Annotated in this window: 48 protein-coding genes and 1 riboswitch (2 of these 49 cut by a window edge); of the genes, 31 read left to right on the forward strand and 17 right to left on the reverse strand. The window is 65.6% G+C overall.

What is annotated here, in order from left to right; all coding sequences use genetic code 11:
• Positions 1-588: the 5' portion of a DODA-type extradiol aromatic ring-opening family dioxygenase gene (locus F0185_RS22565; RefSeq protein ID WP_187362615.1), read on the reverse strand. 231 nt of this gene lie to the left of the window's left edge; 588 of the gene's 819 nt are visible here — the first part of the coding sequence; it begins with the start codon at positions 586-588; its stop codon lies beyond the left edge, outside the window.
• A 244-nt stretch (positions 589-832) separates the two neighbouring features.
• Here F0185_RS22565 and F0185_RS22570 point away from each other — a divergent pair, with 244 nt between their 5' ends.
• A complete protein-coding gene (locus F0185_RS22570) occupies positions 833-1,222 on the forward strand; it encodes a hypothetical protein (protein ID WP_167228289.1) in 390 nt (129 codons plus the stop codon).
• A 114-nt stretch (positions 1,223-1,336) separates the two neighbouring features.
• Here the strand turns inward: F0185_RS22570 and F0185_RS22575 are convergent, their stop codons facing one another.
• Positions 1,337-2,215 (reverse strand): hypothetical protein, encoded by an 879-nt coding sequence (locus F0185_RS22575; protein WP_167228291.1) that lies wholly within the window; start codon positions 2,213-2,215, stop codon positions 1,337-1,339.
• A complete protein-coding gene (locus F0185_RS22580) occupies positions 2,215-4,299 on the reverse strand; it encodes a M1 family metallopeptidase (protein WP_223164556.1) in 2,085 nt (694 codons plus the stop codon). The genes F0185_RS22575 and F0185_RS22580 overlap by 1 nt, the downstream gene beginning before the upstream one ends.
• Positions 4,300-4,424: 125 nt before the next feature.
• Positions 4,425-4,583, forward strand: a riboswitch (cobalamin riboswitch).
• 76 nt (positions 4,584-4,659) lie between these two features.
• Between F0185_RS22580 and F0185_RS22585 the strand changes: the two genes are divergently transcribed.
• The 4 genes from F0185_RS22585 (at position 4,660) to F0185_RS22600 (ending at position 8,707) form a co-directional block, all read left to right on the forward strand.
• Entirely contained in the window at positions 4,660-6,645 is a 1,986-nt protein-coding gene (locus F0185_RS22585) for a TonB-dependent receptor (RefSeq protein ID WP_167228293.1), read from the forward strand.
• On the forward strand, positions 6,645-7,526 hold the full coding sequence (locus tag F0185_RS22590) for a cobalamin-binding protein (RefSeq protein WP_167228295.1): 882 nt from the start codon (positions 6,645-6,647) through the stop codon (positions 7,524-7,526). The genes F0185_RS22585 and F0185_RS22590 overlap by 1 nt, the downstream gene beginning before the upstream one ends.
• Positions 7,527-7,679: 153 nt before the next feature.
• A complete protein-coding gene (locus F0185_RS22595; RefSeq protein ID WP_167228297.1) occupies positions 7,680-8,396 on the forward strand; it encodes a thiol:disulfide interchange protein DsbA/DsbL in 717 nt (238 codons plus the stop codon).
• The gene (locus F0185_RS22600) at positions 8,393-8,707 is read left to right on the forward strand and encodes a hypothetical protein (RefSeq protein ID WP_166890502.1); all 315 of its coding nucleotides are present in this window, start codon (positions 8,393-8,395) and stop codon (positions 8,705-8,707) included. Before F0185_RS22595 ends, F0185_RS22600 begins: the two co-directional genes overlap by 4 nt.
• Before the next feature lie 55 nt (positions 8,708-8,762).
• Here F0185_RS22600 and F0185_RS22605 read toward each other — a convergent pair whose 3' ends face one another.
• Positions 8,763-10,061: an ATP-binding protein gene (locus F0185_RS22605; RefSeq protein WP_167228299.1), complete on the reverse strand. Its 1,299-nt coding sequence runs from the start codon at positions 10,059-10,061 to the stop codon at positions 8,763-8,765.
• A 235-nt stretch (positions 10,062-10,296) separates the two neighbouring features.
• Here F0185_RS22605 and F0185_RS34945 point away from each other — a divergent pair, with 235 nt between their 5' ends.
• From F0185_RS34945 to F0185_RS22655, 9 genes are all read left to right on the forward strand, one after another.
• Positions 10,297-11,661 (forward strand): hypothetical protein, encoded by a 1,365-nt coding sequence (locus tag F0185_RS34945; RefSeq protein WP_229477144.1) that lies wholly within the window; start codon positions 10,297-10,299, stop codon positions 11,659-11,661.
• 56 nt (positions 11,662-11,717) lie between these two features.
• Positions 11,718-12,608 (forward strand): MipA/OmpV family protein, encoded by an 891-nt coding sequence (locus F0185_RS22615; RefSeq protein ID WP_167228301.1) that lies wholly within the window; start codon positions 11,718-11,720, stop codon positions 12,606-12,608.
• Between the two features lie 2 nt (positions 12,609-12,610).
• On the forward strand, positions 12,611-13,303 hold the full coding sequence (locus F0185_RS22620) for a hypothetical protein (protein WP_167228303.1): 693 nt from the start codon (positions 12,611-12,613) through the stop codon (positions 13,301-13,303).
• A 362-nt stretch (positions 13,304-13,665) separates the two neighbouring features.
• On the forward strand, positions 13,666-14,589 hold the full coding sequence (locus tag F0185_RS22625) for a MipA/OmpV family protein (RefSeq protein WP_167228305.1): 924 nt from the start codon (positions 13,666-13,668) through the stop codon (positions 14,587-14,589).
• Between the two features lie 2 nt (positions 14,590-14,591).
• Positions 14,592-15,293 (forward strand): hypothetical protein, encoded by a 702-nt coding sequence (locus tag F0185_RS22630; protein WP_229477145.1) that lies wholly within the window; start codon positions 14,592-14,594, stop codon positions 15,291-15,293.
• Between the two features lie 164 nt (positions 15,294-15,457).
• On the forward strand, positions 15,458-16,756 hold the full coding sequence (locus tag F0185_RS22635; RefSeq protein WP_167228307.1) for a hypothetical protein: 1,299 nt from the start codon (positions 15,458-15,460) through the stop codon (positions 16,754-16,756).
• A 153-nt stretch (positions 16,757-16,909) separates the two neighbouring features.
• Complete coding sequence (locus F0185_RS22640; protein WP_187362616.1) at positions 16,910-17,134, forward strand: hypothetical protein; 225 nt, start codon at positions 16,910-16,912, stop codon at positions 17,132-17,134.
• A gap of 16 nt (positions 17,135-17,150) precedes the next feature.
• Complete coding sequence (locus F0185_RS22645) at positions 17,151-18,236, forward strand: hypothetical protein (protein ID WP_167228210.1); 1,086 nt, start codon at positions 17,151-17,153, stop codon at positions 18,234-18,236.
• An 819-nt stretch (positions 18,237-19,055) separates the two neighbouring features.
• Entirely contained in the window at positions 19,056-19,811 is a 756-nt protein-coding gene (locus F0185_RS22655; RefSeq protein WP_167228212.1) for a hypothetical protein, read from the forward strand.
• Positions 19,812-19,857: 46 nt separating this feature from the next.
• On the opposite strand, the gene F0185_RS22660 is transcribed toward F0185_RS22655, so the two are convergent.
• From F0185_RS22660 to xseA, 5 genes are all read right to left on the reverse strand, one after another.
• Positions 19,858-20,547: a response regulator gene (locus tag F0185_RS22660; protein WP_167228309.1), complete on the reverse strand. Its 690-nt coding sequence runs from the start codon at positions 20,545-20,547 to the stop codon at positions 19,858-19,860.
• 101 nt (positions 20,548-20,648) lie between these two features.
• Entirely contained in the window at positions 20,649-21,242 is a 594-nt protein-coding gene (locus F0185_RS22665) for a hypothetical protein (protein WP_167228311.1), read from the reverse strand.
• 241 nt (positions 21,243-21,483) lie between these two features.
• On the reverse strand, positions 21,484-22,032 hold the full coding sequence (locus tag F0185_RS22670) for a DUF4303 domain-containing protein (RefSeq protein ID WP_167228313.1): 549 nt from the start codon (positions 22,030-22,032) through the stop codon (positions 21,484-21,486).
• Positions 22,033-22,123: 91 nt separating this feature from the next.
• On the reverse strand, positions 22,124-22,702 hold the full coding sequence (gene sodB / locus F0185_RS22675; RefSeq protein ID WP_167228315.1) for a superoxide dismutase [Fe]: 579 nt from the start codon (positions 22,700-22,702) through the stop codon (positions 22,124-22,126).
• A 114-nt stretch (positions 22,703-22,816) separates the two neighbouring features.
• Positions 22,817-24,202 (reverse strand): exodeoxyribonuclease VII large subunit, encoded by a 1,386-nt coding sequence (gene xseA / locus F0185_RS22680; RefSeq protein ID WP_167228317.1) that lies wholly within the window; start codon positions 24,200-24,202, stop codon positions 22,817-22,819.
• A 1,007-nt stretch (positions 24,203-25,209) separates the two neighbouring features.
• On the opposite strand from xseA, the gene F0185_RS22685 reads away from it, so the two are divergent.
• From F0185_RS22685 to F0185_RS34950, 10 genes are all read left to right on the forward strand, one after another.
• Entirely contained in the window at positions 25,210-25,815 is a 606-nt protein-coding gene (locus F0185_RS22685) for a MotA/TolQ/ExbB proton channel family protein (RefSeq protein ID WP_167228427.1), read from the forward strand.
• Positions 25,815-26,258 carry an ExbD/TolR family protein gene (locus tag F0185_RS22690; protein ID WP_166890773.1) on the forward strand — a complete coding sequence of 148 codons (444 nt, stop codon included), beginning with the start codon at positions 25,815-25,817 and terminating at the stop codon, positions 26,256-26,258. The genes F0185_RS22685 and F0185_RS22690 overlap by 1 nt, the downstream gene beginning before the upstream one ends.
• Before the next feature lie 35 nt (positions 26,259-26,293).
• On the forward strand, positions 26,294-27,334 hold the full coding sequence (gene lpxK, locus F0185_RS22695) for a tetraacyldisaccharide 4'-kinase (protein WP_167228319.1): 1,041 nt from the start codon (positions 26,294-26,296) through the stop codon (positions 27,332-27,334).
• On the forward strand, positions 27,315-27,485 hold the full coding sequence (locus tag F0185_RS22700) for a Trm112 family protein (protein ID WP_099881687.1): 171 nt from the start codon (positions 27,315-27,317) through the stop codon (positions 27,483-27,485). The genes lpxK and F0185_RS22700 overlap by 20 nt, the downstream gene beginning before the upstream one ends.
• Positions 27,486-27,488: 3 nt before the next feature.
• The gene (gene kdsB, locus F0185_RS22705; protein ID WP_167228321.1) at positions 27,489-28,241 is read left to right on the forward strand and encodes a 3-deoxy-manno-octulosonate cytidylyltransferase; all 753 of its coding nucleotides are present in this window, start codon (positions 27,489-27,491) and stop codon (positions 28,239-28,241) included.
• A gap of 187 nt (positions 28,242-28,428) precedes the next feature.
• Positions 28,429-29,085: an adenylate kinase gene (gene adk / locus F0185_RS22710; protein ID WP_167228323.1), complete on the forward strand. Its 657-nt coding sequence runs from the start codon at positions 28,429-28,431 to the stop codon at positions 29,083-29,085.
• Between the two features lie 334 nt (positions 29,086-29,419).
• Complete coding sequence (locus F0185_RS22715) at positions 29,420-31,564, forward strand: sodium-translocating pyrophosphatase (RefSeq protein WP_229477146.1); 2,145 nt, start codon at positions 29,420-29,422, stop codon at positions 31,562-31,564.
• Positions 31,565-31,681: 117 nt separating this feature from the next.
• The gene (locus F0185_RS22720) at positions 31,682-33,034 is read left to right on the forward strand and encodes a hypothetical protein (RefSeq protein WP_167228325.1); all 1,353 of its coding nucleotides are present in this window, start codon (positions 31,682-31,684) and stop codon (positions 33,032-33,034) included.
• 235 nt (positions 33,035-33,269) lie between these two features.
• A complete protein-coding gene (locus tag F0185_RS22725) occupies positions 33,270-34,019 on the forward strand; it encodes a PEP-CTERM sorting domain-containing protein (RefSeq protein ID WP_167228327.1) in 750 nt (249 codons plus the stop codon).
• A gap of 32 nt (positions 34,020-34,051) precedes the next feature.
• Positions 34,052-34,780, forward strand: coding sequence for a PEP-CTERM sorting domain-containing protein (locus F0185_RS34950; protein ID WP_229477147.1), 729 nt, complete (start codon positions 34,052-34,054; stop codon positions 34,778-34,780).
• A gap of 7 nt (positions 34,781-34,787) precedes the next feature.
• Here F0185_RS34950 and F0185_RS22735 read toward each other — a convergent pair whose 3' ends face one another.
• Genes F0185_RS22735 through F0185_RS22770 form a run of 8 tightly spaced genes read right to left on the reverse strand, consistent with a single transcriptional unit; the run spans position 34,788 to position 47,306 of the window.
• Positions 34,788-36,086 (reverse strand): acetyl-CoA hydrolase/transferase family protein, encoded by a 1,299-nt coding sequence (locus tag F0185_RS22735; RefSeq protein ID WP_167228329.1) that lies wholly within the window; start codon positions 36,084-36,086, stop codon positions 34,788-34,790.
• Between the two features lie 52 nt (positions 36,087-36,138).
• Positions 36,139-37,713 (reverse strand): hypothetical protein, encoded by a 1,575-nt coding sequence (locus tag F0185_RS22740; protein WP_167228330.1) that lies wholly within the window; start codon positions 37,711-37,713, stop codon positions 36,139-36,141.
• On the reverse strand, positions 37,665-40,019 hold the full coding sequence (locus F0185_RS22745) for a hypothetical protein (protein ID WP_167228332.1): 2,355 nt from the start codon (positions 40,017-40,019) through the stop codon (positions 37,665-37,667). The genes F0185_RS22740 and F0185_RS22745 overlap by 49 nt, the downstream gene beginning before the upstream one ends.
• A 10-nt stretch (positions 40,020-40,029) precedes the next feature.
• The gene (locus F0185_RS22750) at positions 40,030-41,019 is read right to left on the reverse strand and encodes a tetratricopeptide repeat protein (protein ID WP_167228334.1); all 990 of its coding nucleotides are present in this window, start codon (positions 41,017-41,019) and stop codon (positions 40,030-40,032) included.
• Positions 41,016-41,708, reverse strand: a complete 693-nt coding sequence (locus tag F0185_RS22755; protein WP_167228336.1) for a DUF1266 domain-containing protein — start codon at positions 41,706-41,708, stop codon at positions 41,016-41,018. The genes F0185_RS22750 and F0185_RS22755 overlap by 4 nt, the downstream gene beginning before the upstream one ends.
• The gene (locus tag F0185_RS22760) at positions 41,705-42,799 is read right to left on the reverse strand and encodes a hypothetical protein (protein WP_167228338.1); all 1,095 of its coding nucleotides are present in this window, start codon (positions 42,797-42,799) and stop codon (positions 41,705-41,707) included. Before F0185_RS22760 ends, F0185_RS22755 begins: the two co-directional genes overlap by 4 nt.
• Positions 42,799-45,051: a hypothetical protein gene (locus F0185_RS22765; RefSeq protein ID WP_167228340.1), complete on the reverse strand. Its 2,253-nt coding sequence runs from the start codon at positions 45,049-45,051 to the stop codon at positions 42,799-42,801. Before F0185_RS22765 ends, F0185_RS22760 begins: the two co-directional genes overlap by 1 nt.
• A gap of 8 nt (positions 45,052-45,059) precedes the next feature.
• On the reverse strand, positions 45,060-47,306 hold the full coding sequence (locus F0185_RS22770; RefSeq protein ID WP_167228342.1) for a hypothetical protein: 2,247 nt from the start codon (positions 47,304-47,306) through the stop codon (positions 45,060-45,062).
• Positions 47,307-47,502: 196 nt separating this feature from the next.
• Between F0185_RS22770 and F0185_RS22775 the strand changes: the two genes are divergently transcribed.
• The 7 genes from F0185_RS22775 to F0185_RS22805 all read left to right on the forward strand — a co-directional run.
• Positions 47,503-47,922: a hypothetical protein gene (locus F0185_RS22775; RefSeq protein WP_167228344.1), complete on the forward strand. Its 420-nt coding sequence runs from the start codon at positions 47,503-47,505 to the stop codon at positions 47,920-47,922.
• A 98-nt stretch (positions 47,923-48,020) separates the two neighbouring features.
• On the forward strand, positions 48,021-48,779 hold the full coding sequence (locus F0185_RS22780; protein ID WP_167228346.1) for a 3-hydroxyacyl-CoA dehydrogenase: 759 nt from the start codon (positions 48,021-48,023) through the stop codon (positions 48,777-48,779).
• 75 nt (positions 48,780-48,854) lie between these two features.
• Positions 48,855-50,630: a gamma-glutamyltransferase gene (gene ggt / locus F0185_RS22785; RefSeq protein ID WP_167228348.1), complete on the forward strand. Its 1,776-nt coding sequence runs from the start codon at positions 48,855-48,857 to the stop codon at positions 50,628-50,630.
• A gap of 82 nt (positions 50,631-50,712) precedes the next feature.
• The gene (locus F0185_RS22790; RefSeq protein ID WP_166890597.1) at positions 50,713-51,882 is read left to right on the forward strand and encodes a patatin-like phospholipase family protein; all 1,170 of its coding nucleotides are present in this window, start codon (positions 50,713-50,715) and stop codon (positions 51,880-51,882) included.
• Between the two features lie 34 nt (positions 51,883-51,916).
• Positions 51,917-52,639 (forward strand): response regulator, encoded by a 723-nt coding sequence (locus F0185_RS22795; RefSeq protein WP_167228350.1) that lies wholly within the window; start codon positions 51,917-51,919, stop codon positions 52,637-52,639.
• Between the two features lie 41 nt (positions 52,640-52,680).
• A complete protein-coding gene (locus tag F0185_RS22800) occupies positions 52,681-57,570 on the forward strand; it encodes a two-component regulator propeller domain-containing protein (RefSeq protein WP_370664053.1) in 4,890 nt (1,629 codons plus the stop codon).
• A 99-nt stretch (positions 57,571-57,669) separates the two neighbouring features.
• A protein-coding gene (locus F0185_RS22805; protein ID WP_167228352.1) for a response regulator crosses the window boundary here: on the forward strand, positions 57,670-57,671 show a 2-nt sliver of it. Its footprint extends 718 nt past the window's final position; a 2-nt sliver of its 720-nt coding sequence is all that appears in the window; its start codon straddles the right edge of the window (only 2 of its three bases are visible, at positions 57,670-57,671); its stop codon lies beyond the right edge, outside the window.

Below are 57,671 nucleotides of genomic sequence, written 5' to 3' on the forward strand. Positions count from 1 at the left end.
CCAGTCGTCGAACTGGTGCGACGCCAGCCTGCCTTCCGGCCCGAACTGGCGCAGGTTATGGTAGCTCAGGCCACTGCCGATAATCAAAACTCCCTCGTCGCGCAGCGGCGCCAGCGCGCGCCCGATCTTCACGTGGGTCAGCGGATCGAAGCCGTGTTTGAGCGAGAGTTGCACCACCGGCACGTCGGCCTCCGGGTACACCGGATACAGCATCGAAAACGTGCCGTGGTCAAAACCGCGCTGCGCATCGAGCGAGACCGCATGCCCGGCTGCGGCCAGCAAGTCGGCCGCGCGTGCGGCCAGTTGCGGCGAGCCGGGGGCCGGATACTTGATCTGGTAGGTGTGGGCCGGAAAGCCGCCGTAATCGTAGATCATCGGCGGCTGCGCGGCGGACGAGAGCATCAGCTCCTGTTCTTCCCAGTGGCCGGAAATGACCAGCACCGCGGCCGGCTTGACGTCGCCGATCTGGCGCCGCATGTCCACCAACGACGCTTCCAGCACGGCGTAGGTGTCGCCGTACTGTTCCTTCATGAACGGCCACGGGCCACCGCCGTGCGAGACGAAATAGCTTGGGAGACGCGTGTTCATATTGGTACCGGAAGTTGATATATATCCTCCATATGCGGACGTGTACACTCGTTTTCAACCCGATGATTTACTATGCGTTCGCGGCTATGGCGTTCTGTGGCGCGTTTTCTTAGACAAATAAAACGGGCTCTTTTAGAGGGATTTGACGGGACTTTATTATCTGGCACTGCTACTCATATGGTTCTTCGTGCTCCGGATTGTGGCCAAAGGCGTCACATGGATGCTGTATAGCCGGGATAAGCGCATGACCGTCATTATTTTCATGGTTATCGTATATCCCCTGCCGCTTGCAGACGAACTTGTTGGAGCAGTGCAGTTTGGCATGCTATGCGCAAGCCAGGAAGCGTATGTCGCCCCGGATGCGGAGAAAAAGAAGGGAACAAACGTCCTTGCGATCATTCATGAAGATGAGTATTTGGCCGGCAAGGCCATTCCGATGACATCGACGGTACATGAGGTCGTTAGTGAAAGCGATAAATCATTGATTGTCCGATTTGTCACTGTCACGGCGCACAATGGGTTCCTTACCAGGAAGTTCCAATTGAACGAAGGCGGTAGCCCGTTGTTGTTTTCAGGCTATTGCGACCAAAAAGTAAGACATACACTCTTTACTGATTACAATTTCATCAATTAATCTTATTGATAAGGAAAAGCATATTCGCGACAGCGTCCGGCGGCGGTCCCGCTTCTCCAGCCGGCGGCTGCCGTGCCAGGGCAATCACCGCAAAACCGGTGAATAGCGGCTATATCAAGCCATGCGCGTGCGCGCCAGGTCGATCAGGGCGAACAGGCGCGCGCTGCGCATCCAGCCGATGACGACGACCGCCGCCTGCGTGAGCAGCAGCGCCCCGGCAAAGCTCAGTGCATCGACGCCCGCCGTGTGGGCGCGCGCCAGCGACAGCAGGGCGGCCAGCGCGAGGCCGACGATGCTGATGCCGATGTAGGAGCCCAGCGCGGCCAGCGGATGGCGCGCCAGCAGCATGCAGCCCGCCAGCCAGGCCGACCAGGCGGCGCGTTTGCGCGGGTCGTACGCCAGGAACGCGCGGCCGGCGTCGAGCGACGCCGCGGCAAGCCCCATCAGCAGCACCGTGAGCGCTTGCGCCAGCATCATCGGCAGCGCCGCTTCGCCGCTCGCGGCGACCCTGGTGGCGTGCATGGCTGCCGCTTCCATGGCGGTCGTGCCAACCATGAACGCCGCGCCGAGCGGCAGCGCGCCCCAGGCCAGCATGCGCAGCATCGGCGCGTAGTAGTCGACGCCGCCGCGCGTGAGCGCCGCAAAGCCGGGCGCCTTGTCGGCCCGCGCCGCCGTCGCCGCCATCCCCGAGAGCATCGGCGAAATCAGCAAGGTGGCGATCAGCGCCATGGCGCCGGCCTGGGTGAACGCCACCTGGTTGCGGCCGTGGATGGCCAGCAGGTCGCTGATGGCGGTCATGTCGAGCGCGCGCGCCAATGTTTGCGCGTGCACCGAATAATCGAGGTGCGTCGACAGCAGGTGCCAGGCCGGCAGCGCCAGGATCAGGGTTGGCACGAGCATCCACAGGGTCCACAGCAGCAGCAGGCGCCATTGCAGCGCCGCGCGCGCCGCACGCGGTACGGATGCCATCGAAAAGGCGGGCGTCTGGTTCATCACACGGTCGCAATCAGGGAAAAGAGGATGTTGAAAAACGCCGCCACATCGCCGCTCCATCTGCGCGAGGCGCTGCCATCGGGCGCCAGTGTGCGGCTGTCATCGAGTTTGCTGGTGTCGAGGTAGTGCTGGCGCTTGGGATCGAGTTCGGCCGATACCGCCTTGGCCGGCTTGACCCAACTGAAGGTGCGCCAGCGCTGCTGGTCGTCCCACACCACGGTCTCGCTGCTGCCGTCGGCAAATTTGACCAGCAGGCTTTGCGCCACCGGCGCGCCGCGCCGCTGCAAGGTGACGCTGGTGCGCCACGGGCGCGCGGCGCCGGCCTTGGCGGCGACTTCTTCCTCGCTCGAAAAGCGCGAGATGCGGTCGTCCACGCTGGCAGCGGCGTACACCTGCTGCGCGAACGCCGCGTACACGGCGGCGCGCTGGCCGCTTACCTCGGCCAGCGTCTCGCGCAGGTCGGCGATGCTCGGATGGCGGAACTTCCAGCGCTTGTAGTATTCCTTGAAGGCGCGTTCGGTCGCCTCCTTGCCGATGCGCTCTTCCAGGTCGCGCAGCATGGTGGCGCTGCGCACGTACACCGGGCCGATCCCCTGCAAGCGCATGTGGGCGTTCTGCCCGATCGGGTCGGCCGGCTCATGACGCGGGGCGTCGTGGCGTTCGACATCGAAGCCCTTGAAAGCGGGCGCCAGGCCGAGCGCCTTGAGCCAGCGCGGGCCCAGATACACCTGCTGGCCGGTCTCGCGCAGCATGCGGTAGTCCCAGTATTCGTTCAGGCCTTCGTCGAGCATCGGCTCCTCGAATTCGTTGGACGCGACGATGCCGTAAAAGTAGCCGTGGCCGACTTCGTGGATGGTGACGAAATCGAGGTCGAAGGCGCCGGCCGTGCCGGGCACCACCTTGTCGTGGCCGGTGGCGGTGATGAAGGTCGGGTACTCCATGCCGCCGGCGTCGTCGGCGTTGAACGGCGGGATCACGATGGTCAGCGTTTTGTACGGATACGGGCCGAGCGTCTTCGAAAAATAGCTCAGCGCATCGGTGGCGGCCTTGAGCGCCGGCGCGGCGCTGGCCGCACGGTCGGGCGGGAACAGCACCGTCAACGCTACCTGGGCGCTGCCCGGCGCGCTCCAGGTGCCGCGCAGGGGCGGCGCGGTGCGCTTGTCGGCGGTCCAGGCGAAGTCGTGGACGTCGCCCTGCACGTAGTGGTGGGTCAGCATGCCGCCGCGTTCGACCGGCGCCCCTTGCAGCTCGCCCGTGGCGCCCACCGTATAGCCCTTGGGCGCGGTGAGCTTGACGTCGTAGCGGCCGAAGTCGGCGTAGAACTCGGACTCGTGGTGGTACTCGTGCACGTTCCAGCGCGCGCGCGTGGCGCCGCGTTCGCCGGGCAGTTCGAGCACGCCGATCTTGGGGAACCACTGGGCCACCAGGTGAAAGCTGCCGAAGTAGCCGGTGTCGCACACCACGCGCGGCAGCTTGGTCAAGAAGGCGATGTCGACACTGGTGGAGGCGCCCGGCGCCACCGGCGCCGGCAGGTCGAAGCGCACCACGGTCTGGTCGCTGGCGGGGCCGTTGTCGGGATGAACAAACGACCAGCCGACCTTGGCCCCGCCCTGGGTCACGCTGCGCAGCGACATATCGCCCCACTCGCCGGGCCGGATGGTGGCATCATTGCCGGCCTCGCGCTGCTCGGTGAAGTAAGTGCTGCCCGCGCTCTTGAAGGCGTTCATGTACAGGTGCAGGTAGACGCTGCGCACGGTCTCCTTGCTGCGGTTGCGCCAGGTGAGCTTTTGCTTGCCGTCGATCGTGTGCGCGACCGGGTCGAGCGTCGCTTCGATCTGGTAATCCACCACGCGCTCCGACAGGGTCGGCTCGTTGCCGGTGCGCGGACCGCCCCACGCGTCCGGGGCGCTCGGCACGTTCACCGCGCCGGCCGACGGCAGGGCAAAGCCGATCCCGACATCGGTCACCGGTTCGGGGATCGGCGTGATGCTGATGTCGGCCTGCGCCAGCAGCTCGGCGCCGGCGACGGCGGCAGCGGCGAGCAGCAGCGCCTTGAGGGCCATGGTTCGGGTTCGGGCTTGCATGCGTTCTCCTGCGCCGGCGGGGCGCTGACTCGATAAAAGGGTAAATACGGGGTTTGCCGGGCGGCCGGCGCGCCGCACAGCATGCCACAACGCGCGCCGCCACGCAGTCCGGATGGCGACTCCGATTATAATGGCGCAGTTTTGGTGCCCGCCCGCGTCTTCACGCCGGCAGTTAAACGGGAAACACGGAGATAGACTCTTAGTGTGCTGCCCCCGCAACGGTAAGCCAGGCGCGCCATGAGCGCCTTGCCAGCCCGGATACCGGCCAAAACAGGTGGACACGATGCCGCAACGCGCATCGGTCCGTGCAATCCGGCTTGCGGGGACGCAGGCCTGGACTCATTTTCTGAAGACGACATCATGATTTTTGCAGTATCGCCGCGCCGCGCGCTCTCCGCCAGGCCGCTCGCGCTGGCTTCCGCCCTGTCCCTGTGTTTTGCCTCCGGCGCCGCGCTGGCGGCCCAGGCCCTGCCTGAAGTAACCATCACCGGTGCGCGCTTCGCCAGCGACCCGGCGCTCGCTCCGATCGGTGCGACCGTCATCAGCGCCGACGACATCCGCCGCGCCGGCGCGGCCGACGTCAACCAGGCCATCCGCAAGGTCGGCGGCGTGTACGGCCGCCAGAGCCTGGACGGTTCGCCCGATTTCAGCCTCGATTTGCGCGGCTTCGGCACCAACAGCAGCCAGAACATGGTCGTCACGCTCGACGGCGTGCGCATGTCCGAGAGTGAATTGAGCAATGCGACCCTGTCGTCGATCCCGATCGAGACGGTCGAGCGCATCGAAATCATTCGCGGCGGCGCCAGCGTGCTGTATGGCGAAGGCGCCACCGGTGGCGTGATCCACATCGTCACGAAACGTCCGCAAGCGAACGGCCGGCGCGGCATGCTGCGCGCCGAAATGGGCCAGTTCGGCCAGCGCGACCTGCGCGCCGCGCTGGCGCAGTCGTGGAACGGCTTCGCACTCGACGCCTCGGTCGGCAGCGCCCGCACCGACAACTACCGCGACCACAACGCGTTCGAGCTCGATACCTTCAGCGGCGGCGCCCAGTGGGCTTACCAGGGAGGCCGCGCCGGCGTGCGTTACGACCGCGCGCGCCAGGAGTCCGACCTGCCGGGCGCCCTGAGCGCGCGCCAGTTCGGCGACAACCCGCGCCAGGCCAATACGCCGGACGATGTCGGCGCGCTCGACTCGGACCGCCTGACCGCGTTTGCCGAGCAGCGCATCGGCGCCGTCGACCTGGCCGCCGAGCTGTCGCGCCGCGAGCGCACCGCCCGTTCGACCTATTTCTACACGCTCGAAGGTGCGCGCGTGGCATCGAAGGCGACCTACGAGAGCGTGCAGACGCAGTTCTCGCCGCGCGTGCGCCACCTGGGGCAAATGGGCGGCATGCTCAACGAACTGGTGGCCGGCGTCGACCTGGTCAAATGGACGCGCGTGACCGATTCGGATTATTCGAACGCGGACGCGACGCAAAAGTCAAAGGCGCTGTACCTGCGCGATGAACTCACCTTCGGCGGCGAGCACAAGGCCCGCGTGGCTGTGGGTGCGCGCCGCGAGCGCTTCGAGAAGGAAGCGACCGATACGCTCGCCTTCGCCAAGCCTTACGACACCAGGCAAACCCTCAACGCATGGGAAGTGCAGGGCAGTGTCGATGTCATGCCGGCCGTGAACCTGTACGCCAAGGCCGGACGCAGCTACCGCGTGGCCAACGTCGATGAAAACGGCTACCGTTCCTCGCCCGGCTTGCTGGCGCCGCAAACCTCGCGCGACCTGGAACTGGGCCTTGTCTACGGCACCGCGAGCCTGGGCGCGAGCGCGCGCATGTTCCGCCACCAGCTGCGCAACGAGATCTTCTACGACCCGAGCGTGAATGGCGGTTACGGCGCCAACACCAACCTCGATCCGACCCAGCGCAAAGGGGTGGAAGTCGACGCCCATGCCAGCATCGCGCGCGACTGGCGCGTGAGCGGCAACTGGCAGTACGTGCGGGCGCGCTTCACCGAAGGGCGCAACGCCGGCAGCGAGATGGTGCTGGTGCCGAAGAACGTGGTCTCGGCGCGCCTGGCCTGGGTGCCGGGCAATGGCCATAGCGCCGACATCGGCGCCCAGTGGGCCGGCAAACAGCGCTTCGGCGCCGACTTTGCCAACACCTGCGGCGTGCGCATTTCGTCGGCCACCACTTTCGACGCGCGGTATGCGCGCCAGATGGGCGCCTGGGAGTTTGCCGTGGCCGGCCTGAACCTGGCCGACAAACGCTACACCAGCAACGCCTTCGGCTGCAACAGCGGCATCTATCCGGCCGACGGACGCCAGGTGAAGGTCTCGGCGCGCTACGACTTCTGATGGGCCAGCGCCTCGCCGTCGCCGCGCTGGCACTGTGGGCCGGCCTTGCCGGCGCCGCCCCGGTCACGGTGGTGGACGACGCCGGCCGGCGCGTGGTCCTGGACGCGCCGGCAAAGCGCATCGTCTCGATGGCGCCGCACATCACCGAGCTGCTGTTCGCGGCCGGTGGCGGCGCACGCATTGTCGGGGCGATGAGCTACAGCGATTACCCGGCGGCGGCCAGAACGATCCCGCTGGTGGGCGACAACAGCCAGATCGATATCGAACGCGTGCTGGCCCTCAAACCGGACCTGCTGGTGGTCTGGCAGAGCGGGAATACGGCGCGCCAGCTGGAGCAGTTGCGCCAGCTCGGCATTCCGATTTTCTACAGCGAGCCGGCGCGCCTTGGCCAGGTGGCCGACAGCATGCTGCGTTTCGGCCAGCTGCTCGGCACCGACACGGTGGCGCGCGCGGCGGCGGCATCGTTCCAGGCCGATATCGCGGCCCTGGGCGCCCGTTATGGCAAGCGCTCCCCGGTCAAGGTGTTTTACCAGGCCTGGGACAAGCCGCTGTACACCCTCAACGGCCAGCAGGTGGCCAGCGACGCGATTCGCCTGTGCGGCGGCGAGAATATTTTCGCCGCGCTGGCGGTCAAGGCGCCGTCGGTCGGGATCGAGGCGGTGTTGCAGGCCAATCCGGAAGCGCTGGTGGCCAGCGTGCCGCACGACCCGTCGGACGCGGGCCTGGCAATGTGGGCGCCGTACAAGACCCTGTTGGCGGTGCGCAATGGCAATTTATTCACGCTCGATGGCGAATTGCTGACCCGGCCCGGGCCGCGCCTGGTCCAGGGCGCCGCCATCCTGTGCGAAAAACTCGAACTGGCGCGTCAACGGCGCCGCTAGGCGCGCCGTTTACCGACTGTGATCTCGCTGTGATCCGGCCCAGCCGCGACGGCATTTGCAACGCAATGTAAAATGCGGGACCTTGGCCGGGGGCCTGCCGCAAAAAGTGGTAATCTCGCGATCGTCGTCTCAACTTAAACATGAAGGATATTTATGCGTTTCCTGCGTATTGCTCTCGCCGTCGCCAGTCTGGTTGCCACCACGGCGTTCGCTTCGCCCGCCGATCCGAAAGACGGCGCCGAATATGTCACGCTGGCGAGCCCGCAGCCGACCAAGACCGTCGGTAAGAAAGTCGAAGTCATCGAATTTTTCATGTACCACTGCCCAGCCTGCAACGCGCTGGAACCGCACCTGGCCGAGTGGGTCAAAAAGCAGGGCGACAATATCGTCTTTCGCCGTGTTCACTTCCCGGTGAGCGGTCCCAACGATCCCGAGGCGCATTTGCACCTGACGCTCGAAGCGATGGGCAAGGCCGAGGAAATGCATCCGAAAGTGCTGCGCGCCTTCCACATCGAGCGCCTGCGCCTGAACAAGGACGACGCCATTCTCGAGTGGATTCCGAAGCAGGGTATCGACAAGGCCAAGTTCATGGAATACTGGAACTCGTTCGGCGTGCTGACCAAGCTGAAAAGCGCGTCGCAAGTGATGAGCAACTACAAGATCGACGGCGCGCCGACCCTGGTGATCGACGGTCGTTTCCTGACCTCGCCATCGTCGATTGGCGGCGCCAATCCGAGCCTGGTCCAGGCGACGGTGTATCCGGCGGTCCAGCAAACGCTTGACGCGCTGGTGGCCAGGGTGCAAAAAGAGAAGGGCGCCGCTGCCCCTGCCGCCCCTGCAAAAACAACTGCGAAACCTGCCGGCAAATGAGCGACCCTGAAGAAAAACTCCTGAAAATCTACGACGGCTCGCGCCCGGTAGTGGAGGATTTATTCGAGCGCAACTGGATCAACCAGTTGGCGTGGAGCCTGGTGGTGGTGCTGTGCAGCGTGGTGGTGTGGTTTGCGATCGCCATCGTCAATGCCGAAAACCAGCGCCATGCCTTGATGACCAAGCAATGCGCCGATCCGGTGTTCAAGGGCGAGATCGATATGCGCTGCCTGCAGGTGGTCAGCTCGCGCGAGCATTGGTGGCAGCATCTCTGGTATGGGATTACCCATTTGAGTCCGCAGGAGAAGTAAGCCGTCGCCGTCGTTCCCGTCCTGGCGCGGGAGCGACGGCGTGCAAGCGTGCCGCTCAAGCCGGCAAGGCGATCACGAAGCGCGCGCCACCCATCTCCGACTGCTCCACCGCAATGGTGCCGCCATGCAGCGCCACCGCTTTCTGCGCAATCGACAATCCCAGTCCGAACCCGCCCGTGCTGCGGTCGCGGCTGCGGTCGAGCCGGTAGAATGGTTCGAACACCTTGCCGCGTTCCCCTTCGGGAATGCCCGGCCCGTCGTCTTCCACCACGATTTCCACCCCGTCCGTGCGGCGCGCCGACAGGGCGATCTGGCCGTTGCCGTACTTTTGCGCATTCCTGAGCAGATTGCCCACCGCCCGCACCAGCAGGCGGCGGTCGCCGCTCATGCTGCCCAGCGCGCTGTCGAGCCGGACCTCGGGCTGCGCCGCCAGCGGGTCGAGCGTGTCCACGCAGCCCAGCAGCGCCGGGGCCAGCTCGAAGTCGGCTTGTTGCAGCGCCTGGCGGCTGTCGAGCCGGATCATGCTCAGCAGTTCATTGACCAGGCCGTTCAGCTCGGCGACGTCGCCTTCCATCGCCACGATGCGCGCTTCGAGCGCCGGATCGCCCGCCGCCGAGCGCAGCAGTTCGAGCGCGAACTCCAGCCGCGCAATCGGCGTGCGCAGTTCGTGCGAGACGGAATGGAGCAGGTTTTTCTGGGCGTCGAGCAAGCCTTCGATGCGTCCGGCCATGTGGTTGAAGCGCTCGGCCAGCGGATAGATGGATGCGCGCGGCTTGAAGTCGGCGCGCGCCGCCAGTTGGCCGGCGCCGACCTCGTCGGCCACGCGCGAGAGCGCCTGCAGCCCCAGCCAGTGCGAGCGCGACCACAGCGCGGCCGGCACCAGCAAGAACAGCGCCACGATCACATAGCGCACCGCTTCCATCTCCAGCGCCAGGCCTATGTCGATCGGCAATTCCTGCGCGTGGATGACTTCTTCGGCGCTGCCGATATAGCTTTCGCCATGCAGGTCGACGCGGCGGTAAAACGCCTTGTGGGCGGTGTCGAGCACCAGTTCGCCGCGGTCGAGAGCGGCATGCTGCTTGGCCGGCAGCGAGGAACGGACGCTGGCCAGCGGCACCAGGTCGAGCTTGACGTCGGACACTTCGCGCACCTTGTTCAGGCGCACCAGCCACTCGTCGGCGGGGGCCTTGTCGATATATTGTTCTAGCAGGAAAATCTGGGCCGCCGCCTGGCGCCGCGCGATGTCGTCGAGCGGGTCGCCGAACAGGCGGCTGATGGTGAAATAGATGGCAAACGTCGCGACTGTGATCGACAGCATCACCAGCACGAAGAAGCGGAAAAAGATGCGGTTCACGCGCGCTTCCCGCCACAACCGTGTTCAAGAACTGTTGCCATAGCTATCGCTTCTCCTTGCGCAGCATTGTATAAGAGCGGCGCGGATCGCGGTATTACAAATAAGTGACAAATGGGGGACAGATGTTGGCGGAATTGTGGCGCGCTTGTCGTTATTATGTTCTTACTCGCATTCGGTCTGCCCGTCGTGTCTGTTCCGGCGGGCCTTGCTAACTACTATATTGAAAGGATTCGCCATGTCTGTTTTGATTCGCGTTTTATCCTGTTTTCCACTGGCCGGCGCCATTGCGCTCGGTGGTTGCGGCGGCGGTGGCGACAGCACGCCCGCCCCATCCCAGACCCAGCCCGATATCGTCGTGACGCCAACGCCAACGCCAACGCCGACGCCAACCCCGACGCCAACGCCGACGCCGACGCCGACGCCGACCCCGACGCCAACGCCAACGCCGACACCAACGCCGACACCGACGCCGACACCGACGCCAACGCCAACGCCGCTTGTGGAACCGATCATCGGTATCGAGCCGTTCATCAAGCGCGCCCAGACGGCCACCTGCGCCAATAGGACCAATTCGCTCTTCCTGATCGACAAGAAAGATGTGTTGTCGGTCCAGTCGGGCGACTGCCCCGACAACGGCTACCGCGTCGAACTGAGCAACCTGGCTTCCGGCAAGCAAATTTGCAGCCTCGCGTGGACGATCGCCGGCCCCAAAACGCAATGCGCCGACCCGGCCATGGTGCCCCAGTTCGACATCATGGCCGCCAAGGCCGGTAATTTTGGATTTGTCGACAAGATCGGACCTGACCATGTTGCTCAAGAAGTTAAATTCCTCCCGGCAAATGGACTGAGCGTGGATTTCAAGACCATCGCCAGCGACCGCTTCTCCGGCGTCACCACCGCGCGCAACGTGGTGGTGCGCGACCAGGCCGCGCTCGACGCCCTTTGGGCCGAGCACAGCGCGATCCGCATTCCGGCCCCGGCCGCGCCCAAGGTCGACTTCCGCACCGAGATGGTGATCGCTTTGTTCGGCGGCAATGACTCGGCCTGCGCCAGCTTCGGCGTGCGCCGCGCCGCCGCCGTCGACGAGCACCTGGTGGTCTATTACGAGCGCAAGGATCCCGATCCGGCCATGGTATGCATTGCCGTGGTGGCCAACCCGATGCAGATGATCGTGGTGCCGCGAGTCAACGCCGTGGTCGACTTCGTCAAGATCACGACCCTGGAAGTGCCGTTCACCGACGTGTTCCGGAGCGACTATGCGAACACCCAGGGGCTGCAAAACTACGTGATCAAGGATGCCGGCACCATGTCCATGATCTGGCGCAAGGTGACCACCCGTGAAGCGCCGCCTCTGATCGATTTCACCAAGGACATGGTGGTCGCCGTCTTTGGCGTGGGCGGTTACAGCGGTTGTTTCAACAGCAAAATCGAGAGCGTCTACCGCGAAGGCGGCAAGCTGCATGTGGCCAGCGTGAACTATTCGCCGGGGCCGAACTTCGCGGCGGCGTGTACCACGGCGTTCACCGACCCGGTACACCTGGTCAAGATGCCGCGCTCGGATGAGCCGGTGGTGTTTTCGAGCCAATCGCGTTACCTCTAGGGCTGTTTCCGCTACCCGGCGGCGCGCACCAGCGTGCCGTCGGGCCGGACCCATGTATGAAAATCTTGTTGACCTTCCTGCTCGGCGCGGCTTGCGCCCCCGTCCATGCCCGCACCCCGGCCGTCAATCCAATGCCGGACGGCAGCCGCGACATGTACGTCGGGATCGGCTTCGTGTCGGCCCCGGCGTACGACGGCGCGCGCCGCCCGCGCCGCATGGCGGTGCCGGTGCTGCAGGGCGAATGGAGCAATGGCGTCTTCCTTTCCGGTATGAATGCCGGAATCCATCTGTCGGATCAGCCCTCGCTCGAATTCGGGCCGCTGCTGGCGGTCCAGGCGCGGCGCAGCGAATCGGGCAACGGGGCCGCCCTCGGCGGCGCTTCGCTCAATTCCATGATCGTGAATACCTCGTCGCTGGCGCCGGAGGGGGAGCCGACCCTGGAGCAGCCCGGCAAGAACACGCGCAACGCCGGCCCCAACCGCCTGTCCGGCATGGACGTGGTTAACGCGCGCCTGCAGGTGGGCGGCTTCGTGAATGTGTATCTCAGTCCCGATGTGCGCCTGACCAACAATGTCCTGCTTGGCGCCGGCAAGGGCTCCGACGGCGTCGTCTGGAACCTGGGCATCCAGCGCGTGATGGTGCAATCGTCGCCGCATCACCGGGTGGCGCTGGCGGCCGGCGTTAGCGTGGTCAACCGCAGCTACAACGCCAGTTTTTTCGGCGTCACGCCGGACGAGTCGGTCCGTAGCGGCAACCGCGCGTATGCGCCCGGCGCCGGCATCAACGGCGCCAGCGCCGGGGTGCGCTGGCACTGGTCGCTGACGCCGTCCTGGCTGCTGATTAACAACGTGCAAGCAACCCGCGTGCTGGGCGACGCGCGCAAGAGCCCGCTGGTGGAGCGTCCCAACGGTTTTGTCGTGTCCACCGCCCTCGCTTACCGGTTCTGATCATGAACGCGCCACGCCATCTCGCCTTGTTGCTCGCACTGCTGTCCGCGGCCGGCGGCGCCAGCACGCGCGCCGCCGCGGCGGAATGGCTCAGTTACCGCGATGCCTACCGCGCCATGATCGTGTTCGAGAAATATGGCCGGCCGAAAAACTATCTGCAAAGCCAGATCCAGCTGGTGCCGGCGCGCAAGGGGACGCTGCCCGAGGATATCGAGCTGAGCTTGCAGCTCAAGGACGGCACCGTGCAGCTGCCGCTCGACCCCATCGGGCGTGCGGTGTTTCCGGTGCTCAAGGTCGCGTTCGACGAGAACGCACCGTTGCTGATCGACGGCGGGACCGGGCCGGTCAGTTTTCGCGCGCGCATCTCGATCATGCCACGCGCCGACGGCGTGTACGACAGCGCCGAATTGCGCGCCGCCTGCGCCCAGGCGCTCGACTACCAGCGCTACACCGGCGCCAGCGCGCGCGCCTGCGTCGGGGTGCGCTTCGTGTATCCGCTCGACGGGCCGGCGCCGCAGTTGCGGGTGCGCGGCAACGGGCAGCCGGCGCTGTTGCCGGTGGCGCTGGGGGCCGCCTTTCCCGGCGACGAGCATGGCGCCTACCGCGTCGTCAACTACCGCTTCGCCGACGCCGCCGGCGCCGGCCAGGTGTTCGCGGCCAGCCCGCCTCTGGCGATCGCTCCGCTGATCGAATAGCGGGTCGAACGGCGGGGCCGTACGGCGGGGCCGAACGGCGGGGCCGAACGGCGCGGCGATGTCGAATACACATTTACGACAATTGCCAGACATTTCGAGGCGGAAAGGCAAACCGTTAGCATCTAAGCTATGCGCATCGGGTTTTCCGTTCGCCCTCGATGCTCCGGTGTCGTGGGCTTTTTTTATTCGTCGTACCAGCATGATGGCGATGCAGCGGGCCGCGCGACGGCGCCCGCCATCGGCGCATCGTGGGACGCCGCAGCGCGCGCAGGCGCATGCGGCCTTGACAAAAAACTCAGCAATTTCGGCGATGTTGGCGGCAGGCCGTAAAATGGCGGCTGATCATCTTTTCGGCGACATTCATGAGAACCATTTTTGCCCTTGCCCTGGCCGGCGTAGTTCCCGCCGCCTGGGCCCAGACTCCCGCAAGCAATCCGATGCCGGATGGCAGCAGCGACATGTATGTCGGGCTCGGCGCCGTCTCGGCCCCGCGCTATCAGGGGTCGGGCGAGCACCGGGTCACCGCCTTGCCGCTTGTGCAAGTTCAGTGGAGCAATGGGATTTTTATCTCGGGCATGAGTGCGGGCTTGCATCTGTCGTCCAACCCGGTGCTCGAGTATGGTCCGATGGTGGCCGTGCTGGCGCGCCGCAGCAGCGGGGGCAGCCACGATACGCTGGGCGGGCCGTTCGGCAGCCTCGACCTGTCCGGCACCCAGAACAAGCCAGCCACCCCGGCCGGCGGCACGCCGAGTCGTCCGAGCGTGGCGCCGCCCCCGCTCGAGGAAAAGGCGGCGCCGACCTGGCAACGCAGCGGCAACCGCCTGGCCGGCACCGAAACCATCGGTGCGCGTCTCCAGGCTGGCGTGTTTGTTAACTATTATCTGACTCCGTCCTTGCGTTTGACTAATAACTTGCTGGCAGGCTCCGGGCGCGACCGCCATGGCGCCAGCTGGACCGTGGGTGTGCAGCATGTGACGCGCGCGCTCGCGCCGCACAACAGCGTGTCGCTGGCGGCGGACTTGACCATGGTCAATCGCAGCTACAATGAAAGTTATTTCGGGGTAAGCTTGCGCGACACCATGTACAGCGGCAACATGCCGTACGCGCCTGGCGGCGGGGTGCGCGACGTGGCCGTCAGCGCGCGCTGGAACCTGGCGTTGTCGCCGGGCTGGATGGTCAGCAGCGCGGTGCGCGCGGCGCGCCTGCAGGGCGATGCGCGACGCAGCCCGCTGGTCGAGCGCGCCAACAATATCACTGTGTCCACCGGACTTGCTTACCGATTCTGATCATGCCATTTTTCCGCAACGTTTCCGCCATGCTTGCCTTGCTGTTGACTGCAGGCAGCACGACGGCCGATGAAGCGGCCGGGGAGTGGCTCAGCTATCGCGACGCCTACCGCGCGATGGTGGTGTTCGAAAAATTCGGCAGGCCCAAGAATTTTTTGCAGAACCATCTCCAGGTGATGTTGAAAGAGAAGGGCGTGCTGGGCGCCGGCCTGCAACTGAGCTTGCTCAGCAAGGCCAGCAGCCTGAGCCTGCCGCTGGACCCGACCGGGCGCGCCGTCTTTCCCCTGCTCAAAGCGGCCTACGACGATAACGCCACCCTGACCCTGACCAGCAACGTGAGCCAGTACGTGTTCCGCGCGCGTGTCTCGATCGTGGTGCGCTCGGATGGCGTGTACGAAACGAGCGACCTGCGCGCCGCCTGCGAGCAAGCGCTGATTTACCTGCGCCACGTCGATTCCTCGGCGCGCACGCGGCGCTGCGCCGGCGTGCGCCTGAGCTATCAGCGCAAGGGCGCCGATCCGGTGGTCAAGCTGCGCAACGGCAGCGGCGATGTGGCCCTGCTGGCGGTGGCCGATGGCGCCACCTTTGGCGACGACAACAACGAGGGCTTCCGGGTCGTCAATTACCGTTTCGGCGAGCATGCCGACAAAGGCCAGCTGGTGACGCAGATCGCGCCGCTGGCGATCGCGCCACTGCTCGAATAAGCCGGCGCGGCTCGCACTTACTTACATCTCAAGACAATTTCCCCACACGCCGGGCACAGACGGACGATGGTGGAAGGGTTACTATTTATTTAGGCAATATTTTAAATTAGTTAATCTTTCCATCAGAGGGCGCGCCAAAGCGCCCGATTTTTCGAGACAGTCCCATGACCCAAGCACATTACCTGCGTTTCGCCATCCCCCTGGCCAGTGCCATGCTGCTCGCCGCCTGCGGCGGCGGCAGCGACCCGGCGCCCGCCGCCACGCCGGCGCCGCTGCCGCCGGTGGAGTCTCCGCTGTCGAAGCCGGGCGAGCTCATCATCCCGCCGCGCACGCCCGACAGCGTGATAACGCACCCCAACAACCCCACGCCCAATGCCGTGGTGGGGGGCATCACGGTGGCGCCGTTCGTGCAGCGCGCACGCGAAAGCGCGTGCGGTCACTATGCGAACCGCCTGTTTGTCGCCAATAAAAAATACGTGTTCTCGGCGGCGGAAGGCATTTGCGCCAGCACGACCGAGCAATACGTGCTGTATGGCGCGACGGCCGATGTGAAGCTGTGTTCGCTCACCATGGACGACATGCGCAGAGCCCCCACCACCGGCTGCACCGATCCCGCACTGGCGCCCTTGATGCAAAACCTGGTGCGCATGCAGGGCCGTGGCGACACCGAATCGAATGGCGCCACGCTGGAGCAAATTCACTTTCTTCCAAAAGAGGGCGTCCGGCTGCCGTTCTACTCGCTGGCGCAGAACAATTACTCGGGTGTCGAGAACGCGCGCCAGCAAGTGATCCGCGACGCCGCGACGCTGGCCGCGGTCTGGACCGGGCCGGCCGACACACGCATCAGCCCGGTGAATTTCGAGACCGAGATGGTCATCGCCGTGTTCGGAGGCAACATCGGCGCTTGCGGCCAGTTCGCCATCCGCGCCGTGCGCAGCGGCGGCGGCGCGCTGGTGGTCGAGTATGGTCAAGAAACCGCCCCGGTCGGCGCCGTCTGCACCCTCGCCATCAATACCCCGATGCAGCTGGTCGTGGTCGACCGGGTCGACGCGCCGGTGACGTTTGCCCAGGTCTCGCCGCAAGCCGTGCCGTTCCGCACGCTGGCGCAGTCCGATGCGCAGACCTACGGCGACAAGCAGCAAGTGGTGATCAAGGATGCGCAGGCCTGGGCGGCCTTGTGGAAGCGGCACATCCAGGCTGCCGCCTTGCCGGAGATCGACTTCAGCAAGCAGATGGTGGTGGCCGCCTTTTTGGGCGGCAAGCCGGACGGCAGTTACGGCCTGGCGATCGGCGCCGTCGAACGGGGCGCCGGCAAGCTGCGCGTGACCCTGGTCGAATCCGCAGCGGGCCGGTACAGCCGGAGCCTGACGACGACCAGCCTGACCAACCCGGTGCAATTCGTGGTGCTCGAGCGCAGCGATGAGCCGGTCGAGTTTGTCGACCAGGTGTCGCTGTACCGCTAGCATGGCAAGCCGGGGCGCCCGCTTCCCGTTTCTTTTCATGAGTTCGCTTCGTGCGTGCGTGGACTCCTGCCGACGATGCGTTTACTATTCGCCCATGCAATATTTATTTTCAATTAATATTTCCATGTGGTGGCAGCCCGCTCGCCCGTGTTCTTGAGAGATGTCAATGATCCGATCCAAATGCCTGCGCCTGGCTCTTCCCACGGCGGGTTTGCTGTTGCTGGCCGCCTGCGGTGGCGGCAGCGATTCCGCACCGCCAACCCCGACGCCAACCCCGACGCCAACCCCGACGCCGACGCCAACGCCAACGCCGACGCCAACGCCGACCCCAACGCCAACGCCCACGCCGACCCCAACGCCGACCCCAACGCCCCCTGAGGGCACGGGCGTCAACATGGCCCCGTTCGTGCAGCGCGCGCGGGAAAACGACTGCGGCCAGTATTTCAACCGTCTAGTCGTGTTCGACCGGAAATATGTGCTCGCGGCCGCGAGGGGAACCTGCACCATGTCGGACAATCCCTTGCATCTGGGCCGATACACGCTGTATGGCGGTACGCCCGATGTCGTCGTGTGCACGGGTACGGACGGGCGCTTCACCCACACCTGCACCGATCCTGCGATGCGTCCCTTGTTTCAATTGATGACCTTTGCGCAAAAGTCCGTGCCTGATTCCCTCGATGGCATGAGCGTGCAGGAATTCCTGTTCCTGCCCAGGGATGGTAGCCTCATGCCCCTCAGTCCGCTGGCCAAGGCGAACATGTCGGGCGTCCAGGCGCCCCGTCAGATGGTGATCCGCGACGCCGCCACGCTTGCCGTGGTATGGGCCGAACATAACGCCGGCAAGGCCAGTCCGGCTCCGTTGCCAAAAGTAGTTTTCAAGAATGAAATGGTGATTGCCTTGTTCGGTGGCGCCGGTGGCACCTGCCACAAGGTCGGCCTGCGCTCGGTGCGGGTCAGCGGCGAGAAACTGGTGGCCGCGTATCAACAAGGTGACGCTGCCACGCCCGGCGCAGCCTGCACCGGTGCGCCTGCCGCGCCGATGGAAATGGTGGTGATCGACCGTAGCGATGCCGCGGTCGTGTTCGAATCTGTCCAACCTGACGAGGTCGCGTTCCGCTCTTTCGATCGGAGGGCGCCTTTGGAGAAAGAGCCTCGCCAGGTGCTCGTCAAGGATGCCGCGTCCCTGGCCGCGCTGTTGAAGGATACATACTCATGGGCGGCGTATCCGACCGTCGACTTCAGCAAGCAGATGGTGGTGGCGTCCTTTCTCGGCCAACTGGAGAATGGCGGGTTCAGCATCGACATTGGCAGTATCGAGCGCATTGGCGGCAAGCTGCGGGTGACCACGGTGGTGAGCACCCTGGGGCGCAACAGCGAAAATTTCCCGGCCATGGAATCGGCTTTGCCGGTGGCGATCGCGGTGTTCGACAAGTCCGACGCCCCGGTCGAATTCGTGACGCAGATATCGTACTCGCGCTGATCCACACCTTGCGCGTTGGCACTAGGAGTCTGCGCGGCAGAAGCTCGTCGGTCGAAACGGGTGGAGAAAAGTCCCACTTCCCGCCCATTTCTCGGTCGTAGGTGCGCCCTCGCGCACCTACCTACGGCTACAGACCTCAAAAGTGGGCGTGAATTGGGTTCTTTTCCCACCCGTTTCGCCTCGACTCCTTCTGCCGCGCAGACTCCTAGCCGCGCGCAATGCCGGACCGGCTGTGTTGCACGCACGAGCTTGCGAGCTCGCGCGTGTCCATGTTCTTGAGAGGTTTCCATGTTTTATCCTAAGCGCTTGCATGTGGCAGTTCCCTTGGCTGGATTGCTGCTGCTGGCCGCGTGCGGCGGCGGCGGCGATTCCGCGCCGCCAGCGGTCACGCCGACACCAACGCCCACGCCCACGCCAACGCCCGCGCCAACGCCAACGCCAACACCCACGCCCACGCCCACGCCAACGCCAACACCTCCCGACATCACGGGCATCAACATGACCCCGTTCATTGAGCGCGCGCGGGACAATGCGTGCGCTGACTATCACAACCGTTTGTTCGTGATCGACGGAAAGTATGTGTTGTCTGATACGTACGGCTCCTGCTTTGGCAGGAACCGCCGACACGTCTTGTATGGCGCCACGCCCGCTGCCGTGTTCTGTTCGGACGAGCGGGCTCCCGTGCGCGCGGCATCGGAGTGCGCCGATCCTGCGGGGTTTCCATTATTTAGTTCCTTGTACAGCCCCCAAGCGGCGCTTTTCGATCCCCTGGGCACGAGGATGAAGGAAGTTTTTTTCCTGCCCCAGGAAGGCAGTCGCATGGCACTGAGCCTGCTGGCCAATGACACCGCAACGGGCATCCAGGCGCCGCGCCAGATGGTGATCCGCGATGCCGCCACGCTTGCCACGGTCTGGGCCGAGCATCACGCCGGCAGGGTCAGCGTGCCTCCGGCGCCAAAAGTCTTTTTCGAGCACGAGATGGTGATTGCCCTGTTCGGCGGCGCTGGTGGCGCCTGTCACAAGGTCGGCCTTCGCTCGCTGCGCGTCAGCGGCGACAAGCTGGTGGCCGCGTATCGGCAGGCCGATCAAGCGACCAATGGCGCCGCCTGCGACGGCCTGCCTGGGGCGGCGATGGAGATGATGGTGATCGACCGCAGCGATGCCGCGATCGTGTTCGAAGCCCTTGCCTCCGAGGATGTGCCGTTCCGCCAGGTCGTGCGTTCGCAGTTCTCGGCGATCGGCGAAGCGCGCCAACTGGTCATCAAGGATGCCCAGTCGCTGGCCGCACTGTGGAAGGAACATAATCCGCCGGGGCCGCTACCGGGCGTGGATTTCAGCAAGCAGATGGTGGTGGCCGCCTTCCTCGGCAGCCGCGGCGATGGCTCGTTCAGTATCGAGATCGGCGCTATCGAGCGCATCGGGGGCAGGTTGCGCGTGACGACCGAGGAGCGCACACTGGGACGTCACAGCCAGCTGATTCCGGCCGCTTTCGGGCCGCGCCCGGTGGTGATGGTGGTGCTGGACAAGTCCGACGAACCGGTCGAATTCCTGTCGCAGATCATGTTCTATCGCTGATCCGCGCGTTGCGCGCCGCCGCTGGCGGCGCGCAACGCGTGCCTCGTCAAGCCCAGGCCGATGGCGAAAACAGGTAGCCTTCGCCCCACACGGTCTTGATCTTTTCGGAATCGACATCGTCGAACTTGCGGCGCAGCTTGGAGATGCAGTTGTCGATGCTGCGGTCGAGCCCGTCGAACTCGATGCCGCGCATCTTTTTCAGCAGGGCGTCGCGCGAGAGCACGCGCCCGGCCGATTCGGCCAGCACCAGCAAGAGCTTGTATTCGGTATTACTGAGCAGGCAATGCTCGCCGCGCCAGGTCACCACGCGGTCGCTGGCGATGATCGACAGGGCGCCGAATTCGAGCGCCGCCGGGTCGGCGTTGCCGGCCTTGCCCTGGGCGCGCCGCAGGAGGGCGCGCAGGCGCGCCAGCAGCACGCGCGGCTGGACCGGCTTGTTGACGAAATCGTCCGCGCCCTGTTCCAGCACCGACACTTCATCGTAGGAATCTTCGCGCGCGGTGAGGATCAGGATCGGGGTTTCGCTCAGTTCGCGGATCTGGCGGCACACCACCATGCCGTCCAGGCCGGGCAACATCAGGTCGAGAATGACCACATCCGGGGTGAGCGCCTTGAAACGTTCGAGCGCGGCGTCGCCGCGCGTGACCAGGTCGACTGTAAATTCGTACCCGGCCAGGTACTCCATGACCAATTGCGCCAGGCGCGCATCGTCCTCCACCAGCATGACTCGAAACATGAATTTTCTCCTAGCCGCCCATTGTATAAGAGCTACTACGAAAAAAGGCAGTTGCAGACCGGTGGGGACAATTTGCTACACTTTGATGACACTTTGTCAAATTACTGCTGGGGAACGCAAGTTTCCAGCACCTTTTCGATCCGCTCGTTCAGTATTGTCCGCGCGGCCGGGGCTTCAAGCACTTTGTTGGTCACCAGTTTTTCGCCGGCCGAACTGGTGCGGAACTGTTCGAAGTCCACCATTTCATCTTCGGTAAAGCGCGGCAGCGCTTCCGGCAGCGGCTCGCCGGCGGCGGCGAACACGCCCAGATAACCGTGCTTGGCGAATTTCCTGCCGACCGACTTGGCCAGGAAGGACTGGGTGCGCATCAATTCCTTGCTGTCGAGATTGGAGACCAGCAATTGTTTGAATACCTCGTCCAAACTGGCCGGATCGAGTCCCTGCGCGCATTTCAACTGTTCCGGCGTGACCTTGCCCTGTTTGGCGCCAGCCTTGAGCGACATTTGCAAGCCGATCATGGCTGGTCTCGAGAAAACGGCGGCGGTGGTCGCATTGACCGCCTGGGCCTGCACCGCGCCGCCCAGCATCATGGCGGCGGGGAAGGCCAGCAGGGCGATGGAACGTCCGGACAATGCAGGAAAACCCAGGGTTGAACGAAGAGTCTGCAACAGGCAGGCTTTGTGTGGGGTAGTCATGTCACCGTCCATTCTTCTCAAGTCACTTTCTTATCAAAAGCGCGGGTACGCCGTCATCGTCCGAAAGGGCTAACTCAGCCGTGTTGCGAAACATTATGACTGATCTACGGACATTTGTGTGCATGAAAAGCAACACTGGTAAACCGCGTACATATTTGTCTTTTTAAGAAAATTTCCTTAGATGATGCGGTGAAATCTGATTATGGATTGACAAAACTATCGTGATATATCGCAAATGCAATCAGTCATTAAATTCCGCGCGGACACTATTTAATCTAAGTGTTGCTTCTTGGAGATCTTCATCGTGATCCATCACCGATGTGGTGAATCCGGGGTCCATGTTGGTGCGTTCGAAGATCCCGGAACGCTCAAGGCGCACCAAAACGCGGCATGCGCAGCGCATTAACTGTTCGACATAGGCGTGTGCTTCCTCGATCTCGGTCTCGTCGGCGAAAGTATAGGCTTCGATGGCGTCGCGATGTGCGCCCCAGCCCGCTTCCCAATGCGGCTGGTCCTGGTTGAAATCCTGGTATTTCCAGTCGCCGAAATTGGTTTTCAGTGCGGCCAGGTCGGCTGCGCTGTACTGGAAGCGCTCGATATATTCTTTTGCCGTCTCGGCAAATGCCGCCTCGCTGTTAAAACACAGCAGGAACATCCCCGAGTCGGCCATGCAGTCGATGCCGAAGCCATAGAAACTCTCGTCAGGGTGCTCGTCGCTAAACTGGCGGATCGACACCAGCGACAGGGCGAACAGCTGTTCTTCGATCGGCGTTAAGTCAGGTGCTTTCATGACTGATCCTTGTTCCTTGTCGTGATGCAGGTGGCCGGCCCACAAAAAAATACAGCCCGCATGGGCGGGCTGTTATTTATGCGTCGGTCATTCAGGCCGCGTTTTGCGCGACGAAGTCCCAGTTGACCAGGCCCCAGAAGGTTTCGACATACTTGGCGCGGGCGTTGCGGTAGTCGATGTAGTAAGCGTGCTCCCAGACGTCGCAGGTCAGCAGCGGCTGGTCGCCGGTGGTCAGCGGGCAGCCGGCGTTCGAGGTGTTGACGATGTCAACGCCGCCGTCGGCTTTTTGCACCAGCCAGGTCCAGCCGGAACCGAAGTTGCCGAGGCACGACTTGGTGAATTCTTCCTTGAATTTGTCGAACGAACCCCACTTGGCGTTGATCGCGTCGGCCACTTTGCCGCTTGGCGCGCCGCCACCGTTCGGCTTCATGCCGTTCCAGTAGAAGGTGTGGTTCCACACCTGGGCTGCGTTGTTGAACACGCCGCCGGAGGATTTCTTGATGATCTCTTCGAGCGACAGGTCCGCGAACTCGGTACCCTTGATCAGGTTGTTCAGGTTGGTCACATAGGTCTGGTGATGCTTGCCGTAGTGGTATTCCAGCGTTTCTTTCGAAATGTGGGGAGCCAGGGCGTCCATTTCATACGGCAGAGGCGGCAGTGTGTGTTCCATGTTGTGTCCTTTTTGTTTGGAAAAGCGTCGATGATTCTGAACCGGTGCTTATTGTAATTCGGATGCGCGTTCGTTGCTTATTTGCTTCGTGCCGGCAAAAGGCCTTGCACCCGATTATTCAAGGTGGGCTTGCACGCTGGCCACACCGACCTCGGCGCTGCCCTCGGCCAGGCGCACCGTGAGCGGCTGGCCAGGCTTGATCTGCGCCGGCGAGCGCAGCACGGCGCCTTTGGCGTCGCGCACGATGGCGTAGCCGCGTTCGAGCGTGCGCTGCGGGTTGAGCAGTTCGAGTTGGGCCGCCAGCGCGCCGAGCGCATCGCGCTTCTGGCCGAGCTGGTTGGCCAGGGCGGTGCCGTAGCGGCGCTGCTGCGAGGCGATTTCGCTGCGCAGGGCGCGCACATCGGGCCGATGGCTGGCCCAGCGCGCGCGCAGTTGCGCCAGCACATAGCCCTGGCGTTGGAGCGGCGCGCGCACCGCGTGCGTCATCGCGGTCGACAGCGCCACCAGCTCGAGGCGCTGGTGGCCGATGCGCGCCGACGGGCTGAGCAGGCGGCGTTGCCAGTTGTCCAGGCCCTGGTGCGCATCGTTCAGGGCATGGCGCATGGCGCGGCGCAGGTCGCCGGCATCGGCCGACAGCGACGCGATCCAGTCCGCGCGCGGGGTGGCGGCCAGTTCGGCGGCGGCGGTCGGGGTGGCCGCGCGCAGGTCGGCGGCAAAGTCGGCGATGGTGAAATCGGTCTCGTGGCCGACCCCGGCGATGACTGGCATGCTGCAAGCGGCGATCGCGTGCGCGACCACTTCTTCGTTAAAACTCCACAAGTCTTCGATCGAGCCGCCGCCACGGCATACCAGCAGCACGTCGACCTCGGCCCGGCGCGAGGCCGTTTGAATTGCGCCGGCGATCTTGTCGGCCGCGCCTTGGCCCTGCACCGGGGCCGGGTAGAGCACGATGCGCACGTGCGGCGCGCGCCGCTTGAGCGCGCTCAGGATGTCGCGCAGCGCCGCCGCCTGCGGGCTGGTGACGATGCCGACGCTGCGCGTGAACAAGGGCAGGGGACGCTTGCGTTCCTGGTCGAACAGGCCTTGCGCGCCGAGTTTGTCTTTCAGGCGCAGGAAGGCTTCGTACAGCGCCCCCACGCCGGCGCGCCGGATCGCCTCCACATTGATCTGGTAGTCGCCGCGCGCGCCGTACAGGGTCACCAGCGCGCGCACCTCGACCTTGTCGCCTTCGCGCGGGATGAAACCGGCGTACTGGGCGCGGCCGCGGAACATCACCGCGCGCACCTGGGCCGCGTCGTCCTTGAGCGTGAAATACCAGTGGCCGGAACTGGCCTTGGTGAAGTTGGACACTTCCCCGCTGATCCAGGTCAGGGGAAAGGAGCGCTCGAGCAGGCGCGCCACCTGGGCGTTGAGCGCGCTGACGGTCAGCACGGGAGGAGCGCTAGGCGGCGCGGCGGGCGCGGCAAAAAACGGCGGATCTTGGTCGAAATCGGTTTGCATGGGAAGAGTTCCGGAATAACTGTCCACAAAATTTTAGAGCGGTCATGCTTATGTCACATATCGCGCAAAACGACAAGAGTTTTTTCTAAGTCGATGATTTTAAAAGAAAAAGCCGCGCTGCCGGTTTTCAGTGCAATGCCCGAAAAGCCTGTTAAATCAAGCACTTTGACGATCCCGTCGGGAGTTGCTCACAAAGTTATCCACAGAAATTGTGTGGAAGTTTTTCCGTACTGACAGGAGACGCCCTGCCTCAAACTTGCGCACCGGGTTGCTATCTGTTTGTAATCAAGCACTTGCGTGCTTGCGAACGACATTGCACACAATCTTGTCCACAGAAGCTGTGCAGAACTGCCGGGCTTATCCACCGCGCTGCCCCCGCGCCGGCCCTGCCTGAAATTTAAGCACGACATGTTTTCTACATAAAATCAATGACTTAGTACTTAGTTAAGCGGCTTGCTCACAATGTTGTCCACAAAAGGTGTGCAGAACGCGCGGACTTGTCCACCGCGCTGTATCACGGCGCAAACGGGCGCCTGCATGGCCGTTTTGGGCGACCGGGAGGGTGTTTATCCCCACTTGCATCATAATTGTGCAGAGTCATTTTCTTCAATGAAAGCAAAGACTTGGGACGCAATCGGCGGCTTTGCTCACAATCTTATCCACAAAAGGTGTGCAGAAGATTTTCGCGCCAGCCTGCCTTGTTTTTACGCTTAAAGCATTTTTCCTTTCGAATCAGGTACTTGACTGCCCACCCCCGGTATTGCTAACAATCTTATCCACAGTTTTTGTTCAAAACATCGATGCAATTTTTAATTTTCCACATGCTTAGTTTTTACGCATTGCAAACTTTCCCTTTAAAATCAAGGACATCAGCTTGCTTGGGCCCGCTTGCGCACAATCTTATCCACAGAAGGTGTGCAGAAGTGGACTTGCCGAGTGACAGGCAAACACGTTACATTGCCGGGGTTCGTTCTTATCAAGAATCACCATTCACTCAGGAGTTTGTTTTGCTGCCCATTCTTCAAGCTGCAGGTTGGCCAATCTGGCCGTTGCTGATCGCCTCTCTCGTCGCTTTAGCGTTGATCGTCGAGCGCATTATTTATCTGCGCCGCGCCAAAATCCTGCCACCGCAGTTGCTTGATGAAGTGGTGCGCGTCTATCACAACGGCAAAATCACCAAAGATGTGATCGACTCGCTGGAAAAGAACTCCCCGCTCGGCACCGTGCTCGCCGCCGCCCTGCGCAATGTCGACGCCCCGCGCGACGTCATGAAAGAATCGATCGAAGAAGCCGGCCGCGGCGTGGCCCACGTGCTGGAACGCTTCCTGACCACGATCGGCACCATCGCCTCGCTGGCCCCGCTGATGGGTCTGTTCGGCACGGTGGTCGGCATGATCGAGATTTTTGGCTCGACCAATTCGACCGGCGCCAACCCGGCCCAGCTGGCCCACGGTATTTCGGTCGCGCTGTACAACACCGCCTTCGGTATCGCCATCGCCATGCCATCCCTGATTGCCTATCGCCACTTCCGCGCCCTGGTCGACAGCTTCATCATCGATATGGAATTGCAGGCAGTGAAGTTCGTCGACGTCGTGCACGGTGCCCGCAAATGATGAACTTTCGCCGCGGCCAGAAACGTGAAGATCCAGAGATCAACCTGATCCCCTTCATCGATGTGCTGCTGGTGGTGCTGATTTTCCTGATGGTCACGACCACCTACAGCAAGTTTACCGAGTTGAAGATTACCTTGCCGACCGCCGACGCCGAAAAGGCGTTGGAAAAGCCGTTCGAACTGAACGTCACGGTCGATGCCAAGGGTAACTACACGATCAACAACCAGCCGGTGTCGTTTTCTAACGTCGCCAACCTGGCGTCCGACCTGAAAGCGGCCGCCACGGCCGGCCAGGCCGCGGCCAGCGGCGAAAAGAGCCCGGTGGTGGTCATCAACGCCGACCAGTTCGCGATGCACCAGATGGTCATCAACGTGATGGAAGCGGCGCGCATGGCAGGCTACGACAAGCTGACGTTCGCCGCCCAGACCGGCGAGAAGAAGTAAAACCAGCGCAGGCGAAGCGATTCGCCTGCCGCCTCATGTCTTCCTCCTCTTCCTCCTCCCTCGAAACGACCCTCACGCGCGCCTGGCTGCGGCGCGGCCCGCTCGCTTGCGCGCTGTGGCCGCTCTCCTTGCTGTTTCGCGCCGTCAGCGGCCTGCGCGCGCTGCTGTTCCGGGCCGGCGTGCTCACCTCGACCCGGCTGCCGGTGCCGGTCATCGTGGTCGGCAATATTTTTATCGGCGGCACCGGCAAGACGCCGCTGACAATCTGGCTGGCCGAGGCCTTGCGCGCGGCCGGTTTCAATCCCGGCATCATCTCGCGCGGGCATGGCGGCAGCGACAGCGCCGCGCGCCAGGTCACGCCCGATTCAACCGCGCGCGAGGTCGGTGACGAGCCGCTCCTGATCGCGCGCCGCACCGGCTGCCCGGTGGTGGTGGGGCGCGACCGCGGCGCCGCCGGGCGCGCCTTGCTGGCCGCCCATCCCCAGGTCGACGTGATCCTCACCGACGACGGCTTGCAGCACTACGCCTTGCGGCGCGATATCGAAATCGTGCTGTTCGACGGACGCGGCACCGGCAACGGCTGGCTGCTGCCGGCCGGTCCCTTGCGCGAGGCGCCCTCGCGCCGGCGCGACTTCACCATCGTCAACGCGGCGGAAATCACGCCGGCCTTGCGCCAGGCGGTCGGTGGCGAGCCATTCCGCATGCAGCTGGCCGGCGGCTTCGCCGAGCCCCTGGCGCGTCCGGGCCATCAGGTGGCGCTGGCCAGCCTGCGCGGCCAGCGTATCGTTGCCGCCTGCGGCATCGGCAATCCGCAGCGCTTCTTTACCTTGCTGCGCGGCGCCGGCCTGGAGGTGCGTGAACTGCCGCTGCCGGACCATCACGATTTCCTGGACCAGCCTTTTGTGGCCGTCGATGCGGACATCATCCTGATCACCGAGAAGGATGCAGTAAAATGTGCGCAAATTGAAAATCTCAAATATGACCCGAGACTGTGGGTCGTACCGGTGACGGCGCAGTTAGACGCCGCGCTGGCCCAACAAATTGTGGAGAAATGTCGTGGATGCTCGACTGCTTGATATCCTGGTCTGCCCTGTATGCAAAGGCCCGCTCGAACTGGACAAAAAGGCCCAGGAACTGATCTGCCGCGGCGACCGCCTGGCGTTTCCGATCCGCGACGGCATTCCGATCATGTGGGCCGACCAGGCGCGCAAGATCGAAGCGCTGTAAGCGATGGGCTTCATCGTCATCATTCCGGCGCGCATGGCGTCGACCCGGCTGCCGGACAAACCGCTGGCCGACCTGGGCGGCAAACCGATGGTGGTGCGCGTGGCCGAACGCGCGGCCGCCTCCGGCGCCGAACGGATCATCGTGGCCACCGACCATGAGGCCATCGCTAGCGCCTGCCGCCAGCACGGGGTGGAAGTGTGCATGACGCGCGCCGACCATCCGTCCGGCACCGACCGCATCGCCGAAGTGGCGCGCACCCTGGACCTGGCGCCGGACGCGGTGGTGGTCAACCTGCAAGGCGACGAGCCGCTGATCGACCCGGCCTTGCTGGCCGCCAGCGCCGCCCTGGTCGGGCCTGGCGTGCCGATGGCCACCTGCGCCCATCCGCTGCACGAGGCCGCCGACGCCTTCAATCCGAACGTGGTCAAGGTGGTGCTCGACAAGCTTGGCCGCGCCATGTATTTTTCGCGCGCCACCATTCCGTGGCACCGCGACGGCTTTGCGCAGTCGAAGGATAGTCTGCCGGCGGCCTATGTTGCGCTGCGCCATATCGGCCTGTACGCGTACACGAATGCTTTCCTGCAAACCTATCCGACCCTGGAACCGGCGCCGCTCGAAGCGGTCGAAGCACTCGAGCAGTTGCGCGTGCTGTGGCACGGTTTCCCCATCGCCGTGCATGTCACCAAGAGCGCTCCGGCGGCCGGTGTCGACACGCCTGAGGATCTTGAACGGGTGCGCCTGCATTATGCGAGTTAGCTTTGCTACAGCGCAGCATGCGTTTCGGTTCTCATCCGTAACCGACGCATAGCTTGCGCCAGATCAAGCAAAAAAATGGCGAATACGCCCTCGGATTGGCGTTTTCCGGCACTTTTGTGGTAAGTTTCGTACCAAGGTAGTCAAGTATGCATCGCCACCAATTTTAAAATCTGTTTTAGGAATGTTCATGCGTCTGATTCTGTTAGGAGCTCCTGGAGCCGGCAAAGGCACCCAAGCTAACTTCATCAAGGAAAAATACAATATCCCGCAAATCTCGACCGGCGACATGCTGCGGGCCGCGATCAAGGCCGGCACCGAGCTGGGCGTTGCGGCTAAAAAAGTGATGGATGCGGGCGGTTTGGTGTCGGATGACATCATGATCGGCCTGGTCAAGAATCGCCTCAAGGAATCCGACTGCCAGAACGGTTACCTGTTCGACGGTTTTCCGCGCACCATCGCGCAGGCCGACGCCATGAAAGACGCCGGCATCGACGTCGATTATGTACTCGAAATTAACGTGCCCGACGAATTCATCGTCGAGCGCATGAGCGGGCGCCGTTCCCATCCGGGTTCGGGGCGCGTGTACCACATCACGAACAATCCGCCAAAAGTGGACAACGTGGACGATCTCACCGGCGAAGCGCTGATCCAGCGCGACGACGACAAGGAAGAGATCGTCAAGCAGCGCCTGTCGGTCTACCATAACCAGACCGAAGTGCTGCTGGGTTACTACAACCAGTGGGCGCAATCGGGCTTGCCCGGCGCGCCGAAGTACCGCCGCATTTCCGGCATCGGCCCTGTCGAACAAATCCGCGAGGCGGCGTTCGCGGCACTGTCGGAATAAATGTAGCGAGAACACAAGAGCGGACTTCGGTCCGCTTTTTTGATGGCCGTGCCGTGTGCTAAGGCCCGCTAACATTCGCTCCGTCATTCCCGCCTGCGCGGGAATGACGGAGCTGGGTTTTTGCAGTGAAATCTCGCTGTCAGGGCCCTGCGGTAATCAAAGCATCACCAGTTTGTCCTGCCTTGGCCGCGCTCCGCGGCCGGCGTTCCCGGATTTTTTTTGGATTCAAAGTTTTGCAGTACGCAGTGAGCTTGGCCCATCTCTTTCACTCTGTTGTTGGAGCGGTCTTTCGAATGTGTTGTTGTGTTACTTGATAAAAAAGCGAGGGGACGATATGACAGCAAGATTTCTTGTCTTTGCAGTTGTGTGCGGCGTCATTGCCGTGATTTATGGATTGGTGACGCGTAGCTGGATTCTGCGCCAGGACCCGGGCAACGCCCGCATGCAGGCCATCGCCCAGGCCATCCAGGAAGGCGCCGCCGCCTACCTCGGGCGCCAGTACCGCACCATCGGCATGGTCGGCGTGGTGCTGCTCATCGCCATTGGCGTGCTGCTCGACATGAATACCGCGATCGGCTTCCTGATCGGCGCGGTGCTCTCCGGCGCTTGCGGCTTCATCGGCATGAACGTGTCGGTGCGCGCCAATGTGCGCACCGCGCAGGCCGCCACAAAAGGCATGAACGAAGCGCTCGACGTCGCCTTCAAGGGCGGCGCCATCACCGGCATGCTGGTGGTCGGCCTGGGCCTGCTCGGCGTGACCCTGTTCTACTGGATGCTCACCGCCCAGGCCGCCGGCGGCAGCGCCACCCAGCATGACGTCATCAAGCCGCTCATCGGGCTGGCCTTCGGCGCCTCGCTCATTTCCATTTTCGCCCGCCTTGGCGGCGGCATCTTCACCAAGGGCGCCGACGTCGGCGCCGACCTGGTCGGCAAGGTCGAAGCCGGCATTCCCGAAGACGATCCGCGCAACCCGGCCGTGATCGCCGACAACGTGGGCGACAACGTCGGCGACTGCGCCGGCATGGCCGCCGACCTGTTCGAAACCTATGTCGTCACCCTGATCGCCACCATGCTGCTGGGCGCGCTGATGATGGCCACGCCGGGCGGCGAAGCGGTCATCTATCCGCTGTTGCTGGGGGCGGTGTCGATCATCGGATCGATCGTCGGCTGCTCGCTGGTCAAGGCCAGACCGGGCAAGAAAATCATGTCGGCCCTGTACACGGGCCTGTGGTGGGCCGCCGGCCTGTCGCTGATCGGCTTTGCCGGCGTGACCTGGATGGTCTGGGGCGACGACACCATGCGCATGAAAATGATGGGCTGTGCGCTGGTCGGCATCGTCCTGACCGGCCTGATGGTCTACATCACCGAGTACTACACCGGCACCGACTTCAAACCGGTCAAGCACATCGCCGAAGCGTCCACCACCGGCCACGGCACCAACATCATCGCCGGCCTGGGCGTGTCGATGAAGTCGACCGCCTACCCGGTGCTGGCGGTGTGCGCCGCCATCCTTGCCTCGTACCAGATGGGGCAGTTGTACGGCATCGCGATTGCCGCCACCTCCATGCTGTCGATGGCCGGCATCGTGGTCGCGCTCGACGCCTACGGCCCGATTACCGATAACGCCGGCGGCATCGCCGAAATGTCGGGCATGCCCGAATCGGTGCGCGCCATTACCGATCCGCTGGACGCGGTCGGCAACACCACCAAGGCCGTCACCAAGGGCTACGCCATCGGTTCGGCCGGCCTGGCCGCGCTGGTGCTGTTCGCCGACTACACCCACGCCCTCGAATCGGTCGGCAAGCAGGTCTCGTTCGACCTGTCGAACCCGATGGTGATCGTCGGCCTGTTCATCGGTGGCCTGATTCCCTACCTGTTCGGCGCCATGGCGATGGAAGCGGTGGGGCGCGCCGCCGGCGCCGTGGTGGTCGAGGTGCGGCGCCAGTTCCGCGACATCAAGGGCATCATGGACGGCACCGGCAAGCCGGAATACGACAAGGCGGTCGACATGCTGACCGCCTCGGCGATCCGCGAAATGATCTTGCCGTCGCTGCTGCCGGTGGTGGTGCCGGTGGTGGTCGGCATGCTGCTCGGGCCGGCCGCGCTGGGCGGGCTGTTGATGGGCACCATCGTCACCGGCCTGTTCGTCGCCATTTCCATGACCACCGGCGGCGGCGCCTGGGACAACGCCAAGAAATACATCGAGGATGGCCACTTCGGCGGCAAAGGGTCGGACGCGCACAAGGCCGCCGTGACCGGCGACACCGTGGGCGACCCGTACAAGGACACCGCCGGCCCGGCCGTCAATCCGCTGATTAAGATCATCAACATCGTCGCGCTGCTGCTGGTGCCCTTGCTGCCGGTGACCGGCTGGATCGCGGTGACCGTGCCGCCGGGCCATCCGCCCGTCAATACGGTGGTGCCCGGTCCGGTGGCCCAGGCCATCCCGGCCACCTTGGCCAAGGCCCCCGCGCGCTGAGCGATTCGCATGTGTTCACATGTAATTTTCTTGTGACAATTGATTACTGGTTTCCAAATTGTAAACATCGTAATGTTCATTCTTTACTAATATTTCTAAGTTTGAAGGAACAATGCGATGAAGAATTTGACAACCCGTTTCATCCGCGGTGGCGCCCTTGCCAGCGGCTTGCTTTGCCTGGCCGGCATCACCGCCTGCGGCGGCGACGACGACACGGCGCCCGTGAAACTGCCTGACATGGTGGCGCAGGCGCAAGCGGCGGCGGTCATCGGCGCCCAGCCGACGACGCAATCGGTTGCGGCCGGCCAGAGCGCCACCTTTTCGGTGGCGGCCAGCGGCTCGGGCACGCTGAAGTACCAATGGTGGCGCAACGGCGTCGAGATTCCGGGCGCCACCAACGCCAGCTACACCACGACGGCAGTGACCCTGGCCGACAGTGGCGATGTGTTCAGCGTCGCCGTGCGTAACGACGCCGGCGCCGTCACCAGCAACGCCGTGGCCCTGCAGGTCGAGGGCATCGGCGCGCGCGTGCTGGCCGGCGGCGCCATCGTCCCGGGCCGCGCCCAGACGGACGGCGTCGGCAAGCAAGCCTACTTCCTCTCCGCCGGCGCGATCGCCAACGACGCCGCCGGCAACCTGTTGCTGGTCGATACACAGAACAAGTCGGTGCGCAAGATCACCCCTGCGGGCGTGGTCACCACCCAGATCGCCGGACCGAAAACCACCCCGGCGCTGCAGTTCCCGCGTGATATCGCTGCCGGCCTCGACGGCGTGACCTACGTCACCGACGGCATCAACGAGTCGCCCTCCATTTACGCCTTCAAGATTGCGGCCGACAATGTGATCAGTGCGATCCCCACCGTCGCCACGCTCGGCGACCCGGCCCTCGCCAGCGGCGTGATCGTGCCGCCGGTCGTTACCGCGATTGCGGCCGATGGCGCCGGTAATGTGTACGTGGCCAGCGAAGTGGCGCGTCCCGGCGAGCCGGAGTGCAGCTCCTGTTTCAAACGCGCCATCGTGCGCAAGTTCGGCAAGGATGGATCGGTGACCATCGTGCTGGAAAGCCTGGGCTCGTCCGTGATGGGCGGCGTGACCGACATGGCCGTGGACAAGAACGGCAACCTGTTCGTGGTCAACGACAAAGGCATCCAGAAGGTCGATGCGTCCGGCGTCAAGACCACCCTGGTGGGAGCCGACCAGGCCTTCATCAAAGCCATCGCGCTCGACGCCGGCGGCAAGCTGTACTTCGCCACCGAGCCGTTCAGCGGCCGCCAGAGCCCTTGGCCTGTCAACGCCATCGGCAAGATCGCCCCGGACGGCAAGGTGAGCGTGGCGGCCGATCCGAACGGCAGCGACGCCCGCTTCAAGAGCGCCGCCTGGATCACCCAGCCGGCCGGCCTGGCGACGGACGCCGCCGGCGCGCTGTACGTGAGCGGCAACGGCCGCGTGCTCAAGCTGGTCTTGCCATAAAGCGGGCAGGGCCGCCGTCCGGTCGCCCGACTGGACGGCCACGCTGTCATGGCGGTGCAAAGCTGGCGTTTTAGCGCCACGCTTGCAAAAAATCATCGCCGCCATGAGAGTTATTTTGCGAGCTCAACGTACTATTTCTGTTCGTCGTCCTTGACGCACACGTACTCCTTTCCGCCGGGACGACGCATCCCGGCCGATGCCTGGCCGCTTTCCACAGTGACCACAAGGATGAACGATGAACTCGACGACACGGCTGCTCCTTATTGCAGCGCTCGCTCTGAGCGCCGCTTCCGCCCCTGCGCAAACGCCTGTGCGCATCGATACCGCTGCCTTTTCCATGGTGAACCAGTGGGGCGATGCGCCCGACACGCTGCTGTCGGACAGCAACGGCGTCACCCGCATCGGCCTCAATACCGCGAGCGCCAGCCTGAGCGCCGACACCGCGCGCTACCTGGATGGCAATTTCTATGGCGGCCTGTTCGAGGTGACCGTGAACGCCGGCTACCGGGTCACCGGATTTTCGTTCTCCGGCACCTTTGAAGGTGTGCTCTACGTGCCGCCCAACACGGATGGCACGCCCGGCGACGGCTTCGCCTACAATTCCGGCTACATCGAATTGAGCGCCGGTTCGCGTCCGTACGGGATCTTTTATGGCGAGCATGCCCAGCGCATCGACATGCTCGACGGCGCCATCCCGGTCATGATGTCGAGCGGAGAATTGTCCCTGACCAGCGATTTCAATTTGTCGCTGCAGGGACTGGTCCTGGTGTCGGCCTACCCGACCACCACGCCAGAACATCCGGCCGGCATCGATTCCTTCGCCAGCCTGCGTGTGCGCGATCCTGTTTTTACCATCTACACCTCGGCCGTGCCGGAGCCGGACCGTGTGGCGATGCTGCTGGCCGGGCTGGGTGTGCTGGGATCGGTCGCGATCCGCAAAAAGATAGGTGATTTGCAAGATTGTCAGTATGATCTGCCTTGCTAATACATCAACGTAGCGCTCACCGAAAGAACCTCATGACTTTTTACCTCCCCCATGCCGCGCTGTGCGCACTGGCGCTTGCCAGCGCTCCCGTCTTTGCACAAGGGCCGACCACGCTCGAAGCGTCCCATTTTTCGATCGGCAACAGTTGGGCCTACGAGTCCGATGTCATCACGTCGGACGCCAACGGCGTTACCCGGATCAGCCTGACCGATGCCGCAAAAACGCTCAAGACCGCCACCACCTTCTCCGAAAACGGCGACGGCTACAGCGGCAATTTTTCCGTCACCTTGCGTCCCGGTTACCGGATGACGGGGTTTTCGGTGTCCGGCACCATGTTCGGCGGTCTCGGCGCAATCACCGAGCCGGGTGGCCTGCCTGGCAACGGCAATACCAAGAACACGATGAGGATGGACCTGGGCGCCTACACGCCGGCGACCGGCTCGGTCAGCGACATGCGCGTCGATTACAGCATGATTGACGGCAAGCTCCCGTTTGTGTTGGCCAGTACGCCGCTGTCGCTGACGGGCGAGGTCAGCTTGTCAATGTGGAATATGGTGACCGTGACTTCCTGGCCCTACAACCTGCCCGGCTATCCGGATGGCCCCCCAGGGCAGTTGGTGTACACCCTGGCGTCGATGCAAGTACTCAACCCGACCCTGACCATCTACACCTCGGCCGTTCCGGAGCCGGAAACCTACGCCATGCTGCTGGCCGGCATGGCGGTCATCGGCCTGGCGCGCCGTCGCCGCCGCGCCGCGTAAGGCCGGCCTACAGCACGCACATCCGGTTCGCTTCTTCGCGCAGCGACGCGCGGAAGTCCGGATGGGCGATCGCAATGAGCGCCTGTGCGCGCTGCTTGGCCGACTTGCCGCGCAACTGCGCCACGCCATACTCGGTCACCACATAATTGATGTCGTTCTTGCTGGTGGTGGCGTGCGTGCCGGGCGAAAGCGTGGACACAATGCGCGAAATCGTGTTGTCCTTGGCCGTCGAGGGCAGCACGATGAACGACTTGCCGCCGCGCGAACGGTTCCCCGCCCGCACGAAGTCGACCTGGCCGCCGGTGCCGGAATAGGGCAGGTGGGCGATGCTCTCCGAGCCGCACTGGCCCAGCAGGTCGATCTGCAAGGTCGCGTTGATGGTCATCAGATTGTCGTTTTGCGCCGCCAGGTACGGGTCGTTGGTGAAGTTCGACGGATGCATCTCGATCATCGGATTGTGATGCAAGAATTTGTACAGCTTTTGCGAGCCGAGCGCGAAGGTCGCCACCATTTTGCCCGCCATGAAGGTCTTTTTCCGGTTGGTGACCGCGCCCGCTTCGATCAGGGTCAGGATGCCGTCGCCGATCATCTCGGTGTGGATGCCCAGGTCGTGCTTGGAGGTCAGCTGCATCACCACCGCGTCCGGAATGCCGCCGTAGCCGATCTGCAGGGTCGCGCCGTCGTCGATCATGTCGGCCACGTACTTGCCGATCGCTTCCTGCACCGCGCCGATCTTCGGCAATCCCACTTCCAGGATCGCCTCGTCGCTCTCGACCAGCGCGGTCACCTGCGACACATGCACGTGGCACTGGCCGTGCGCGAACGGCACGTTGGGATTGACTTCGAGGACGATTGCGCGCGCCTTGGCGATGGCCGCCATGGTGTAGTCGACCGCCAGGCTCAGTGAAAAGAAGCCATGTTCATTCATCGGCGAGGCCATGGCGAAGACCACGTCGGCCGGCGTGAGGCCCTGCTCGAACAGGCCGGGCAGCTCGGAAAAGTAATTCGGGATGAAGTCGCACCAGCCGCCCTGGCCGGACGCGCGCGAAGCGCCGCCGAAAAACAGCGAGGCGTGGCGCACGTGATGCGCCGTGTCCTGGTCGAAGTAGCCGAATTTGCGCATGGCGAGAATCTGCGCCACTTTCACGTCGTGAAATTGCTGGCGCTGGCTTGACAAGGCGGTCAGCAGGGTGGGCGGCTCGCCCACGCCGGTCGGCACGACGATCATGTCGCCATCGCGCACGAGGCGCAGGGCATCAAGCGGGGTGGTGAGCTTTTGCTGGTAAAGCTGGTGCGGGGTTTGCATGGCTGTCTCCTTTATTATGCGTAAATAGTACCGCAGGAAACTGACCAAGCGCTTACTGCAAACGCGCGCGCCAGCGTTCGGCCTCGTCGTCGCGGCCGAGCGCTTGCAGGGCGTTGACCACGCGGCCGATATAGTCGGCCGGGCGGTGCTCGGGCGCGCGATGGCCTTGCGCGAAATCCCACAGGCGCTGCGCCGCGTCGGCGATGCCCGCGTTGTCATCGGCGTCGAGATAGTAGCGCAGCAGGCCTTCATGCTGCTCCCCGAACGGGATCACCGCCAGGCCTTTTTCGTGCAGCACCGGGATGCGCGCGTCAAGCGGGTCCAGCGCGCGGTAACGGTTCGCCAGCTTGCAGCACAGGATGGCGTAAAGACGGATGTGGGCGTCGCGGAACATGCCGGCGCCGGTCTCGAAAAAACGCTCGAACTGCACCAGCGCCTGTTCGTCGTAGCGCGTGGCCAGCGCCGCGACCACGTCATGCGGCCAGGGTTCGTGCAACGGCAACTGCTGTTGCGTCTCTTGCGTCAGTTGCATGGCGATGCCGTAGCACCAGCCGGCGCTGGGCGAGTCGATGAAGGGCATGGCCAGCGCCTGCGCCACGCCGTGCACGCGCATGCGGCACAGCCAGAGCTTCGGCACCACATCCGAATTGGCCAGGGCCGGATCGCGCACCGCCGCTTCCAGCAGGGGCAGGGCGCGCGCCGCGTCCTGTTGCGCAAACAGGTGCAGGCCCTGCACCGCGTCGATGGCCGGGTGGCCCGGCGCGCGCTCGCGCGCCAGTTGCAGGTAGGCGGCATGCACGCCTGTCGGCGCGTCGCGGCCGGCGGCATAGGCCAGGGTCAGCGGCCAGTACGGGCTGGGCGAGCGTCCCAGGTCGACCTGCTCCTGCGCCATCAGGCGGCCGCGCCCGGACGAGGCCGGGCGCTCGTTGAAGACCGATTCGAACGCCAGCGCCGCCGCTTCATCGGTGCGGCCGGCTTCCATCAGCCAGTCGAGCAGCACGGCGTTGGTACTGTCGTCGTTGTCGGTGTAGGTGCCGTAGCGGCCTTGCCGTGCCCAGGCGATGGCAAGATCGTGCCGGCCGAGCCGGAACTGCGCATTCGCTTCGAGCCGCGCGATGCGGATCTCGAGATCGCGCCGGTTGGCTGGCGCCATGCCGGCCGGCCGCAGGGCACGGATATGCCCCGCCACGAAGCTCATGCGCTCCGGCGCCAGGCGCGCCAGGTCGCGCGCCAGCGTCAGGCAATCGTTCCATGCCAGCGTGCCGCCGTCGTCGAGCATCCGGCGCAGCGCCGCCATCCCTTCGGCCTGCGCGTGCCCGCTGTCGCCCTCGCGCAGATAGCTGCGCCCGCGCAGGATGGCCAGCTGCGCCCCGTCCCAGGCGCGATAATCGGCGCGTTCCGGATCGGCCAGGCGCAGCGCGTACTGCGCGTCCAGGCAGCGGCGCTCGAGTGCAAACGCGCCGGCCTCGCCGCTCTGGTCGATCAGGCGCTGCCAGCGCTGGTCCACGTCGCGGTACCGGGGCGTGCGCGCGAGCGCAGCGACGGCCGCCTCGAGCGAGCGCAGGGTGGGCGCCATGGTCACCAGCGCTTCCACCACGGTCGCGCCGTGGCCGGCGCGCTGGCGCATGCGGCGATGCCGTCAACGATGTCCGCGCGCAGCGAGGCGTGCCACGTCAGGCCCGGCCGGATATGGTGCGCGGTGCGCGACAGAGTGGCCTGGAAGCGCTCGAACGGCGCCATCGTGCCGTTGGTCGTGTGGCGTTCTTCGCTTTCGGTGAGCTGCTCCAGCGCCTCCATGTACAGCGCGTGCGCGCGTTGGGGCTGGCCGGCCGTGCGCAGCGCGTGCGCCGCAACCCGGCTGGTGCCGGCCACGGCGGCCGCCCTTACCGCCGGCAGCAAGGCTTCCAGGCGCGGCAAGGCGTCGCCCGGCTGCGTATGCATCATGGACGACAGTACCTCGACCAGCGTGCCCAGGTAGGTTTTTTCGAGCACGGCGCGGGTCTGCTCGTTGGCACCGCGCCACCATTGTTCCAGCCGCTCGAGCCAGATGGCGATGTCGGCGTCGCGCCCCAGGCGGTGCAGGGCCGCGCAGACATGGTCTATGTAGAGGGCCGGGTGGTGCTGGGTTTCGCCATGTGCGGCCGCGCTGTGCCACAGCATCTCGGCGCTGTCGACGATGCCCGCATCGTTGCGGTCCATCCGGTGGCAGCTCAGGATGCCGTCGTAGTGGTGCGGCAGGGCGCTGGCGCCAATGCCTTTGTGATGAAGCGCGAGCGCGCCCGCGGTGTCGCCAAGGATGTCGCGGTAGTAAATGGCCAGGTTATTGCACAGCATTGCATAGGCAGGTGCGAAGCCATCGCCGCGATGACCGGTCGCGCCGGCGAGGTAGGCGTCGAAGCGCGCCAGTCCCAGTTCGTAGTAGCGTGCGACAAGCACCGCCGCAGCTTCCTTGGGATTGATCACCACTCCCAGCAGGTGTTCGTCGAACAGGCTCTCGAGGTGTACGCCGGCCTCGTAGCAGGCGTGCGCGCCTGCCGCTGGCACCAGCGGCAGCGCCAGCGCGGCCAGCGCGCCATGCACGTGGATGCGCGCCAGCCACAGCTTGATGACCAGGTCCGATTTCGCCAGCGAGGGGTCGCGCACCGCCGCTTCCAGCAGCGGCAGGGCGCGCCGGTAGTCGCCCGCCGCCTTGATCAGGTACAAGCCTTCGACCGCGTCGATGGCCGGATGATCCGGCGCGAGCGCGCGCGCCAGCGCCAGCTGGCGGCCCACATACGGTGCCTCGTCCTCGCCTTCGCGCACGCTTGCGCAGACCTCGCTCCCGGTCATGCCGGCGCAAGCGAGCGCCAGCTGCCAGTAAGGCTGGCCGTCCAGGCCTTCGGCGAGCGCCTGCCCGGTCGCCCCCAAGGCGTGCGTCCCGGTGCTCTCTTGCTCATGGTAGACCACATCGAAGGCCAGCCTGGCGGCGTCGGCGTGGCGGCCCGCCTCGAACAGCCATTCGAGCATGAGGCCGCTGTAGCGGTCGTCCTCATCGCCCGTGATGACGGTGCGCGCCAGCGCGATCTTGTCGAGCGCCTGCCCGAGCGCGCCCTGGCGCCGCAGGGCCAGCGCTTCGAGCCGGGCGACGCGCACGTCGATGTCGCGCCGGGCGAACATCAGCGCCTTGTCGGGAATGCGCGCGCGCGCCTGGCGCACAATGCCGTCGATCGCCTCGGGCACGATCTCGACCAGTGAGTGACCGAGGCTTAGCCAATCACCATGATCGATCTCCTGGTCGGCGCCGGCGCTGGCCAGCACCTCGATGGCGCGCGCGCCGAACTGCCTGGCCTCCTCCTCACGACCTTCCAGCTTGAAGCTGTGCGCGGTGCTGATGGCCATCAGCGTGTCGTCCCAGGCCTGCGCGCTTGCGCGTGCCGGGTTGGCCCGCGCCAGCGCATGACGTCCGAGCGCGCAGCGGCGCGCCAGCTCGTATGCGCCGGCGTCCACGCTTTGGTCGGCCAGGTGTCCCCAGGCCTGCTCGTACTGCAGGTCGGCGGGCAGGGCGGACAGCAGCGCATACGCGGCTTCAAGGCCGGCGCAAAACGCGCCATGGTCGCCCAGCGCGTGCAGCGGCTCCATGCGAAAGAATGCCAGGTTCAGCGGCCATCTGCCACGTTCGTCCCCGGGCAGTGCGTCGACCAGCTGGACGCCATCGGTGTCGATCACGCGCAGGGCCGCAAGCGGTTCGCCCGCGCCCAGCCACAGGCTGTACAGGCGGCGTACGTTGGGCAGCGTGTCGGCGCGGTAGCGCCCCGCGTCCATCATGGACTTGAGGCTGGCGCGGATCAGCGCGGGGTCGATCCCGGCTTCCTGCTGCTGCGCGCGCGCGGCTTCGGCCTGGTCCAGGAAAGCGTCGAGACGGCTGGCGCTGATGATGTCGGGATGGTTGCTCATGGGGGCGAAATCAGATTGGATGATAAAAGGTACGGTTCGCCACGGTAAAGTTGTCGTGCGCATAGAAGTCGTCGCGCTCGTACTGCCCGCCCATCGCGCGGGCTTCGGCGAACAACTGGCGTGCGCGCGCGATGTCCTTGGCGACGCCGGCCGCACCGGTGGCGTACAGCGAGGCCAGGTTATGCGCCGCGCAGGCGTCGCCGAGTGCCTTGGCTTTTTCCAGCAAGCTTACGGCCTCGGTTCCGCTGTGCGCAACGCCTTCGCCCACGTAGTGCAGCGCGCCCAGTAGTCCGAGTGCTGCTGGGTTGTTCGCCGCAGCCAGCGGCGCCAGCACGGCGAGTGCGTCGTCACTGGCCCGGTTGATGACCAGATCGATAGCGGCAGCGAGCGTGGCATGCGCCGGATCGTGGCGTCTGGCGTGCAGTATCACAATGAGCCGACCCACGAGAAACTCTTGCATGCACAGTTTCGCCCACACGACATCGCCCTCCGCATCATAAAATCGATGCGCGTAGGAGCGCCCGCCGGTTTGCAGCCCGCCGCTGCCGATCGAAAAGCCGCGAAACTCGATCGGGCTGTCCCAGCACGCCTCGTGCACGATGGGCGTTTGGCGTTGCGTGGCGTCGATCGGCGTGAAATGCGTACTTGCGCACACCAGGCACCTGGGTGGCGCTTTGCGATGGGGCAGGTGCTCGTACAGCCAGCGGAAATCGTCGTCCTCGATCTCCAGCAGGTCGTCGTCGATGCCCTCGTAGCCGCTGCGATCGGCCCGGCGCCGCAAACCGGCGGCGGTGGCGAACTCGCGCTCGCCGGGAATGCGCTCGACCCAGGAAGCGCCCTCGCATTCATGGCACCAGGCCTGCTGCAGCAGCATGGCGCTGAAATGGGCGGCGTGGCGCCCGCCCGCCTCCGGTAAATCGGTATACGAGCGTCCGATCGACGGAAACGCGAACTCCTGCGCGCAGCCGGTGCATTTCATCGGATTGTAATGGATGGTCATGGCGTGGCCGGCGCCTCGAACAGCACCGGGCCGTGCCAAGGCATGCGGCGCCACGGGTGGCTGCGTGTGCCCAGCCACTGCGCGAGTTTGGCCTCGTCGAATGCCACGCCCAGGCTGTCGGCGCGCGCGCCGGCGATCCATTGCTGGCGTCCGCGCGCGAGCGCGGCGCCGAACTCCTGCCAGCTGCCGAAGCAATCGCTGGCGCGTTGCGCGTTCTGGTACAGCACTTCCCATTGCAGTGCCGGATCGATCCAGCCGAGCAAGGTGGCGCTGCGCACCGCGAAGGCCACGCGCGCCGAGGCGAACGCCATCGCCGCGCGCGGATCGTCATCGAGGCGCAGGCGATCGAGATCGATGCGGAACCAGTGCCGCCGCAGCACGTCGGGCAGCGCGGCGCGGATCGCGTTGTCGTCGATGTTGGCGCGCAGGCCGAGGATATGCAGCAGGCTGGCGCGCAGCACTTGCGCCTGCTGCGGCGTGAGTGCCCGCGCTTTCGGGTTGGCGTAGGCGGCCATGTCGCGCGCCTGCGCAATCGGGTGCGCCAGCGCCAGCGCGCGGTTCTGGCGCGCGTCGAACTTGTAGCGCAGCTTGACGCTGCCCGGTTTTTTGGGCGGGCGGCTTGTAAACAGGTGTGCGATCCCGGCGTAGATCGCCCACCCGAACAGGGCAACGAAGGCCAGCGTCATCATCGCGCGCTCCTCACCGCGTGCGCCACGCCCGGGTGCAGCGCGAGACCCTGCAATTGCTCGGGCGCGCGCGCGGCGGCGATCCACTGGGCCAGCACCGACGGCGCCGCCAGGCGCGGGAACAGGGCGGGGAAGTGCTGGGCGACGAACAACTGGTCGGCCTCGTCGCGCGCATCGTCCACCATTGCCCAGCCCGAGGGCAGGCGCACCATGCCCATCGAGAGCGCGTCCGGCGGCGTATGGATGTCGCTGTCGACACCACGCAAAAACGCCAGCAGCTCGCCGTGGAAACGCTCCACCGGCGGCCGATTGAGCTTGCCCTTGATCTGGTCGAAGCGCAGGCGGCCGCCGTCGACGACGTGGGCGCTGATGGTGATGTGCGCATGGCCGTTGCCGCTGCGGTAGCTGAACAGGCGCATCTGGCCCGCTTCGCAGGCCGCCGCGTAGTGTTCACCGTAGCCGCCGCGCAGGCTGCGCCGGTCGCTGAACTGGCCCAGGCAGTGGCGCATCACCTGGCTTTCGAAGGCCATCTCCTCGCGCAGCTGCGGGCTTGATGGCAGCAGTTCGACCACGCTGCCGGCCTCGCCCTGCCAGCGTGTTGCCACCGCGTCCGGCTGGTGTTCGCGCCAGCCGGACGCGCTCTTCGCTTCGAACGCGGCGTGTTCGGCGCTCCACAGCGCCAAGGCCTGGCGGCAGTTGACGCGCTGTAGCTTGCCCTCGAGCGCGGTGCCCTGGCGCGCACCCAAGAATTCGACCAGCTTCGCTTCCATCGCAAGCAGCTCGGGGCCGTCGGGCGCGAGCCACCACATGGCCTCGCCCGCATCCTTGCCCAGGCGCGCCGTCACCCATTGGGGCACGGCGGCCGGTGCGAACAGGGCGCGCGCCTGCTCGCTTGACGCGATGCGCGCCAGCGCCGGTTCGGGCGCGTCCAGATTGCCGACCGCGTAGCGGAAGAAGTGATTGGCCAGCCACTCGGCCACCTCGGGCGCATCGCCGCGCTGCGCGCTGCGGCGGGCGATGGCCTCTTTGAGCGCCGGGGCGTTGACCACGTCGCGCGCGCCGTAGGCGCTGGTTTTCGATTGGGTCGTCGCCATTACCACACCTTCCACCAGGGCTTGGCCTGGGCGTCCGGGCGCCGGCACTGGTCGAGTCCCGCGAGGATCGACGCGCGCTGCGCTTCGTGCCAGGCATTGCCCGCGACCACGTGACCGAGCGCCTCCAGGTACAGCTGTTCGGCGCGCGCGAGCTGACCGGCGCTGCGCAGGGCATGCGCCGCTGTAGCGCACATGATCGGACAGGCCGCCGCCGACACTGCCGGCAGCATGGGGTCAAGGCGCAGCATGGCGTCGCCCGGCTGCGTATGCGCCATGTAAGCGAGCACCAATACCAGGGCGCCCATGTATTTTTGCTGGTGCGCGGAGCGCTGCTTGTGGTCCAGGCGAGCCCACCACTCGTCGAGCCGCTGCAGCCAGATGGCGATATCGGCGTTGCGCCCGAGCTTGTGCAGCGCGGCGACGACGTCGGGGATGTAGGCGGTGGGCAGATGCGCGCTGTAGCCGTGGTCGGCGGCGAAGTGCCAAAGATGTTCCGCGCTGTCGATCAATGCGGCGTCGTCGCCGAGGGCGGTGTAGCAGTTCACCGCGCCTTGAAAGTGTTCCGGGAAGCGGGCGGCGGCATGGCCCTTCTGATGCAGCGCCAGCGCCACGGCAGGCTCCGACCGGTAAAAGTAGTGGTGGGCGGCCAGGCCGATGCACAGCGCCGAACAGACTTTTGCATTGCCATCGCCCGTATCACCCTCGCCGCTGGCGACAAAGGCGTCGAAGCGCGCCACGCCCGCTTCGTAATAGCGCGCGCGCAGCACCTGCAGGTCGGCCCGCGCCACCGTTACGCCTTCAGGCAGCACGTCATTAAGGGCGTAACCGAGATGCATGCCGACGTCGTTGCACGCCACGCCGCTCGCCGCCGGCACGAACGGCATGGCCAGCGCGGCCGGCGCGCCATGCACATGGATGCGCGCCACCCACAGCTTGAAAACCAGGTCCGCATGCGCGAGCGAGACGTCGCCCACGGCCGCCTCCAGCAGCGGCAGGGCGGCGTGGTAATCGCCCGCCGTTTTGATCAACAGCAGGGCCTCGATCGCATCGGCCGCCGGGTGGGGGCCGCTGTGCGCGCGCGCCAGCGCCAGGTGACGCCGCACGTAGGCCGCTTCGTCCTCGCCGGCGCGCACCCCGGCGCTGGCGGCGGCCATGCCGGCAAAGGCCAGCGCAAGGTGCCAGTACGGCTGGCCCGCCAGGCCATCGTCGAGCGCGCGTTGCGTGACCGTGAGCGCATGCGCGGCCGAGTAGGGATGCTGGTGGAAGATCGATTCGAAGGCCAGGCGCGCGCTGTCCTCATGGCGCTGCGCTTGCATCAGCCAGTCGAGCAGGACGGCGTTACAACGGTCATCCTTGTCTTGCTCCAGGACGATCCGTCCCAGCCGCATGTGGGCCAGTGCCCGGTCGAGCTCCCCTTGGTAGTACAGGCCCATTGCGTCGAGCCGCGCGATGAGCACGTCGATCTCGCGCAGCCTGAACACCCCACTGCCCGCCGGAATGCGCGCGCGCGCCTGCGCCACGATGCCGGCCACGGCGTCCGGTACGATCTCCGCGAGCTGGTAGCCCAGCCGGATCCATTCGTCGTGGCCGGTATTCTGGTCGGCGCCGGCGTTGGCACTGGCGAGGATGTCGATGGCGCGGCGGGCGGCCAGCCTGGCCTGCTCCTGGTCGCCTTCGCGCCAGAAGCTGCCGGCCTGGCGCCGCGCCAGCCTGGCATCGTTCCAGACATGGAAAGACGCCTGTGCCGGGTCGGCGGCGATGCGGGCGTGGCAAGCCTGGGCACTGCGGCGCTCCAGCGCGTGCGCGCCCGCTTCCCGTATTTTCAGGTCGAGATAGTTCCAGGCGCTGACGTGATCCGGCGAATCAGGCAGTGATGCCAGCAACGTCACGGCGGCGTCGAGCGCCGCGTGCAGGGCGGTGGCGTCACCCTGCGCGATGTGCGCGTCGATGCCCCACATGGCCAGCCTGATATGCCATTGCGCCCGTTCGGCCTGCGGCAGCGCAGCGACCACATCGCGCCCGTCGCCTTCGAGCAGGCGCAGTCCGGCAAGCGGGTCGCGCGCGCGCAACCACAGCTGGAACAGGCGGTGCACGCTGCCCATGGTGTCGGCGCGGAAGCACTGGCGCTGCATGGCGCTCTTGAGGCCCGCGTGGATCAGTTCCGGGTCGAGTTCGGCCCTGGCCTGCTGTTCGAGGGCGGCTTCGGTCTGGTCGAGGTAGGCGTCGAGCCCGGTTGCGCTGAGAATAGTCATGTCTCAGGTTACCAGAGCTTCCACCAGGGTTTGGCCTCGCGCTGCAGGCGCTTGCATTCTTCGAGATTCTGGAGGATCGCCGTGCGCTGCGACTCATGCCAGTCGTCGCCCGACTTGATGTAGCGCAGGCCATCCCGGTACATCGCTTGCGAGCGTTCGAACTGGCCCAGGCTGCGCAGCGTGTCGGCCGCGATGCGGCTGGTGTAGGGCGAACCGGCGCCAGGCACCGACGGCAGCACGCTTTCCAGGCGCAGCATGGCGTCGTCCGGCTGCGTCTGCGCCATGTAGTACAGCACCGATACCAGCGCGCGCGTGTAGTTGTTCTGGTTGTCCGCGCGCTCGTCCTGGCCGACGCCGGCCCACCAGTCGTCCAGGCGCTGCAGCCAGATGGCGATGTCGGTGTCGCGCCCGAGCCGGTGCAGGGCGGCGGCGGCATCGTCCACGTAGTCGGTCGGATCGTGCCGGCTGTAGCCGTGGTCCGCCGAGAAGTGCCACAGATGCTCGGCGCTGTCGACCACGGCGCTGTCGTTGCCGAGCTTCTGGTGGCTGCGCATCACGCCCTCGAAGTGTTCCGAAAATGGGCTGGCGGCGATGCCTTTGTGGTGCAGGGCCAGCGCCGCGGCGGCGTCGGATTTGTCGTAGCGGTAGTGGATCGCCAGGTTATTGCACAGCATCGAGTAGACGTGCGCTTCACCGTCGCCCGGATGGCCCTGGCCGCTGGCGACAAACGCTTCGAAGCATGCCAGGCCGGCCTGGTAGTAGCGCGCGCCGAGCGCCTTCGCCTGTTGTTGCGGTACTGTCAGGCCCTCGGGCAGCGCATCGTTAAGCTCGGACCCAAGCATCACGCCGATGTTGTAGCACGACAGGCCGTTCGACGCCGGTACGAACGGCATGGCCAGCGCGGCTTGGGCGCCGTGCACGCGGATGCGCGCCACGATGAGCTTGAAGACGACGCTCGACTGCAGCAGCGCCGGGTCGCGCGCCGCCGATTCCAGCAAGGGCAAGGCGCGCGGGTAGTCTTGCGCCGAGGCGATCAGCCACAGTGCTTCGACCGCGTCGGCGGCGGGCTGCGCGCCGCCCCCGGCGCGCGCCAGCGCCAGATGGCGGCCGATGTAGGCGGCCTGGTCTTCGTCGCCGCGCACCCCGGCGGTGGCGTCGGCCATGGTGGCGCAGGCCAGTGCCAGATGCCAGTATGGCTGTTGCGGCGTGCCGTCGCCGGCGACGCGCTGCGCCGCCGCTGCCGCATGCGGCGCTGATATCCGGCGCTCGTACAAGACCGATTCGAAGGCCAGGCGCGCCGCCGCGTCGTGCCGTCCCGCTTCCAGCAGCCAGTCGAGCATGAGGGCGCCGATGTGGTCGCCGTCATCGTCGAGCAGGGTGACACGCCCCAGTTCCAGCCTGGCCAGCGCCTGGTCGAGCGCGCCTTGCTGGTGCAGGGCGCGCGCTTCCAGGCGCGCGATGCGCACGTCGATATTCCGACGCGGGAAAAACACGGTCGCCGCCGGGATGCGCGCGCGCGCCTGCGCCACGATGCCCGCGACCGCGTCGGGCAGGACCTGCACCAGCGCATTGCCGGCGCGCAGCCAGTCGTGATGGTCGATATCCTGGTCCGGCGCGGCCCCGGCCAGGATGCCGATGGCGCGTTCGCCGGCCTGCCGCGCCAGCGTCGCGTCGCCTTCCAGCGCGAAGCTGTGCGACTGGCGGATGGCCAGTTGCGCATCGTCCCAGGCGCGGTAAGCGGCGCGCTCCGGGTCGGCGCGCTGCAAGGCGTTGCGCGCTTCGGCGCAGCGGCGCGTGACGGCGTGCACGCCGAAGGCCGCGCTTTCCTCGTCCAGGTATTCCCAGGCGCGGTCGTAGGCTAGCGATTCCGGCAACGATACCAACAGCGCCAGCACGTCTTCGAAGGCGGCCTGCACGGCGCCGCGATCGCCCTGCGCGATCCGCGCTTCCACGCGCCAGATGGCCGCGCTGACCTGCCATGCGGGCCGTTCGGAACCCGGCAGGGCGGCCAGCGCCGCGCGGCCGTCGCCGTCGAGCAGGCGCAGGCCGGCCGCCGGCGCGCGCGCGCGTATCCACAAGCGGAACAGGCGGCGCACGCCGCCCATGGTGTCGGCATGGAAGTGCTGGCTTTCGAGCGCGGTTTTCAGGCCGGCGCCGATCAATTCCGGGTCGAGCTCGGCCTCCACCTGCTGTTCGAGGGCGGCTTCGGTCTGGTCGAGGTAGGCGTCGAGCTGGCTGGCGCTGAGGATATTCATGTGTGGGATGCCGGTTGTGCGGTCGGAAGGGAACCGTCAATTATCGTCTTAATAACACTTCTGGTCAATAATAGAACTTGTTGGTTTGCAAATAAATGATGCTGTTTTGTCCGGCATCGGCACGTTCGGCTGGCGGCATGATCCTGTTAAAAATGGTAGTCTGGCCGTATCAATCAACCTCATGCGAGGTGACATCATGCTCATGCTGAAAATTGCCGTGCTCCTGGCGGCATTCCTGGCCGCCGGCGACGCGGTGGCGCGGAACGATGTCGCGCCGGCCGCGCCCGCAGCCCGGCTCAACGCTGAACCGGGCAAGAGTGCGCCGCCCAAAAAAGCGCCGCCCAAACGGCGCGCCGTGCGCCAGGTCGTCGACGGCATGCCCGCCTACGGCCCGCGCCTGGATGCGCCGCCGCCGGTGCCGCTGGGCCCCCGGCCGATACCGTCGGCGGTGGCGCCATCGGCCATCGCGCCGCCGCCGGCCGTCATCAGCGGCTGCGACGCCGGCGGCTGCACCGATGTGAACGGGGTCCGCTACAACGGCGCCGCCGGTAACAGCGTGATCGGTCCGCAAGGGCGCTCCTGCACCAGCAATGGCGGTGTGGTTCAGTGCTTTTAATGCGGCGCGACTGGTGTTTTCCGCGAAAAGTTCGCTACAATCCGGGTACTTGACGTTTACGTAAACGTCAAAAGAACCGATAAGAGAAAGAGGACACCATGCAAATTCAGGACAATGTATTCATCATCACGGGCGGCGCATCGGGCCTGGGCGCGGCGACGGCGCGCATGATCACCGAGGCCGGCGGCAAAGTGGTGCTGGCCGACGTGCAGGTCGAGGCGGGCGAAGCGCTGGCCGCTGAACTCAAGGGCACGTTCGTCAAGTGCGACGTCACGCTGGAGGCCGACGGCCAGGCTGTCGTCGCCGCCGCGCTCGCCATGGGCACCCTGCGTGGCCTGGTCAACTGCGCCGGCGTCGCCCCCGCGGTCAAGACCGTGGGCAAGGACGGCCCGCATCCGCTGGACGTGTTCCAGCGCACCGTCAACATCAACCTGGTCGGCACCTTCAATATGGCGCGCCTGGCCGCCGACGCCATGGGCAAGACCGAAGCGCTCGAGTCGGGCGAGCGCGGCATCATCATCAATACCGCGTCGGTGGCGGCGTTCGACGGCCAGATCGGCCAGGCGGCCTACGCGTCGTCCAAGGCGGCAGTGGCCGGCATGACCTTGCCGATGGCGCGCGACCTGGCCCGCAGCGGTGTGCGCGTGATGACCATCGCCCCCGGCATTTTCGAAACCCCGATGCTGATGGGGATGCCGGAAGAGGTACGCGGCGCGCTGGGCAACATGGTGCCGTTCCCGCAGCGTCTCGGCCGTCCCGCCGAATACGCGCACCTGGCCCGTGCCATCATCGAAAACACCATGCTCAATGGCGAAACCATCCGTCTTGACGGCGCGATCCGCATGCAGCCCAAGTAATTCATTTACTGTACGATAGCGGGATCGGACGCGCGGCCCTGCTGTAGGTGCCGCGCGTTTCTCATTGGAGAATCCATGCTCAGGTTGAAGTACCTTCCTTTCGCGCTGCTGTTGTTCGGCGCTCCCGTATTCGCCCAGGACGCCGCCGTGCGCGCGGCCGAGGCGCCCGAAATCCATACCGGCTATGCCGACAAGGCCGGCTGGGCCGCCAAGAAATTCATGGTCGCCGCAGCCAATCCGCTGGCGGTCGACGCCGGCTACCAGATATTGCGCAAGGGGGGCAGCGCCATCGACGCGGCGATTGCCACCCAGTTGATGCTCACCCTGGTCGAGCCGCAATCGTCCGGCATCGGCGGCGGCGCCTTTTTGATGCACTACGACGGCAAGAACGTGCAAGCCTTCGACGGCCGCGAAACCGCGCCCGCCGCCGCCGACGAGCACCTGTTCCAGAACAAGGATGGCACGCCGCTCGCGCGCACCGCCGGCGTGGTGGGCGGCCGTTCGGTCGGCGCCCCCGGCGTGCTGCGCATGCTCGAGATGGCGCACCGCCAGCACGGCAAGCTGCCCTGGAAGGCGCTGTTCGCGCCGGCCATTGCCATGGCCGACAAGGGTTTTCCGGTCAGCCAGCGCTTGAATGGCATGCTGATGTTCGACCAGCACCTGCGCAAGGACCCGGTGGCGGCCGCCTATTTCTATGATAAGGATGGCAAGCCCTGGCCGATCGGCCACCAGCTGCGCAACCCGGCGCTGGCGGCCACCCTGCGCGAGATCGCCGCCGGCGGCGCCGATGCTTTCTACAAGGGCCGCATCGCCAAAGACATTGCGGCCAAGGTGGCGGGGCACCCAACCAATCCCGGCCTGTTGACGGCGGCCGACATCGGCGGCTACCAGCCCAAGGTGCGCGCGCCGGTGTGCAGCGACTACCGCGCCTACACGGTGTGCGGCATGCCGCCGCCATCGTCGGGCGGCATCGCCGTGGCGCAGATGCTGGGCATGCTCGAGACGCGCGACATGCGCGCCTATGCGCCGGTAAACGGGGTGCTGGGGTCTGAGGCCGTGCATGTGTTCACCGAAGCCGGGCGCCTGGCCTACGCCGACCGCAATCGCTACGCGGCCGACACCGACTTCGTGCCGCTGCCGGGACGCGGCATTCCCAGCCTGATCGACAAAGCCTACCTGCGCCAGCGCGCCTCCCTGATCGGCGACAAGTCGATGGGCACCGCTAGTGCCGGCACGCCGCCGGGCATGGAAGTGGCGTGGGGGCTCGATAACGCGATCGAAACGCCATCGACCTCGCACTTCGTGGTGGTGGACGGCAAAGGCGCCGGCCTGTCGATGACGACCACGGTGGAAGACGCCTTCGGGTCGCGCCAGATGGTCGATGGCTTCATCCTGAATAACCAGCTCACCGATTTTTCCTTCGATTCGGTCGACGCGAGCGGGCCGGTGGCGAACCGGGTGCAGGCCGGCAAACGCCCGCGCAGCGCCATGTCGCCCACCGTCGTATTCGACCGCCAGAGCGGCAAACTGGTGCTGGCGATCGGCTCGCCCGGCGGGCCGGCCATCATCAACTACGTGGCCAAGACCCTGGTCGGCACCCTGGACTGGGGTCTGAACGTGCAGCAGGCCATCAGCCTGCCGAACTTCGGCAGCCGCAACGGCCCGACCGAGCTGGAAACCGGGCGCTTTTCTCCCGCCGTGCAGGAGGAACTCAAGGCGCGCGGGCATGCCCTGCGCAGCTACGAGATGACGTCCGGCCTGCACGGCGTGCAGCGCATCCTGATCCACGGCGAGCCATGGTGGTTTGGCGGCGCCGATCCGCGCCGCGAAGGCGTGGCCAAGGGCGACTGAGGGTGAAAGTCAAGCTATTGTAAAAAGTGTACAAGCCCTAAGTTTCTCCCGCAAGGCGGGCAGACCCTGATACGCTTGGCGGATGGAAACGGAACCGAAAACGGGCTTGATCCTTACCGGTGGTGGCGCGCGCGCCGCCTACCAGGTGGGGGTGCTGCAGGCGATCTCGCAAATTTTGTGGGAGGCCGGCTGGCGGCCCGCGCGCAATCCCTTCGATATCATCTGCGGCACCTCGGCCGGCGCGATCAACGCCGTGGCCCTGGCCTGCCGCGCCGACAACTTCGGCGAGGGCGTGCAAAAGCTGCTCGATGTGTGGGAAAACTTCCGCGTCGAGCAGGTCTACCGCGCCGATTCGCTGGGCGTGCTGCGCTCGGGCGCGCGCTGGCTCTCGCTGCTCTCGTTCGGCTGGCTGCTGCGCAAATGGCGCGCCGCGCCGCCCGCCTCGCTGCTCGACAACACCCCGCTGGTGGGCCTGTTGCACCGCATGCTCGACCTGCCGCGCCTGGACGCGGCCATGTCCGACGGCCTGCTGCATGCGCTGGCGGTGACCGCCTCGTCCTACACCGCCGGTAACCACATCACCTTTTACCAGACCGCCGCCGACATCGCGCCGTGGGTGCGCATGCAGCGCATCGCCCTGCAGGACCAGATCGGGGTCGAGCATTTGCTGGCGTCGTCGGCGATTCCCTTCATCTTTCCGGCCGTGCCGCTGTACCTGGGCAGCCACCGCGAGTTTTGCGGCGACGGCTCGATGCGCCAGCTCGCGCCGATTTCGCCGGCCATCCACCTGGGGGCGTCGAAGGTGCTGGTGGTGGGCGCCGGTCGCCTGTCCGAGCCGACCCGCGACACGCCCGGCCAGGCGCGCTATCCGAGCCTGGCGCAGATCGCCGGGCACGCCATGTCCTCGATTTTCCTCGACAGCCTGGCGGTCGACATCGAGCGCCTGAACCGCATCAACCTGACCCTGTCGCTGCTGCCCGAGGAATACCGCAGCAAGATGCCGTTGAAACCGGTGGAGCTGCTGGTGATCGCCCCGTCCGAACGGCTCGACGTGATCGCCAGCCGCCACACGGCCAGCCTGCCGGCGCCGATCCGCACCATGCTCTCGGGGATCGGCGCGACCGAGGCGCGCGGCTCGGCGCTGGCCTCGTACCTGCTGTTCGAATCGAGCTACACCTGTGAACTGATCCAGCTCGGCCAGCGCGACACGCACGCGCGCCGCGCCGATGTGCTGGCCTTTTTTGGCTCCTGAACCTTTGATGCGGCCCACCGCCATGGAGAACGTCATGAAAGCACTGATTGTCGACGACGACGTCGTCTCGCGCATTGCGCTGATGGACCTGCTGTCGGTGTACGGCATTTTCGACCTGGTCGAAGCCGAAGACGGCGCCGCCGCCTGGGACCTGCTCGCAGCGGGCCTGCATCCGGTGATCGTATTTTGCGATGTGCGCATGCCGCGCATGTCCGGCATCGCCTTGTTGGAGCGCATGAAGGGCGACCCGCACCTGGCCCAGGTGCCGTTCGTGCTGGTGTCGTCGGCCTCCGACCGCGACACCGTGCTGCAGGCGGTGACCCTGGGCGCGGTCGGCTACATCCTCAAACCGCTGCACGCGGCCGAAGCGCGCGCGCATCTGGAGAAAATCTTCCGCATCACGCTCGACAAACTGGCCGAAGACCCGGCCACCACCATGCGCCGCCTGAACATCGGGCCGGACCGGCTGGCCGCCTACCTGGCCGCGTTCGCCGAGCAGTTGCTGGCCGGGCGCGTCGATATCGTCGCGCTGCTCGACGCCGGCGAGGGCGCCGACGCCCGCCTGCGCATCGATTCGGTGCATACCGGCTGCATGACGCTCGGCCTGTGGCACGTGGCCTCGCAGCTCGATAACGCGCGCCGTGGCCTGCCCGACGCCCGCACCGTGGCCCTGGTGCTGGGCGAAGTGAGCGAGTCGGTGCGGCGCCAGTTAACCCGCCTGCGCGCCGGCATGCCCGATGAAGGAGTGCTTGCCTGAACCCGATCCGCCGCCTGCGCGCCCTGTGCGCGCTGTTCCTGGTGCTGTGCTGCCTGCCTTTCGCCGGCAGCCAGGCCGCGCCCGCGCGCACCCTGCGCTTCGAGCACCTGAGCGTGGAACAGGGCCTGGCCCAGGAATCGGTGCTGGCGGTGGCCCAGGACGCCGACGGCTTCATGTGGTTCGGCAGCCAGGCCGGCCTGTCGCGCTTCGACGGCTACCGCGTCACCACCTGGCGCAATGTGGTCAGCAATCCGCGCAGCCTGGTCAACAACTGGGTGCGCGTGCTGCACGTGGACCACGGCGGGCGCCTGTGGATCGGCACCGACGGCGGGCTTGACCGCTTCGATCCGGTCACCCAGACTTTCATCCATTACGCGCCGAATGAACCGGTCAAGCGCGGCAACGGCAACCTGCACGTGCGCGCGATCGCCGGCGACGGCCGCCAGGGTCTGTGGCTGGGCACCAGCGACGGCCTGCAGCACTTCGACATGGTGAGCGGGCGCTTCAAGGTGTGGCACCATGTGGCGGGCGAGGAGGGCAGCCTGGCCGACGACCAGGTCAACGCGCTGGCGGTCGACGCCGGCGGGCGTGTCTGGGTCGGCACCTCGTCCGGCGTGGACAGCCTGGCGGTTGGCGCGCGCGCCTTCGAGCACCATCCGGCCCCTGGCCTGGACCACAAGAACAATATGGTGCAGGCCTTGCTGGTCGACGCCGACCAGACCCTGTGGATCGGCAGCCTGGGTGGCCTGGAAAGCTGGAAGATCGGCAGTCCTGCCGCGCAGCGGCGGCGCCTGGGCGCGCCGGACGGCCTGCGTTCGGGCTACGTCACCACCCTGTACCAGGACCAGGACCGCAACCTGTGGGCCGGTAGCCATACCGACGGCCTGTATCGCTGGCAGCCGGCCACGCGCCGTTTCGCCAATTACCGCCACCTGCCGGGCGACCGGCACAGTGTGGCCGACAACCAGATTTCGGCCATGTACCGCGACCGCGTCGGCACCTTCTGGGTCGGCACCTGGTACGCCGGCGTGAGCCGGGTCGACTTGAACAGCGGCGGCTTTGCGCGCATTGCGCGCCACGCCGAAATTGCCGATACCCTGTCCGACAACAAGGTACGCGCGATCGCCGCCGCCCCCGGAGGCGACCTGTGGATCGGCGCCAACAGCGGCTTGAACCGGCTCGACCCCGAGAGCGGCCAGGCGCGCCTGTACCGCCACGATCCCGATAACCCGAACAGCCTGGCCGGCATTCCGGCCAGCGCGCTGGCGCACGACCAGGACGGCATGCTGTGGATCGGCAGCCATTCGGGGGTGGCGCGTTTCGATGCCGCCAGCGGCAATTTCACGCGCCAGTCGTTCGCCGAGGGCGACCCGGACGGCAACCATATCCGCGGCATGCTGTCCGACCGCGCCGGCATGATGTGGATCGCCTCGCGCGGCGGCCTGCACCGGCTCGACCCGGCCACGCGCGCCGTCGTCACCTACCGCCACGACGCGGCCGACAGTTCCAGCCTGGCCGACAACGTGGTGCGCCCGCTGCTCGAAGACCGGCGCGGCCAGCTGTGGATCGGCACTTTCGATGGGCTCGACATGTTCGATCGCGCGAGTGGCAAATTCCGCCACTTCCGCCACGATCCGGCCAACCCGGCCAGCCTCAGTCACGACGAAGTGCACTATCTGCACGAAGATAAAAAGGGCACGCTGTGGGTCGGCACCGCGGCAGGGCTGAACAAAATGACGATCGGCCCGGGCGCCGCCGGCGCGGTGAGCTTCCGCCGCTACACCGTGGCCGACGGCGTGGCCGACGATGCGATTGCCGCCATCCTGGAAGACGAGGAGGGCAAACTGTGGGTGAGCACCAACACCGGCATCTCGCGCTTCGATCCGGCCACGGGCACCTTCCGCAACTACAGCGCCGGCGACGGCACCATCGAAGGCGCCTACTTTGACGGCTCGGCCCTGCGCGCGCCGGACGGCACCATGTACTTCGGCGGCTTCAATGGCGTCACCGCCTTCAATCCCAAGGCCATCAGCGACAACCTGATCGCCCCGCGCCCGGTCATCACCGGTTTCCAGATCTTCAACAAGCCGGCCGCGCTGGCGCGTCCCGGCCTGTTCAAGGGGCCGGTCGAGTCGACCCGCGCGGTTACCCTGGGCGCGGCCGATTCGGTGTTTTCGCTCGAGTTCTCGGCCTTGCATTACGCCGCCCCGCAACGCAACCTGTTTTCGTACCGGCTCGAGGGCTTCGACCAGAACTGGGTCAACACCGACGCCAGCCGCCGTTTCGCCACCTACACCAACCTCGATCCGGGCACCTACACCTTCCGCGTGCGCGCCGCCAACAAGGATGGCGTGTGGAGCGACGACAGCGCCAGCATGGTCATCACGATCCTGCCGCCGCTGTGGAAGACCTGGTGGTTCCGCACCCTGTCGGTGCTGCTGGTGCTGGGCAGCGCCTACTGGGCCTACCGCGCGCGCCTGTCGGGACTGCGGCGCCAGAAGGATCTGCTGGAAACCCAGGTCGGCGCGCGCACGGTCGAAGTCGAGCAGCAGAACCGCCTGCTGGAGCGCCAGAAGCGCGAGCTCGAAGCGCAGCGCCTGGACGCCGACAACCAGCGCGCCGAGGCCGAGCAGCGCCGCTTCGACGCCGAACGCCAGAAGGAAGAAGTCGAGCGCCAGAAAGAGAACGTGGAGCTGGCGCACCGGAACATCTCGGTGCTGTCGGAAATCGGGCGCGAACTGACCGCCACGCTCGACATGGAAACCATCATGGGCACGGTGTACCGCCACGTGCACCACTTGATGGATGCGCGCATTTTCGGCATCGGCTTTTACCGCGAGGATGCGGGCGTGATCGAGTTTCCGTTCGCGATGGACCAGGGCGTGCGCAGCCAGTTCTATACGCGCCCGCTGGACGATCCGCACCAGTTTGCGGTGTGGTGCCTGAAGCACCGGCGCGAAGTGTTCATCAACAACCTCGAGGTCGAATATGCGCGCTACCTGGACGCCGAGCAGAGCGCCGTGCCGATCCCGCCGCTGCGGGTGGACGGCACGCCGCGCTCGCTGCCGGTGGCGATGATGTACGTGCCCCTGATCGTCAAGGAACGCATGATGGGCGTGCTGTGCGTGCAGAGCGTGGAGATCAATGCGTATCACCGCGTGCACCTGGACATGCTCAAGACACTGGCCGCGCACGCGGCGGTGGCGCTCGATAACGCGCGCGCCTACCGCGAGCTGGAAGAAACCCAGGCGCGCCTGGTCGAGCAGGAACGCCAGGTGCGCCTGAACACGGACGAACTGGCGCTGGCCAACCGCGCGCTCCAGGAAAACGATGAACGACTGCGCCTGGCCAAGCAAAAGGCCGAAGACGCCACGCGCCAGAAGTCCGAATTCCTGGCCAATATGAGCCACGAAATGCGCACCCCGCTGGCCGGCGTAATCGGCATGCTGGGCTTTGCGCTGCGCGACGGCCACCTGCAGGAAAGCACGCGCGAGCAGATCCTGCGCGGGCAGGCCAACGCCCAGTCGCTGCTCACCATCATCAACGACCTGCTCGATTTTTCCAAGATCGAGGCGGGCAAGCTGACCATCGAAAACATCGATTTCGCGCTCACCGCCGCCGTCGAAAACGTGGTCAGCCTGTTCGAGGAGCAGGCCGCCGCCCAGAGCGTGGGCTTTGACGTGGCGCTGGCCGAGGACCTGCCGCGCTTCGTGGTGGGCGACCCGACCCGCCTGCGCCAGGTGCTGGTCAACCTGGTCGGCAACGCTTTCAAGTTCACCAACAACGGCGCGGTGCGCCTGGCGGTCGAACGGGTGGCCCCGGGCGAGGGCAGCGCGCCGGGGGTAAACGTGATCCGCTTTTCGGTCAGCGACACCGGCATCGGCATCGCCCAGGACGCGCTCGAGCGCCTGTTCCAGAAGTTCGAGCAGGCCGACAGCACCACCACGCGGCGCTACGGCGGCACCGGTCTGGGACTGGCGATCTGCCGCCAGCTGGTCGATCTGATGGGCGGCTCGATCAGCGTCGAGAGCCTTGAGGGCGTGGGCAGCACCTTCAGCGTGCTGCTGCCGCTGGCCGACGGCGTGGCCCCGCCGATGGTGCCGCACGTGCCGCGCGAGCCGCACAGCCACCGCCTGAAAGTGCTGTGCGCGGAAGACTTCCCGACCAACCAGATCATCATCCGCATGATGCTGGAAGACCTGGGGCACAAGGTCGATATCGCCGACAACGGCTTATTGGCGGTGGCGGCGTGCGCGCGTACCCGCTACGACCTGATTCTGATGGACGGGCGCATGCCCGAGATGGACGGCGCGTCCGCCACGCGCCTGATCCGCGCCGGCGGCCCGCCCGAAGCGCCGGTGCGCGACCAGGAACTGATGATCGTGGCCCTGACCGCCAACGCCAGCGAGGAAGACCGCAGCCGCTACCTCGCGTGCGGCATGGACGACTTCCTGACCAAGCCGATCGACGAAGCGGCCTTGCATCATCACCTGAGCCGCGCCATCGAGCGCCAGCTCCAGCGCGGCATCAGCCTTTCGCCGATGCCGCAGCCGCGCGTGGAACGCGCGCCGAGCACCTCGGAGCTGGACGCCATGTTCGGCGTCGATACGGGGCCGGCGCCGCTGGCGGGACCTGCCGCGCACAACGCCGGACGGCGCGCCAGTGACCTGAAGGCGCGCATGCGGGCCGCCTTTGCCAGCGACCTGCCGGGCCGCCGCGCCGAGCTGGAACAAGCCATCGCCATGCACGACGCCGAAACGGCGGGCCGCCTGCTGCACGGTTTCAAGGGCAGCTCGTCCTATCTGGAAGCGGCCGAACTGCACCAGTTATCGGGCGAAATGGAAGAAGCGGCCGACGCGCGCCGCTGGGACGCGATCGCGGCGGCCATGCCGCGTCTGCGCGAACTGCTGTCCGCCTACGACAACTTGTAGTCGCTCAAGCGCTGACCCGTCATGCATATGCTGTAATATTCGCCTGAACGTGATCGGAAAGGATGTTTTGTGGCGTTGCTGCGTACGGGAGGTGGCCAAAT

This window comes from Massilia rubra (assembly GCF_011682065.1).
GTDB classification, from domain to species: domain Bacteria; phylum Pseudomonadota; class Gammaproteobacteria; order Burkholderiales; family Burkholderiaceae_D; genus Telluria_A; species Telluria_A rubra.

Coding starts and splice junctions, on each gene's coding strand:
- F0185_RS22625 (WP_167228305.1), top strand. CDS start 13,666: ATGAGAACCATTTTTGCCCTTGCCCTGGCCGGCGTAGTTCCCGCCGCC.
- F0185_RS22575 (WP_167228291.1), bottom strand. CDS start 2,215: ATGAACCAGACGCCCGCCTTTTCGATGGCATCCGTACCGCGTGCGGCG.
- F0185_RS22615 (WP_167228301.1), top strand. CDS start 11,718: ATGAAAATCTTGTTGACCTTCCTGCTCGGCGCGGCTTGCGCCCCCGTC.
- F0185_RS22660 (WP_167228309.1), bottom strand. CDS start 20,547: ATGTTTCGAGTCATGCTGGTGGAGGACGATGCGCGCCTGGCGCAATTG.
- F0185_RS22765 (WP_167228340.1), bottom strand. CDS start 45,051: ATGACTATTCTCAGCGCAACCGGGCTCGACGCCTACCTCGACCAGACC.
- F0185_RS22715 (WP_229477146.1), top strand. CDS start 29,420: ATGACAGCAAGATTTCTTGTCTTTGCAGTTGTGTGCGGCGTCATTGCC.
- xseA (WP_167228317.1), bottom strand. CDS start 24,202: ATGCAAACCGATTTCGACCAAGATCCGCCGTTTTTTGCCGCGCCCGCC.
- F0185_RS22780 (WP_167228346.1), top strand. CDS start 48,021: ATGCAAATTCAGGACAATGTATTCATCATCACGGGCGGCGCATCGGGC.
- F0185_RS22635 (WP_167228307.1), top strand. CDS start 15,458: ATGACCCAAGCACATTACCTGCGTTTCGCCATCCCCCTGGCCAGTGCC.
- F0185_RS22795 (WP_167228350.1), top strand. CDS start 51,917: ATGAAAGCACTGATTGTCGACGACGACGTCGTCTCGCGCATTGCGCTG.
- F0185_RS34945 (WP_229477144.1), top strand. CDS start 10,297: ATGTCTGTTTTGATTCGCGTTTTATCCTGTTTTCCACTGGCCGGCGCC.
- F0185_RS22760 (WP_167228338.1), bottom strand. CDS start 42,799: ATGGCGACGACCCAATCGAAAACCAGCGCCTACGGCGCGCGCGACGTG.
- adk (WP_167228323.1), top strand. CDS start 28,429: ATGCGTCTGATTCTGTTAGGAGCTCCTGGAGCCGGCAAAGGCACCCAA.
- F0185_RS22690 (WP_166890773.1), top strand. CDS start 25,815: ATGAACTTTCGCCGCGGCCAGAAACGTGAAGATCCAGAGATCAACCTG.
- F0185_RS22655 (WP_167228212.1), top strand. CDS start 19,056: ATGGCACTGAGCCTGCTGGCCAATGACACCGCAACGGGCATCCAGGCG.
- F0185_RS22595 (WP_167228297.1), top strand. CDS start 7,680: ATGCGTTTCCTGCGTATTGCTCTCGCCGTCGCCAGTCTGGTTGCCACC.
- F0185_RS22770 (WP_167228342.1), bottom strand. CDS start 47,306: ATGAATATCCTCAGCGCCAGCCAGCTCGACGCCTACCTCGACCAGACC.
- F0185_RS22750 (WP_167228334.1), bottom strand. CDS start 41,019: ATGACCATCCATTACAATCCGATGAAATGCACCGGCTGCGCGCAGGAG.
- F0185_RS22755 (WP_167228336.1), bottom strand. CDS start 41,708: ATGATGACGCTGGCCTTCGTTGCCCTGTTCGGGTGGGCGATCTACGCC.
- F0185_RS22630 (WP_229477145.1), top strand. CDS start 14,592: ATGCCATTTTTCCGCAACGTTTCCGCCATGCTTGCCTTGCTGTTGACT.
- F0185_RS34950 (WP_229477147.1), top strand. CDS start 34,052: ATGACTTTTTACCTCCCCCATGCCGCGCTGTGCGCACTGGCGCTTGCC.
- F0185_RS22745 (WP_167228332.1), bottom strand. CDS start 40,019: ATGAGCAACCATCCCGACATCATCAGCGCCAGCCGTCTCGACGCTTTC.
- F0185_RS22775 (WP_167228344.1), top strand. CDS start 47,503: ATGCTCATGCTGAAAATTGCCGTGCTCCTGGCGGCATTCCTGGCCGCC.
- sodB (WP_167228315.1), bottom strand. CDS start 22,702: ATGGAACACACACTGCCGCCTCTGCCGTATGAAATGGACGCCCTGGCT.
- F0185_RS22725 (WP_167228327.1), top strand. CDS start 33,270: ATGAACTCGACGACACGGCTGCTCCTTATTGCAGCGCTCGCTCTGAGC.
- kdsB (WP_167228321.1), top strand. CDS start 27,489: ATGGGCTTCATCGTCATCATTCCGGCGCGCATGGCGTCGACCCGGCTG.
- F0185_RS22735 (WP_167228329.1), bottom strand. CDS start 36,086: ATGCAAACCCCGCACCAGCTTTACCAGCAAAAGCTCACCACCCCGCTT.
- F0185_RS22740 (WP_167228330.1), bottom strand. CDS start 37,713: ATGCGCCAGCGCGCCGGCCACGGCGCGACCGTGGTGGAAGCGCTGGTG.
- lpxK (WP_167228319.1), top strand. CDS start 26,294: ATGTCTTCCTCCTCTTCCTCCTCCCTCGAAACGACCCTCACGCGCGCC.
- F0185_RS22620 (WP_167228303.1), top strand. CDS start 12,611: ATGAACGCGCCACGCCATCTCGCCTTGTTGCTCGCACTGCTGTCCGCG.
- F0185_RS22585 (WP_167228293.1), top strand. CDS start 4,660: ATGATTTTTGCAGTATCGCCGCGCCGCGCGCTCTCCGCCAGGCCGCTC.
- ggt (WP_167228348.1), top strand. CDS start 48,855: ATGCTCAGGTTGAAGTACCTTCCTTTCGCGCTGCTGTTGTTCGGCGCT.
- F0185_RS22670 (WP_167228313.1), bottom strand. CDS start 22,032: ATGAAAGCACCTGACTTAACGCCGATCGAAGAACAGCTGTTCGCCCTG.
- F0185_RS22645 (WP_167228210.1), top strand. CDS start 17,151: ATGGCCCCGTTCGTGCAGCGCGCGCGGGAAAACGACTGCGGCCAGTAT.
- F0185_RS22580 (WP_223164556.1), bottom strand. CDS start 4,299: ATGCAAGCCCGAACCCGAACCATGGCCCTCAAGGCGCTGCTGCTCGCC.
- F0185_RS22720 (WP_167228325.1), top strand. CDS start 31,682: ATGAAGAATTTGACAACCCGTTTCATCCGCGGTGGCGCCCTTGCCAGC.
- F0185_RS22590 (WP_167228295.1), top strand. CDS start 6,645: ATGGGCCAGCGCCTCGCCGTCGCCGCGCTGGCACTGTGGGCCGGCCTT.
- F0185_RS22665 (WP_167228311.1), bottom strand. CDS start 21,242: ATGACTACCCCACACAAAGCCTGCCTGTTGCAGACTCTTCGTTCAACC.
- F0185_RS22570 (WP_167228289.1), top strand. CDS start 833: ATGACCGTCATTATTTTCATGGTTATCGTATATCCCCTGCCGCTTGCA.
- F0185_RS22600 (WP_166890502.1), top strand. CDS start 8,393: ATGAGCGACCCTGAAGAAAAACTCCTGAAAATCTACGACGGCTCGCGC.
- F0185_RS22790 (WP_166890597.1), top strand. CDS start 50,713: ATGGAAACGGAACCGAAAACGGGCTTGATCCTTACCGGTGGTGGCGCG.